Below are 55,139 nucleotides of genomic sequence, written 5' to 3' on the forward strand. Positions count from 1 at the left end.
GCTTCGCCGGCGGACACTACATCAGCGTCACCGGCTACCACGACAACGGCGACACCGTCACCATCGCCGACTCCGCCGACCCCAACCAAGCCACCTACCGCATGAACATCGACACCCTCGCCAACTGGATCGCCACCCGCGGCTACTCCGCCACCAGCTGACGATCCCCCGCAACGACAAGGGCCGACCCCCATTCCAGGGGGTCGGCCCTTTCGTCATACCCCCATCCGTCTGCCTGCCACCCGGGCACCCTGCCACCCGGGCACCCTGCCACCCGGGCACCCTGCCACCCGGGCACAAGGACGGGAGCCACCCCGCCACCCGGCCACAAGCCCGCCTGTGAGGCAGCAACATCCCCGAACTTGCCCCCTCCCAGCACAGGCGAGGCAGCAACATCCCCGAACTTGCCGCCTCCGGCTGCAGGGCGGGCCGCAGGGCGCGCGGCGCTCGGCGTGGGCGGAGCAAGAGTGGACGTCTGGTGCGTAAGTGCAGGTCAGGCGTTCGGGACCGGTGCCATCGCGCGGCGGCCCAGCTATTGACACCCCCGGCCGCCCGACGTACGGTCGCCATATCTGTACATGGTTGTCCATGAACAAGAGGCGGGCATGAAGATTGCAGTGGTAGGCAGCTACGGCGCCGGGCTGACCATGCGGGTGCCCCGCGCCCCGGTCGCGGGCGAGACCCTCTCCGGCGGCCGGTTCGCCTCCGGGCACGGCGGCAAGGGATCGAACCAGGCCGTGGCCGCTGCCCGTCTCGGCGCGGAGGTCAGCTTCCTGACCGCCGTCGGCCGGGACCAGTTCGGCGACGCGGCACGCCAGCTCTGGGTCGACGAAGGGATCGACGCCGCGGCCGTCCGGATCACCGACGCGGCCACCATGGTCGGCTTCATCCTCGTCGACGACGACGGCGAGAACCGGATCGCGATCGCGCCCGGCGCCCTCGACGAGCTGACCCCGGCCGACGTCGACCGGTTCGCCGACCGCATCGCCGAGGCGGATCTGGTCGTGGTCAGCCTGGAGATCCCGCTGCCGGTCGCGCTCGCCGCACTGCGCACCGCCCACAAGCACGGGATTCGTACGCTGCTAAACCCCGCCCCGGCCGTGGCGCTGCCCGACGAGGCGTGGGAGTGGATCGACGTTCTCACGCCGAATGCCAGCGAGGCACGAGTGCTGGCCGGCCTGGACCCGGACGACGCCACCACCGCCGAGCAGCTGATCGACCTGCTACGGGCCCGCTACACCGGCACCGTCGTGCTGACCCTCGGCGCCGAGGGCGCCCTGGTGGATGACGCCGGTGAGCGGACCCGGGTCGTGCCGGTCACCGTGCCACGGGTGGTCGACACCACCGGCGCCGGCGACGCCTTCACCGGCGCGCTCGCCGTCGCCCTGACCCGAGGTGACGACCTCACCGAGGCGGCCCGGTATGCCGCCGCGGCCGGTGCTCACGCCGTCGGGGTCGCCGAGGTCATACCCGCCCTGCCCCGCCCGGACGACATCGCGGCCCTGTTGAGGAGATGAGAGAGATGGTCCAGATGACCGCGCCGGCGGCGGCCCCGAAGGCGCCCGCCGCCGAATCCCGCCCCTCACTCTTCCAGCGTTTCCTGCACGCCCGCGAGGCCAGCACGTTTCTCGCCCTGGTCGTGCTCTTCGCGCTGGGCACCCTGATCGCTCCGGGTTTCCTCGGGGCAAACAACTTCCTCACGGTCGGCCAACAGATCGCCCAGATCGGCATCATGGCGATCGGGGTCACCTTCGTCATCATCAACGCGGAGATCGACCTTTCCGTCGGCTCGATATACGGCCTCGGTGCTGTGGTCGCCGGCCTGCTGATGACCTCGGATGTGGCCTGGCCCCTCGCGGCCCTCGGCGGGATCGCCGCCGGCGCGGTCGCCGGCCTGCTCAACGGCCTGATGACCGTGGGCTTCGGCATCCCGTCCTTCATCGTCACCCTCGGTACGCTGAGTGTCTACCGGGGCGTGACCCTGCTGCTCAGCGGTGGATCGCCGATCTCGCTGTCCAGCAGTGACCCGAACGTCGCCGAGTTCAATCTGCTCGGTCAGGGCAAGCTCTTCGGCCTGCTGCCGATGCAACTGGTCATCTTCGCCCTCGTCGCCGTGCTCGGGGCGATCGTGCTGTCCCGCTCGCGCTACGGGTTCAACACCTACGCCGTCGGCGGCAGCGCCGAGGCCGCCCGGCTCTGTGGCATCAACACGGCCCGGGTGAAGATCACCGCCTTCACCCTCTCCGGCACCCTCGCCGGGCTCGCCGGCGTGCTCGGTCTCTCCTTCCTCTCCTACGTGCAGGGCGTCACCGGCACCGGGATGGAGCTCGTCGCCATCTCCGCCGTGATCATCGGTGGCGCGGCCCTGTTCGGCGGTTCCGGGACGATGCTCGGCACCGTCATCGGCGTCGCGTTCATCGGTGTCCTGCAGAACATCCTCAACCTGCGCGGCATCTCCTCCTTCTGGCAGACGGTGGCGACCGGCGGCGTGATCATCCTCGCCGTGGCCGCCGACAACTGGCTGCGCAGACGCTCCGGGCGCCGCTGATCCCGCGTCGGTACGCACCCGGCACCTCCCCCACCTATGCAAAGGAGCCACCACGATGAGACTGTCCCTCAAACGCCGGATCGCCGTCGCCGCGACCCTCGGCCTGGCGCTGATGGCGAACGCCGCCTGCGGCGCGGTCGAGCCCGCCGGCAACGCCGCGAAGAGTGACGGCGGTTTCCAACTCGCCGACTACATCTCCGAGGCCGTCGAGAAGGGCGACGCCCTCAAGATCCGGCTGAGCTACCACGATCCGTCGCTGGCCTTCGCCGTACCCATTCGGGAGGGCATGGAGCGGGCGGCGCGGGAACTCGGCATCGAGGCCCAGATGATCGGCCCGACCGGCGGCCAGGCCGCCGACCAGGTCGCCGAGCTGCAGACCCTGATCAACCAGAAGCAGATCCACGGCCTGGCCGTCTCGTCGGCAAGCAACGACGCCCTCAAGCCGGTCATCGCCCAGGCGTACGACGCGGGCATCCCGATCATCTCGTTCAACACCAACAACCCCGAGTCGAAGCAGATGGGCTTCGTCGGGCAGGACCTGGTCGCCTCGGGCGAGTCGCTCGCCAAGGAACTGCTCGGGGTTCTCAACGGCAAGACCGGCAAGGTCGTGGTGGTCTCCGTCGACTCCGGCGCCGGTTGGTCCAACGACCGCTTCTCCGGTTTCCAGGCCGGGGTGAAGGACGCCGGACTGGAGATCGTCGGGCCGGTGAACACCGGCAACGAGCCGAGCGCCGCGTACAACACGATCGAGTCGACGATGGCGGCGCAGCGCGACGCGATCGCCCTGGTCTCCCTGGACTGCTGCAGCTTCACCGCCGGAGCGAAGTGGCTCCAGCAGTCCGGCAACGTCGGCAAGATCCACTCTGTCGGCTTCGACGTGCAGCCGCAGACCGTCGAGTACCTCCGCGACGGCGTGGTCGACCTGACCATCAGCCAGGGCCCGGCGGAGCAGGGCTACCAGGCGGTCAAGCTGCTGGCCGACTTCCTCAAGAACGGTACGGAGATCAAGGACGTGGACACGGGTGCCCTCGTGGTCACCCGGGACAACCTGGCCGACGTACCGGTGGAGGGCTGAGCCGATGACCAGCCCGGCCACGATCACCATCTCGACGACGGCCGCCGCCGTCGAGGTGACGGGTCTGTCGAAGCACTTCGGATCCGTCCGAGCCCTGCAGGACGTGACCCTGAGCGTCCCCGCTGGCAACCTCACCGCCGTGATGGGTGAGAACGGTGCCGGCAAGTCGACCCTCATGAAGATCCTGGCCGGGCTGGACAGCCCCACGACCGGCACCGTACGGGTGAACGGCGACGAGGTCCGCCGGTTCGACCCGGCCAACCTGCTCAGCCGGCACCGGGTCGCCCTGGTGCCCCAGGAACTCGCGCTGGCTCAGGACCGGACGGTCGCCGAGAACATCATGCTCGGCGTCGAACCCGGATCCCGGCCGTTTCCGCACCGCCGTCGGATCGACGAGCGCGCCGCGGAACTGCTGGACCGGCTCGCCGTACGCATCGACCCCCGGCGTTCCGTCCGCGACCTGGACGCCGCCACCCAGCAGTTGGTGGTCATCGCCCGGTCCCTGGCCCGCGAGGCACGGCTGATGATCCTCGACGAGCCGACCTCGATCCTCTCCCCGGCGGAGTCGGAGCGGCTCTTCGAGGTGATCCACTCGCTGCGGGCCGCCGGGGTGACGATGCTCTACGTCTCGCACCGGATGCCCGAGGTGTTCGCCCTCTCCCAGCACATCCACGTGCTGCGCGACGGCCGGCACGTCGGGCACTGGCCCACCGCCGAAGTCAGCCCGGACACCGTGGTCGCCGCGATGGTGGGCCGGGAACTCGCCGCCGAGTTCGCCCGGCACGACACCCCGGCACCGGCCGCCACGGCCACCCCACGGTTGCGTACGCGGGGCATCTGCGGCACCGGCTTCACCGACGTTGACCTGGACGTCGCGCCCGGTGAGGTGGTCGGTGTGGCCGGCCTGCCCGACAGCGGGCGGATCGAGCTGCTGCGCGGCATCTTCGGCGCCGACCCGATCAGCGGCGGAGAACTGCAACTGGACGGGAAGACCTTTACCGCGAGGACGCCGCGGGACGCCATCGACGCCCGGGTGGCGTACCTGCCGGGTGAGCGCCGGCAGCAGGGGATCCTGCCGACGATGAGCGTCGCGGACAACGTGAACATCCTGACGCTCGGCCGCCGGCAGCGGTTCGGCCTGCTGCGGCGACGTGCCCTGCGCCGCGACGCCGACAAGCGGGCGGGGGAACTGCGGGTGAAGACCTCGTCCACGGCGCAGGGCATCACCCAGCTCTCCGGCGGCAACCAGCAGAAGGCGCTGCTGGCGCGATGGCTGTCCATCGAGCCGCGGCTGATGTTGCTGGACGAGCCCACCCGTGGTGTCGACGTCGGCGCCAAGGCGGAGATCTACCGGCTGTTCCGCAGCCTGGCCGACGCGGGGGTCGCGATCCTCGTCTCCTCGTCGGACCTGCCCGAACTGCTGACCATCAGCGACCGGATCGCCGTCATGGCCGCCGGGCGCGTGGTCGGTGTCATTCCCGCGTCGGAAGCCACCGAGGAAAAGGTGATGGCCCTGGCCACCGGCGCGCACACCATGAAGGAGAAGGCATGAAACGCAGGGGCGTGCTCAACGCCGAACTGTCCGGGGTACTGGCCTCGCTGGGCCACACCGACCTGCTGCTCGTGGTCGACGCGGGCTTCCCCATCCCGCGTACCGCCCACCGGGTCGACCTGGCCCTGGCCGAGGACCTGCCTTCGCTGACCACCGTGCTCGACCTGGTCGCCGACGAGATCATCGTCGAGGGTGTGGTGGTCGCCGAGGACGTCACCACCCACAACGAGCCACTCGCCGACTGGCTGGGTCAGCGTTTCCCGGGCGTACCGCTGACCACCAGGCAGCACGCCGAAATGCTCGGCGAGCTGGCCCACCAGGCCAAGGCGATTGTCCGGACCGGGGCCTTCAACCCGTGGGGCAACGTCGGGCTGATCTGCGGCGTGGACGTGCCGCGCTGGTTCGACGAGCCCGGAGTCATCGTGCCCGACTACTACCGGGACCGGATGTAGCGGCGCAACCACGCGCCGCCACGCATCACATTGGAGAAGAACGTGAGCACTGCCATCCTGGCCGACACCGTCACGCCCGCCGCGTTGGCCCCGTACATCCAGCACACCCTGATCGAGGTCGGGGTGACGCGCGACCGGATCGTGGCCCACGCGGAGGAGACCGTCCGGTACGGCTTCAACGCCGCGATGGTGCCCGGATCCTGGGTATCGGAGGTCGCCGAGGTGCTGCGCGGCACCGGCCTCGAGGTCGCGTCGGCGCTGGACTTTCCCACCGTCGGCGTGACCACCAGCGCCGGAAAGGCCGCCGAGGCGGAAAGCCTGGTCCGGGCCGGCGCCACCCAGATCGACATCGGGGTGCAGATCGGCTGGCTCAAGAGCGGCCGGTACGACGCCTTCCGCGACGACATCGCCGGCGTGGTCCGGGCGGCCGGGGTCCCGATCAAGGTGATGCTCGAACTGCCGCTGCTCACCCCGGCCGAGCGGGACGCCGCCGTGGAACTGTCCATCGAGGCCGGAGCCGCGGTGCTGAAGAACGCCAGCAGCGGCGCCATCGAGGTGGCCAACCCGGACAGCGTCGCCTACCTGGTGTCGCGGGCGCCGGAGGGCGTACGGGTCAAGGCGTCCGGCTCGATCAAGTCGTTCGAGCAGGCGGTCTCCCTGCTGCGCGCCGGGGCGGTGCTGCTGGGCACCAGCGCCGGAGTGGCTATCGTCACGGACACGACCGACGATAAGACCACGAGCTACTGAGCCGCCGCCGCCCCTCGACCCGAGCGTCCGCACCACGTTCGGCGTCGAGGGGTGGCGGTCCCCACCGTGGAAGGTGACATGTCCGACCAGTTGCGCCCGGCCGCAGCGGCCGATCAACTCGACCGCGAGGCGCCGGTACCGTTACACGCGCAGGTCTCGGAACAGATCCGGGCCCGGATCGTGTCCGGCGAGTGGCCACCGCACTACCGGCTACGCAGCGAGCCGGAACTGGCCGTCGACCTCGGCATCTCCCGCGGCACACTGCGCCGGGCCCTGTCCACGCTGATCCGCGACGGCCTGCTGGTGCAGGTCCGGGGCCGCGGCACCTTCGTCACCTCCACCGCGATCGAACCCTCCATCGCCCAGAAGCTGACCACCCTTTCCGAGGACTTCGCCCGGCAGGGCGTCGAAGTCTCCACCCAGGTGATCTCCCACGAGCTCATCTCCGCCCCGTCGCCCGTGGCAGCCCTGCTCGACCTGCGCCCCGGTCAATCGGTCCTGCGGCTGGAACGGATCCGGTCCCTCTCCTCCGGCCCGGTGGCCCGGCTGGTCAACTACGTACGCGTGGACCTCGCGCCCGGTCTGGAACGGGCCGACCTGACCGATCGTTCCCTGTTCGGGCTGTTGGAGAACGAGTACGGGCTGAAGATCAGCACGGGCCGGCGTACCTTCACCGCGACCGCCGCCTCCGGCCGGACCGCGACCGCGCTCCATGTGCCGGAAAGTTTCCCGCTGCTCTACCTCGAACAGATCACCTATCTGGACGACGGCCGGCCGATCGAATACTCAGACGTGTGGATCCACAGCGAACGGATGCGGGTCACCTCTCTTCTCTCCCGCCGCTGAGCAGCCCCGGTCAGCCGCCGGAATCGGCCAGTTCGGCGCCCTCCGGGACGGTGTCGTCGTCCCGGCTGGCCAGCCAGCCGTCAGGCAGGAAGACCTTGCCCGGGGAGTTGGTCCGGCCACGCGGCTGGCCCAGCGCCTCCGCCGGAAACGGCACGATCGGGTCCAGTTTGCCGAGCAGGTCGTCGAGCTGGGCCAGGCTGTCGATCATCGCCAGGGCACGGCGCAGCTCGCTGCCGACCGGGAACCCCTTGAGGTACCAGGCGACGTGCTTACGGAAGTCGGTGCAGCCGTCCCGCTCGCCCCGGGCCGGATTGCGGGCACCGGCGGTGAACTGCTCGACCAGCAGCTCGGCGTGCCGGCGCATGGTCACCGCCACCTCCCCGAGGCTGGGCAGCCGCCGCACGGCACGGCCCTCGAACGCGGCTTCCAGGTCGGCGAAAAGCCACGGCCGGCCGAGGCAACCGCGCCCGATCACCACCCCGTCGACGCCGGTGTGCGCCACCATCCGCAGCGCGTCGTCGGCCTCCCAGATGTCGCCGTTGCCGAGCACCGGCACGTCAAGCGCCTGCTTGAGGGTGGCGATGGCGTCCCAGTCCGCGGTGCCCGAGTAGCGCTGCGCGGCCGTACGCCCGTGCAGGGCGACCGCGGCGACGCCGGCCTCCTGCGCGGCCAGCCCCGCCTCGACGTACGTCAGGTGGTCGTCGTCGATGCCCTTGCGCATCTTGACCGTGACCGGCACCCCGGCGGGCGAGGCGGCATCCACCGCGGCCCGCACCAGGCGGGCGAAGAGCCGGCGCCGCCACGGCAGCGCCGCGCCGCCGCCGCGCCGGGTCACCTTCGGCACCGGGCAGCCGAAGTTCAGGTCGATGTGATCGGCGAGGTCCTTCTCCACCACGATCCGCACGGCGGCGGCGGTGATCTCCGGGTCGGTGCCGTAGAGCTGGAGGCTGCGCGGCGACTCGTCCGCCCCGAAGGCGATCATCCGCAGCGTCTTCGGGTTCCGCTCGACCAACGCCACCGTGGTGATCATCTCGCAGACGTAGATGCCGCCGCCCTGCTCCCGGCAGAGCTGCCGAAACCCGACGTTGGTGATGCCCGCCATCGGCGCCAGCACCACCGGCGGCCACACCCGATGCCGCCCGATCGGCAACGGACGCAGCACCGGAGCAGTCGTCGTCGAGATCACCACCCAAGTGTAAGGAAGGGCCCCCTTTTAACGCCTCGTGCATAGGAGGGGCCCCTTCTTAACGCGACGCATACCACATTCGGCCGAAGATCAACACGTTGTCCACAACCCGGTTGGCCGTCCACAGGATCGCCGGCCGGGCCGGACACCGACGGGCCGCGCCACCGATGCTGCGCCTCATGCGTACCCACCCACCCGAATTCTCCGACCTGGCCGAGCGGCAACAGCAGATCGTCACCCGGGTCCAGCTGCTGGCCGCCGGTTTCGACGACATGTACCTCTACCGGCAGGCCCGGCGCGGTTTGTGGCAACGGGTCCTCCCCGCGACGTACGCCCTGGTCACCGGGGTTTTGACGGACGAACAGCGACGGATCTCGGCCGCTCTGTACGCCGGCGGCGAGGCGCAGCTCACCGGCTTGGCCGCCCTCAGCTGGTACGGCTTCCGGCAGAGCCCGAGCACCGATGCCGTACACCTGATCGTGCCGCATCACGCACGCCGCAAGTCGGCGGGATACGCGGTGATCTCGCGGGCCCTGTCCCTGGACGACCGGGCCCGCGTCACGGCGCTCTACCCGGTCTGCTCGCCGGCCCGCGCGGTGGTCGACGCGGCGCGGGACCTGCGCCAGCTACGTCCGGTGCGGGCCGTCGTGGCCGAGGCCATCCAGCGGGGGTACGCCGACCTCGCGACCCTGGACGAGGAGATCCGTCGGGCCCGGCGCAGCCGGACGGCGCTGGTCAGGAAGGCGTTCTCCGAGGTGATGCAGGGCACCCGCTCGGCACCCGAGGCTGAGCTGCGGGAGTGTCTCGCGGAGAGCCCGGTGCTGCCGGAGATCCACTGGAATCCTCGGCTGCTCGATGCGGGCGGCCGGTCCCTGCCGACGCCCGACGGCTATCTCCCCGATGCGGCGGTGGCGTTGGAGGTCGACTCGCAGGAATACCACTACCGTCCGGCGGACTGGACACGCACGCTCGACCGGCACAACGAGCTCAGCCGGCACGGCATCCTGGTCCTGCACTTCACGCCGGCGCAGATCCGCCGCGAGCCGCGTCGGGTGCGGCGGATGGTGACGGACGCGTACGAGTCCCGGCGTGGTCTCGGTGCCGCCATCGGGGTACGGGTCATGCCCTGAGTGTTAAGAAGGGGCCCCTCCTCTACGCCAGGCGTTAAGAAGGGGCCCTTCCTTGCACTTCCTTACACGTCAGCAGCCGGGGAGGTGGTCGATGAGGTAGCGCTCGACCTGGTCCAGGGCGATGCGCTCCTGGGCCATGGTGTCCCGGTTACGGATGGTGACGGCGTTGTCGTCCAGGGTCTCGAAGTCGACCGTGACGCAGAACGGGGTGCCGATCTCATCCTGCCGGCGGTAGCGGCGGCCGATCGCCTGCGAGTCGTCGAACTCGACCACCCAGCGCTTGCGCAGCTGCGCGGCGAGATCCTTCGCCTTGGGCGAGAGCGCCTCGTTGCGCGACAGCGGCAGCACGGCCACCTTGACCGGGGCCAGTCGCGGGTCGAAGCGCATCACGGTCCGCTTGTCCACGCCACCCTTGGTGTTCGGCGCCTCGTCCTCGTCGTACGCCTCGAGCAGGAACGCCAGCACCGCGCGGGTCAGGCCGGCGGCCGGCTCGATCACGTACGGCACCCAGCGCTCGCCCTTGGTCTGGTCGAAGTACGACAGGTCGACGCCGGAGTGCTTGCTGTGCGTGGACAGGTCGAAGTCGGTGCGGTTGGCGACACCCTCCAGCTCGGCGAACTCGCTGCCGCCGAACCGGAAGCGGTACTCGATGTCGACGGTGCGCTTGGCGTAGTGGGAGAGCTTCTCCTTGGGGTGCTCGTAGAAGCGCAGGTTGTTCTCGGCCAGGCCAAGGTCGACGTACCAGTTCCAGCGCTCGGCGAGCCAGTACTCGTGCCACTGCTCGTCGGTGCCCGGCTCGACGAAGAACTCCATCTCCATCTGCTCGAACTCGCGGGTGCGGAAGATGAAGTTACCCGGGGTGATCTCGTTGCGGAACGACTTGCCGGTCTGCGCGATGCCGAACGGCGGCTTCTTGCGGGCCACCGTCTCGACGTTCTTGTAGTTGACGAAGATGCCCTGGGCGGTCTCCGGGCGCAGGTAGTGCAGGCCCTCGTCGCTCTCCACCGGGCCGAGGTAGGTCTTCATCAGGCCGTTGAACATCTTCGGCTCGGTGAAGGTGCCCTTGTTGCCGCAGTTGGGGCAGTTCAGCTCAGTCAGCGAGGACGGCAGCTTGCCGTGCTTGGCCTCGTACGCCTCCTCCAGGTGGTCGGCACGGAACCGCTTGTGGCAGGACTGGCACTCGGTCAGCGGGTCGACGAAGGCTTCCAGGTGGCCGGAGGCGGCCCAGACGTCCCGGGCCAGGATCACCGCGGAGTCCAGGCCCACCACGTCGTCGCGCTGCTGGACCATGGTCTTCCACCACTGGCGGCGGACGTTCTCCTTGAGTTCCACGCCGAGTGGACCGTAGTCCCACGCCGACCGGGTGCCTCCGTAGATCTCGCTGGAGGGAAAAACGAAGCCCCGGCGCTTGGCGAGGCTGACAACGGCGTCGATTCGGTCGGCTGGCATTGTTCCTCCTACGCCGACTGGCGGTCGGCGGGGACGTGATGGGATGGCTGGCACGGTACCGGGACCACGGTACGACCCGTGGGTCCCGAACCCAGCACATTACCTGCGGCCGGTCAGTTGACTCCGCAGACCTCCATGCCGCCGGTCTGCTGGTCCTGCTGGAGCACCACCTGCTGACGCTCCTGGCCGCCACCGGCGTAGGTCACGTCCACCGGCACGGTGAGCGTGTTGGCGTCCACCTGGCCGATCTTGTAGGAGGAGATCTGCGGCTCGACGGCGGCCCGGCGTTCGAACTCCTGCCGGGACTCGCGGCGCTTGGCGTCCTCACACAGTTGGTCGTACGCCCGCCCGAACTGGCCTTCGGACAGGGCGCGGTAGTAGTCGTCGGAGACCGTGCGGCCCTGCTCCTCGATCGCCTGCACCCCGCTGACCAGCAGGCCGACCACTGCCGTGCCGCCACCACCGCAGCAGATCAACAGGGCCAGCGCACCGGCGCCGAGACCGAGCCAGAGCCGGGACCGACCGCCCTCCGTCGGCGGCGCCGCGAACGGCGGGGCGACCCCGGGGCCGGGCGGCGGCGTCGGAACGCTCGACTCGGAGCCACCCGGGGCGGGATGTGGCGATGGGGCTGCCGGTCCGGGAGCGGTCATGGAAGCCAGCGTAGTGCCCGGTGGCTCAGCGGTAAGGACCCACAGCCCGATCGCTGGCGACCACCACCACGTCCCCACCCGGGGCGGCGGTGGCCAACGCCTCGTACGCGGACGGCTCGTCGATGCTCTCCGCGAGCAGCGGCACCGCCGTGACCTTGACGTCGAAGCCGCCGAGGGCCCGGCGATAGGTGCCGACCGACTCCCACTCGGTGACCAGGCACCAGTGTCGGGGGTCGTCCAGCGCCCGGACCAGTTGACCGCGCAGGTAACCGGGCCGGGCGGCGAGCGCCGCGAGGGCCGCGTGGGCCCGATCGGTGAACGCCTCGGCGGCATCTTCGTCGACCACGAACCGGTTGGTCACCAGCACCGGGTCCTCCTCCTCGTAGAGTCTGTGGAATGCAGCGTACGCAGAGCGGGATCGCCAGCCGGCTGGCCCGGGCCAACCCCACGACGGTGTTCCTGGTCACCCTGGTCCTGGCCCTGGTCGCGTTCTTCACCCCGGGCGTCGTCGGCGGGCTGCTGACCCTGCTGCTCGCCGGTGCGGTGGCCGCCGTGCTGATGACGACCTGGCGGGTACAGACGCCCCCGACCCGGGCGATCCGGCTGCTGGTGCTGACCCTGCTGGTCACCGCCGGCCTGGTGAAGCTGCTGTGAGAGCCCGGCTCGCCGTGCGAGCCCGGTGGAGCCGTGAAGCTGCGGTGCGAGCCCGGTGAAGCCGCGAAACTGCGGCGCAAGCCTGGTGAAGCTGCGGTGATCGGAGGTCGGGAGACCCCGATCTCCGCTGACATGCATGCATGCGTTTTTGACAATCATTATCGTCTTCGCGGAGAGTCGGTGTCATGAGATTCCTTCCGACCCCGCGCGCCCTGGCCGCCGGCGCAGCCGCCCTGCTCGCCCTGGCCGGCGTCACCGCCTGCGCGGCCGACGACGGCTCGGCCGGGAGCGATCCGCAACGGGTCGACGTGGTCGCCGGTTTCTACCCGTTGCAGTTCCTCGCCGAGCGGATCGGCGGGCACGCCGTGGCGGTGACCAACCTGGCCCGGCCCGGCGCCGACCCGCACGACCTGGAACTCAACCCAGGCCAGGTCGGGCAGATCAGCGAGGCGGAGCTGGTCGTCGTCCTGCACGGATTCCAGCCCGCGGTGGACGAGGCGGTGCAGCAGAACGCCGGTGACCGGGTCTTCGACGTGGCCACCGTCGAACCCCTGTTGGACGCCGCCGCCGGCGGCCACGACCACGACCACGCGGAGGAACACGCCGAGGAGGAGCCGGCGGGCACCAAGGACCCGCACGTCTGGCTCGACCCGACCCGGCTGGCCACCATCGGCGACAAGCTGGCCGAGCGGCTCGGCGCCATGGACCCGGAGCGGGCCGGAGAGTACACGCAGCGGGCCGCCGCCCTGCGTACCGAGCTGGAGACGCTCGACACCGAGTTCGCCGAAGGGCTGAAGACCTGCCAGCGCCGGGAGATCGTGGTCAGCCACACCGCCTTCGGCTACCTGGCGCAGAAGTACCAGCTGAAGCAGATCGGCATCACCGGGCTCTCGCCGGAGAACGAGCCGTCGCCGCAGCGGCTGGGCGAGGTGATCCGGGAGGCCCGCGAGCACCAGGCCACCACGATCTTCTTCGAGACACTGGTCAGCCCGAAGGTGGCCGAGACCATCGCCCGGGAGGTGGGTGCCCGGACCGCGGTGCTGGACCCGCTTGAGGGCCTGTCAGCCGACGGCGACGAGGACTACCTTTCGGTGATGCGCACCAACCTGGAGACCCTGCGAACCGCGTTGGGCTGCTCGTGACACCCGAGGTCATCTCCCTCACGCACGGGGTGGTCGGGTACGACGGCCGCCCCGTGCTCCGGGACGTCTCGCTGACCGTGACCGCCGGCGAGGTGGTCGCGATCCTCGGTGCCAACGGTTCCGGCAAGTCGACCCTGGTCCGCGCCGTGCTCGGGCTGGTGCCGCTCAGCGCCGGCGCGGTGACCCTCTTCGGCCAGCAGGTGCGCCGGTTCCGGCAGTGGCAACGGGTCGGGTACGTCCCGCAGCGCCTCGGCGCGGGCAGCGGCGTGCCGGCCACGGTGGCCGAGGTGGTCGCCTCCGGCCGACTCGCCCGGCGAGGCATCCTGCGCCCTCCCGGGCGGGCCGACCGGGAGGCGGTCGCCAGCGCGCTGCGCGCCGTCGGCCTGGCCGACCGGGCGAAGGACCCGGTGGCCACCCTCTCCGGCGGGCAGCAGCAGCGCACCCTGATCGCCCGTGCCCTGGCCGGCCGACCCGAGCTGCTGATCCTCGACGAGCCGACGGCGGGCGTCGACACGGCCAGTCAGGAGGCGTTCGCCGGGGCGCTGCGCGGCTTCGCCGCCGACGGGGGCACCGTCCTGCTCGTCGCCCACGAACTCGGTCCGCTCCGGCCCCTGATCAGCCGCGCGGTGGTCGTACACCATGGGGTTGTCGCGCACGACGGCGCGGTGCCGGATCCGGCCGGCCACCACGCCGCGCCGGACCACGACCACGTGCACCCGCACGGTCCCGAGGAGCCCGCCGGGCTGTGGAGCACAACGTGAGTCTCTTCCAGTACGAGTTCATGCTGCGCGCCCTGATCGGCGCGCTGATCATCGGCCTGGCCGCGCCGGCGCTCGGCATCTACCTGGTGCAGCGGCGGCTGGCCCTGATCGGGGACGGCATCGGGCACGTCGCGCTGACCGGTGTCGGCGCCGGCCTGCTCTTCCAGACCTCGCCCGTGATCATGGCAGTGATCGCGGCCACCATCGGGGCGATCGCCATCGAGCTGATCCGCGAACGCGGGCGCACCTCCGGTGACCTGGCGCTCGCCCTGCTCTTCTACGGCGGCATCGCCGGCGGCGTGGTCCTGGTCGGGCTCTCCGACAGCACCAGCGCCAACCTCAACGCGTACCTGTTCGGGGCGCTGACCACGACCTCCCGCAGCGACCTGGTCACCATCGCGGTACTCGGCGCGGCCGTGCTGATCGCGATGATCGCGCTGCGACCCGCGCTTTTCGCGGTCTGTCACGACGAGGAGTACGCCCGGGTCTCCGGCCTGCCGGTGCGTGGGCTCAACCTGCTGCTCGCGATCACCACCGCGGTCACGGTGACGATCGCGATGCGGGCGGTCGGCGTCCTGCTGATCAGCGCGTTGATGGTCGTCCCGGTGGCCACCGCCCAGCAGGTGACCCGGGGTTTCCGCGCCACCATGGCGGCGGCGATGGTGCTCGGCCTGTTCGCCGCCGGAGCCGGGGTCTGGCTGGCGGCGGTCGCCGACACCGCGCCCGGCGCCTCGGTGGTGGTGCTCGCGATCGCCTCGTTCATCGTGGTCACCCTGCTCGCGGCCGGCTGGCGCCGGATCCGCCGGGCGCGTCCGGAGCCGGAACCCGCTCCCGAGCCGCACGAGGTGCTGCTCGGCGGATCCTGATCACGCACACCGCTTCGGTGTTGGTTACCGTTGCAGGGTGACCAGCGGATCCGGCTACGACGCGTACGAGGGCGCCAGCGAACTCCTGCGGGCCCTCTCGGCACCGATTCGGCTGGCCATCGTCAGTGAACTGGCCGGCGGTGAGCGCTGCGTGCACGAGTTGGTGGATACCCTCGGCGTAGCGCAACCGCTGGTTTCGCAACATCTGCGGGTGCTTCGCGGCGCCGGGGTGGTGCGCGGTTCCCGGCGCGGCCGGGAGATCGCGTACACCCTGGTCGACGAGCACGTCGCGCACATCGTGGCGGACGCTGTCAGCCACGCCGGGGAGGGATCATGATCGTCCGTAACACCCGTCAGCGTTCGGCGGTGAGCGCCCTGCTGGCCGAGGTGGAGGGCTTTCACAGCGCCCAGGACCTGCACGCGATGCTGCGCAATCGCGGCGAGCGGATCGGGCTGACCACGGTCTACCGGACGCTGCAGGGCCTGGCCGACGCCGGCGAGATCGACGTGATGCGCCCGCCGGGCGGCGAGCACCTCTACCGCCGTTGCAGCGAGGGGCACCACCACCACCTGGTCTGCCGGGCCTGTGGCCGGACGGTGGAGGTCGCCGGCCCCGCGGTGGAGACCTGGGCCGACCGAGTGGCCGCCCAGCACGGCTTCACCGACGTCAGCCACACCCTGGAAATATTCGGCACCTGCCCCACCTGCGCCCCCTAAACCCCACCCCACCCCACCCCTTCCCTCCCCCCACCCCTTCCCCGGCGATCTTGCAGTTTTCGTCGGTACGAACGCGGTGGAAGAGGGCATATCGGCGACCGATAGTGCATGATCGACGGGGGTCAGCGGCGGCAGCGTCTTGCCGGATTCGGTGTCGACGGCGCCAGGGTGCTGGGGGCGTGGCCGTGGCACGCTGTGCGGCGTGAAGATTTACGCTGATCGCTTTCCGACCGCACTCCGACAGTTGCTCACCGATCTGCTCGTCGTCGTCTGGGTGTACGCGGCGATCCGGAGCGCGCTGTGGCTGCACGACCTGGTGCAGAAGCTGGCCGTACCCGGGGAAAAGCTGGAGGGGGCCGGCGGCGGGCTGGCCGACAACCTCGCCGAGGCCGGCGGCAAGGTCAGCCGGCTGCCCCTGGTGGGCGACGAGTTGACCGCGCCCTTCGAACGAGCGGCCGGCGCGGCCCGCTCGCTCGCCGAGGCCGGACGGGATCAGCAGGAACTCGTCGACCAGTTGGCTCTGGCACTGGCCGTCGGGCTGCTGATCGTACCGCTCGGGCTGGTGCTGTTCGGCTGGCTGCCGCTGCGGGTGCGCTGGGTGCGCCGGGCCGGCTCGGCGGCGGCGCTGGCCGCCGTACCCGCCGGCCGGGACCTGCTGGCCCTACGCGCCCTCGCCGGGCAGCCGCTACGCCGGCTGACCCGGATCGCCCCCGACGTGGCCGAGGCCTGGCGCCAGGGCGACGAGCAGACCATCAACGCCCTGGCCGCCCTCGAACTCCACCACCTCGGCCTCCGTGCCCCGCATCCACCCGAGAGACCGCGCTGATCAAGAAGTTTGCGTCACCATCGGCGCGAACCGCGACGCAAACTTCTTCATCAACATGGGCGGGCGGCGTCAGGCGGGTGGGGGGACGGTGCGGCGGGCCGGCTGGGTGACGGTGGAGGGGCCGGGGGTGACGGGGGCTACCCAGGGGAGGTCGTCGGGTGGCGGGACGACGCCCTCCTCCAGGGCGGTGTAGCGGCCGGCGAGGATCCGTCCGGCGGCCATCACGTCGAGCGAGTCGGTGTTCTGCCACAGGGCGGTGAAGAGCGCGTCGACCCGGACCCGGGCCTGGCGGCAGAAGAGGTCGGCCAGCTCGACGTTCTCCGGGCGCTCCTGCCGCTGCGCGGACGCCCGGACACAGACCGCGCTCATTGCGAACAGCTCGGCGCCGATGTCCACCACCCGGCCGAGGAACGCCTGCTTGCGTTCCAACTTGCCCTGCCAGCGGGACATCGCGTAGAACGTCGACCGAGCCAGCTTCCGCGAGGCGCGCTCGACGTAACGCAGATGCCCGGCCAGTGGGCCGAAATCGGCGTACGCGGTGGGTCGCTGTCCCTTGCCGACCGCGAGGGTCGGCAGCCAGCGCGCGTAGAACGCCCCGGCCCGCGCGCCCGCCTTCGCCTTACGGCCCAGGCCGGCGTCGGGATCGATGATGTCCCCGGCGACGGAGAGGTGCGCATCCACCGCCTCGCGGGCGATCAGCAGGTGCATGATCTCGGTGGAGCCCTCGAAGATCCGGTTGATCCGCAGGTCCCGCAGGAGCTGCTCGACCGCGGCCGGGCGCTCGCCCCGGGCGGCCAGCGACTCGGCTGTCTCGAACCCCCGACCGCCGCGGATCTGGACCAGTTCGTCGGCGATCCGCCACGCCATCTCGCTGGCGTAGAGCTTCACCAGCGCCGCCTCGATCCGGATGTCGTTACGGTCGTCGTCGGCGAGCAGGCAACACAGCTCCAGCATGGTCTCCATGCCGTACGTCGTCGCGGCGATGAAGGACAGCTTCTGCGCCACCGCCTCGTGCTCCCCGACGGGGCGGCCCCACTGCACCCGCTCGGCGGACCACTCCCGGGCCACGTTCAGCGCCCACTTGCCGGCACCCACGCACATCGCCGGCAGCGACAACCGTCCCGTGGTCAGCGTGCTCAGGGCGATCCGCAGCCCCTTACCCTCGCCGCCGATGACGTTCTCGTTCGGCACGAACACGTCGTGGAAACGGGTGAGGCTGTTCTCCAGGCCACGCAGGCCGAGGAAGGCGTTACGCCGCTCGACGGTGATGCCCTCGGCGTCGCCGTCCACCACGAACGCGGTGATCCCGCCCTTGCGCCCCTCGGCCTTGGGCACCCGGGCCAGCACCACCAGATGGGTGGCCACCGTGCCGTTGGTGGCCCACAGCTTGACGCCGTTGATCCGGTAGCCGGTGCCGTCCGGGGTCGGTTCCGCCGTGGTCGCCAGGCGGGCCGGGTCGGAGCCCACGTCCGGCTCGGTGAGCAGGAACGCGGAGATCTCGCCGGCCGCCAGCCGGGGCAGGAACCGCTGCTTCTGCTCGTCGGTGCCGAACATCTTCAGCGGCTGCGGTACGCCGATCGACTGGTGTGCCGACAGCAGCGCGCCGATCACCGGGCTGACCGAGCCGGTCAGCATCAGTGCCCGGCAGTAGTTGAGGTTGCTCAGCCCCTGCCCGCCGTACTCCTGGCCGATCTTCATGCCGAACGCGCCGAGCCGGGCCAGCCCCTGGAACACCTCGTCGGGTATTCGCGCGTCCCGTTCGATCGCCGCACCGTCCACCTCGGAGGTGACGTAGTCGCGCAGTCGGCCGAGGAATTCCCGCGCCCGTTTCTCCTCCGCCGGGTCGGGCTGGGGCCACGGGTCGATCAGGTCGAGCCGCAACCGGCCGAGGAAGAGTTCCTTGCCGAAGCTGGGCCGGTCCCAGGTGGTCTGTCGGGCCGACTCGGCGACCTGGCGGGCCTCCTTCTCGGACACCTGGCCCGGCGCGCCCGGCGAGGGATCGGCGCCCGCCGCGCCCGGCGGAGCATCAGCACCCGGGGCGCCCGGCGGAGCATCAGCACCCGCCGCGGCTGGCGGCGGGGTGGCGCTACGGCTGTCGGTGGTTGACGGACGACTGTTCTCGGCGATGGCCACGGCAAACCCCCGGGCTGATCCGGTCATTCTGACTGTTCCGCCTGCTCAACAGGCTACCCGCGGTTGTTACCCAAAGGTAGTGACGGATATCCGCTCAATCGTTGGCGAGCCCGCTCGGGTCCTCGTCGTCGCCGATGTCGTCGTCGCCCCAGTTGCGCCGCGCGAACGGCAGGATCATCCAGAAGGCCAGGAACCAGAGCCCGGTGACTGCGCTGAGCAGGAAGGCGATCGGCCGGTCGAGCACGAAGTCGGTGATCAACAGCACCGAGCTGACCATCGCGACCAGCATGAAGGCGAGCCCGCCGCTGGCCATCCGGTGCGCGAAGCGCACCAGCTCCGGCTTGCGCCCCTGGCGGAACAACGCCCGATGGAACGCCACCGGAGAGATGATCATCGCGGTGGCACCGGCCGCCGCGAGCAGCGCGACAATGTAGACGTCCTGCTGAAACGGCGTGGTCCGGCCGAAACCGTTGCTGAAAGGCAGGGTCAGCAGGAAGGCGAAGAGGATCTGCACGCCGGTCTGCGCGACCCGCAACTCCTGGAGCAGATCGGCGAAGTTGCGCTGCCACCGCTGCTTCTCGGTTTCCTTCGACACGGGTACCTCCGGGGGACACCGACTCCGCGTCGGTGGCACAGGCTGATGCCGTTACCTTTCAGTGTGCTTTGCATGCTCACGAAGGACCAAAGACCCCCGGCGCGGCAGCAGCCGCACCCCCGCCGCCGCCGCCGACACGAAACCGCCAACGGCGCAGGGAGCCAGCCCCGGCGCTCAGGTGGCGGAACGTATCCGGGCCAGGATCGCCTCGGCCAGTGGCGTCGGCACCTGGTCCGGGATCCAGTGGCTGACTCCGGCCAGCTCGACGAACCGGTAGTCCCCTCGCACGTGCCCGGCGCACGCCTCGGCGGCGGTGCGTCCGATCGCCACATCCTGATCGCTCCACACGAAGGTGGTCGGCACCGTCACCGGGCCGGTCGCTGCCAGGTCCGTTCGGGACATCGCCCGGTACCAGTTCAGCGCCGCGGTCAGCGCGCCCGGCTCGCGCATCGGTTCGACGTACGCGGCCACCCGCGCGGCGTCGCCGACCCCGCGCAGCATTCGGCGTAACCCGCCGGCGTTCAGAGCCAGCAGCGTCTTCTCGGCCAGCCCGGGCCGGCGGAACAGCGCCATGTACGCCGAGCGCGCCTGCTGCCGCGGGTCATGGGTCAGGGTGTACGCCATGGCGGCCGGATGCGGCACGGAGACGGCGGTCAGCGTGCGGACCCGCTCCGGGTGGCCGGCGGCCAGCACCCACCCGACGGCGGCACCCCAGTCATGCCCCACCACGTGGGCGGAGTCGACGCCGAGGGCGTCCAGCACGGCAGCGGCGTCGGCGACCAACTCTCCCAGCCGGTACGCCTCGACCGCCTCCGGCCGCGCGCCGGGCGAGTAGCCGCGCTGGTTCACCGCGTAGGTGCGCAGACCGGCCACGTGCAGAGTCGGCGTCACGTCGTTCCACTCGCCCGCGTGCTGCGGGAAGCCGTGCAGCAGCAGCACCGGTTCACCGTGCTCCGGGCCACCGGCGGTGACGTCGAACCGCAGACCTCGGGCATCGATATGCATGACGGCAGCCTATCGAGATGTGCCCGCGATCAGTCGTACTGGTTCTTGGGCGCGGGTACCTGCCGCCACGATTCCACCTCAAGATAGGGGATCTCGGCCTCGTTGACCGGGTCACGGCCGATCCGGTCGCTGTACCGGCCGATCACCTCCACCCAGCTGTCGTTCGGCAGCCCGGCCGGCACGTCACCGGTCAGTCCGAGCTTGACCGGTCGCCCGTCGGCGGCGCAGCAGGACAGCACCATCCGGGCCAGGATCGGCTCGTTGTCGGCCCCGGTGGCGATGAACCCGGTGAGCAGCACCCGCCGGTCGCCGAGGGAGACACCCCGGTCGAACAGCGCCCGCGCGGCGTAGTCGAGGACGGTGACCCGCGCGGGGTCACCGTCGGGCAGCGGCGGGTAGTCCGACTGTCGCGGCGCGCTCAGCGTGGTGCCGGTCTGCTCCGCCGCGTACGACCCGAGGGCCGGCGGGGCGACCAGCAGCAGGCCGAGCACCGGCAGGATGAGCAGCCAGCCCACGCGCGGCTCGTGGTGGTCGTGCCCGGATCCGTCATCGCCGTCGTGCCCGTGCCCCACGCCGTCGTCGTGAGCGGGGGCACCGGGGCGGGTCGGGCGCAGTTCGTACCACAGGGTCATGATCGCGGCGACCACCAGCAGCAGGCCGGCGGCGATCAGGAAGGGGCGCAGCCCTTCCTTGACGTAGCGCAGGTACAGGTCGGTGATGCTGGCCCGCAGCACCGCGCCACCGAGCAGCAGCAGGACCACCGCCTGCGCCTGCCGGTTCACAGCAGCACCGCCCCGGCCACGACGGCGACCGACAGGGCGACAACGAAGGTGGCCGGCGCGAACCGGAAGGCGAATCGCCGGCCGAAGACACCGGCCTGCATCGCGATCAGCTTGAGGTCGACCATCGGCCCCACCACCAGGAAGACCAGTCGGGACGTGAGCGAGAACTGCGACAGCGAGGCCGCGACGAAGGCATCCGCCTCCGAGCAGAGCGAGAGCAGTACGGCGAGCAGCGCCAGCGCCAGGATCGACAGCGCGGGGTTGTCGGCGAGGGTCTGCAACCAGCGCTGCGGCACCAGCACGTTGATGCAGGCGGCGGCCATCGCGCCGAGCACCAGGAAACCACCGGCGTGCGTCACGTCGTGCCGGACGGCACCCCAGAAGGCCCGACCCCGTGAAGCATCGTCCAGCTCCGGTCGGCGCGGCATCCGGATCCACTCGGTACGCCCGAGCCGCAGCCAGAGCCACCCCATCACCATGGCGACGACCAGGCTGGCGAGGCCTCGGGCGAGAACCATCCCGGGGTTGTTCGGGAAGGCGACCGCGGTGGCGGTCAGCACGATCGGGTTCACCGCCGGGGCGGCGAGCAGGAAGGCCAGCGCGGCGGCCGGGGTGACGCCCCGGCGGATCAGCGAGCCGGCGATCGGCACCGACCCGCACTCACAGCCGGGCAGCACCACTCCGGCCGCGCTGGCCGCCGGCACGGCGAGGGCCGGATGACGGGGCAGTGCCCGCGCCCAGAAAGACCGGGGTACGAAGACCGCGATCACGGCGGAGAGCAGCACTCCGAAGATCAGGAACGGCACCGCCTGCACCATGATCGAAACGAAGACGGTGGTCCAGGTCTGCACGCGTGGGGTGTCCAGCGCGGCAGCCAGCGGCTCCCGGAAGATGATCAGCAGGATCAGCAGCGCGGCCAGAACCTCCACCGAGCCGATCCGGTCGCCGAGCCACCGCCGGGGCCCCGCGCCGGGCGACTCCGGCCGACTCGCGCCGGAAGTGGCCAGGCCCACCCCGCCCGCTGGGCGGTCCTCCGGTCCGCCGACCGACGCGGCGTCAGTGTCTGCACTCATATGTCATCCCTCGGCCGACCGACCAGCGGCCTGAGACTACCGCCGGGCGCCCGGCGGGTCTCCGGTTCCGGGGTGACCTCGGCCATCGCCCCCTGCTCAGATCGGTGTTAGCGTCGGCGAGACAACTTCACCTCCGACAGGGGAGCGCACAGCGCTGAGAGTGCGGGTCCGCCCGCAGACCCTCCGTACCTGATCTGGGTAATGCCAGCGCAGGGAGATCGGTCCACCTCCAGCCCGCCACGGGCCCGGCGACGCCGGGCGGAGGGCGTGCGTCTTGCCTGGTTCGACACTGGACTGGGAGCAACCATGGGTCAATCCATCACCAACCGGTGGCGCACGATCGACATCGTCGTGGCCGCGGTGATCGCCGTCGCTTTCGGCGTCATTTTCTGGGCCTGGGGACTGGTCTGGCGGGCCGCCGATCCGGCCTTCGCCTTCTTCCCGGCCAGCCAGGCCGTCATGTACGGCGTCTGGCTGGTCCCGGCCGTACTCGGCGGGCTGGTGATCCGCAAGCCGGGTGCCGCGCTGTTCTGTGAGGCGGTCGCGGCGACGGTCTCCGCCCTGCTGGGCTCGGAGTGGGGCGGTGTCACCATCGCGCAGGGCCTGATCCAGGGACTGGGCGCGGAGTTGGCCTTCGCGGCCTTCCGGTACCGCTCGTTCCGGCTGCCGGCCGCGCTGCTGGCCGGCGCGCTGACCGGTCTCGGCGCGGCGCTGTTCGACTTCTTCGTCTGGAACGCCCCGTACGCGCTGGTCAGCTACCGCATCCCGTACGCCCTGCTCACCGTGTTCAGCGCCACCGTCGTTGCTGGCGCCGGCGCATACGCCCTCACCCGCGCCCTGGCCGCCACCGGCGTCCTGGACCGCTTCCCCGCCGGCCGCGACCGCGCCCTCGTCTGACCGCACCCTGTTGATCAAGAGGTTTGCGTCGGCCGACCTCCGGTTTCCGGACGCAAACCTCTTGGTCAACGCAGGAGAGGAGGCGGCGAGAAGGGGGTGGGCATGGGCGAGGTGAGGCTGCGGGGGTTCGGGTGGCGGCACGCGGGGCGGCGGGCGTGGGCGCTGCGCGGGGTGGACCTGCGGGTGGAGCGCGGGGAGCGGGTGCTGCTGCTCGGCCCCTCCGGAGCGGGCAAGAGCACCCTGCTGGCGGCGCTGGCCGGGCTGCTGCCCGAGGACTCCGGCGAGCAGGAGGGCACGATCGAGGTCGACGGCCGGTCACCCCACGCGGTCCGGGAGCGGGTCGGCATCGTCTTCCAGGATCCGCAGACCCAACTGGTGATGGCCCGGTGCGGCGACGACGTCGCGTTCGGGCTGGAGAACCGGGCCGTACCGGCCGAGGAGATCTGGCCCCGGGTCGACGAGGCGCTGGCGCGGGTCGGCTTCCGCTACCACCGGGACCGGCCCACCGCGGCGCTCTCCGGCGGGGAGCAGCAGCGACTCGCGCTGGCCGGGGTGCTCGCCCTGCGCCCCGGGTTGCTGCTGCTCGACGAACCGACGGCGAACCTCGACCCGGGCGGCGCCGCGCTGATCCGGTCGGCGATCGCCGACGCGCTCGACGACGACACCACGCTGATCCTGGTCGAGCACCGGGTCGCCGAGGCGCTCCCGCTGGTCGACCGGGTGATCGTGTTGGAGGCCGGCGGCGGCGTCCGCGCCGACGGCACGCCGGAAGCGGTCTTCGGTACGCACGGCGACGCGCTCGCCGCCGACGGCGTCTGGGTGCCGGGCCGCACCGTGTCGCCCCGGCGGGCCGCCGCGCCCGCCGGCGACGTGCTGGTCACCACCGAACGGCTCGGCCTGCCGCCCCGGCTGGCCGACACCGACCTCGAGGTACGCGCCGGCGAGGCGCTCGCCGTGCTCGGCCCGAACGGCGCCGGGAAATCCACTCTCGCCCTGCTCCTCGGTGGGCTGCTCCGACCGGGGACCGGCCGGGTGGCCGCACGCCCCGAGCTGGCCGACGCCGACGCGCGGACTCCCCCGCACCGCTGGCCCGCTCCCGCGCTGGCCCGTCGGATCGGCTCGGTCTTCCAGGACCCGGAGCACCAGTTCGTCACCGGCACCGTCTTCGACGAACTGGCGCTCGGCCTGCGGCGTACCGGGGCGTCCGAGGCGACCGTCTGGGAGCGCGTCGATCAACTGCTGGAGCGGTTGCGGCTGGCCCGGCTCGCCGGGGCCAACCCGTACACCCTCTCCGGCGGCGAGGCGCGGCGGTTGAGTGTGGCGACCGCGCTGGCCACCGCGCCCCGCCTGCTGATCTGCGACGAGCCCACCTTCGGCCAGGACCGGCGGACCTGGCGGGAGCTGGTGGAACTCTTCGCCGACCTGCGCGACGACGGCCACGGCCTGGTCACGGTCACGCACGACGCCGAGTTCGTGGCGGCCCTGGCCGACCGCACCGTGACCCTCGACCGCCCGCCCACCACCCGAGACGGCACGGCCGCCACGGAAGACGGCGCGATCGAGACAGCGGCAGGGGTACCCCGATGATCAGTCTGCAACCCGTCGGCCGGCCCGACGCGCCGCTGGCCCGGCGCAATCCGGTGGCCAAGTTGGCGGCGGCGCTGCTGTTCACGTTCGCGCTGATGGCGACGCTGGACCCGGTCGCGCCGGCGATCGCGATCGCCGTGGAGCTGGCGGTGCTGCCGCTGTTCGGGCTGCGCCCCCGCGAGCTGGTGCGCCGGGCCTGGCCACTGCTGGCCGGTGCCGGCGGCATTCTGGTCACGCTGATGCTCTTCGCCGCCGACCGCTCGGGCCGTGTGCTGCTCGACGCGGGACCGGTCGTGGTGACCTCGGGCGTGCTGGTCACCGCGCTCGGCCTGGTGCTGCGGCTGTTCGCGGTGGCCCTGCCCGGGGTGCTCGTCTTCGCCACCACCGACCCGACCGACCTGGCCGACGCGCTGGTGCAGAACGCCAGAGCGCCGGCCCGGTTCGCGATCGGCGCGCTGGCCGCGTTCCGGCTGTTGCCGCTGCTCGGGCAGGAATGGCAGATGATCACGATGGCCCGCCGGGCCCGCGGCGTGGAGGCGGGGCGGAGTCCCGTCGCGCGGCTGCGGCTCTTCGTGTCGACCGCGTTCACCCTGCTGGTGGGGGCGATCCGGCGAGGCACCCGGCTGGCGGTCGCGATGGACGCACGCGGCTTCGACGCCGGTGTTGCGCGCACCGTCGCCCGCCGGCAGCATTTCGGCACCGCCGACTGGCTGCTCGTCGTCGGCGCGACGGCACTGGCCGGCGCCGCCCTCGGCGTCAGCGTCGCGCTCGGCACCTTCCGCCCACTGCTCGGCTGACCGGCGGTGTGGGTGCATCTGTGGTTGCTCGGGCGACCACAGATGCACCCACAGCGGCTCAGCTACGCCGGAAGGCGTACCGCCGCACCGCTCCGGCCCGCTGCGTGCGGCCGGAGCTGAACCCCTTGCCCCGATCGGTCGGCGGGCCGGCCGTCGGCGGAGCAGCCCGGTCGACCGATGCGATGGCGCGGTGCGGTGCCGACGACCGGTCCGACGCTGTCAGATCGACCGCCAGCGGATCGGCCGGTGCGGTGAGGGCCGAGGTGAGAGCCACCGGCACCGATGGTTCGGTCGCCGCCGCTGCGGCGGTGAGGTCGGCCGGCATCAGGTGCGAAACCGGGCTGGTGCGGGACTTCTTCGGCTTACGGCTGGCAGGCATGAGGGCCTCCTCGCTCGGCGGGTGACGCGTATCGCGCCCCGCCGCGTCTGGTGACCGCCGGCGGCGGTCGTACGGATTCGCAGGACAGCTGCCCCGCAGCGACCACGGATGACGCCATCGACGCGACGGCGGGAGGAATGCGTGGACGCCCCGGAGCGGATGGGCCCGCGGCACCAGGGGTGGCGGACCGGCTCGATGAGGTGGGCGTCAGTTGCGCATGACCGGCACGTTATCCCACGCCCGACGGCAGCGCATCCGAATTACCGGCCAGTTGCGAAAGCGACGGCGGCGGCCTGCCGGCGCGCGCGCTGCGACCACCTGGTGACCAGCGGTGGGGGGATGACGCGCACCGCCCCCGGCCCGGTATACCGTCGCAGCACTACAGGTCGACGGCGAAAGGTGGCGACGAGGATGGCGGATCGGGCGACGGCGCAGATCGGTGTGACCGGGCTGGCGGTGATGGGCCGAAACCTGGCCCGAAACCTGGCCCGCAACGGGTTCACCGTGGCGGTGCACAACCGCTCGCCGGAGCGGACCCGGACGCTGGTGGCGGAGCACGGCGACGAGGGCACCTTCGTCCCGGCGGAGTCCCTGGCGGACTTCGTCGCCGCGCTGGAGCGCCCCCGCGCGGTGATCATCATGGTGAAGGCGGGCGGACCCACCGACGCGGTGATCGACGAGCTGGTGCCGCTGCTGGAAGCAGGCGACATCATCATCGACTGCGGCAACGCGCACTTCGCCGACACCCGACGACGGGAGGAGACGCTGCGGGCAAAGGGGCTGCACTTCGTCGGCACCGGCGTCTCCGGCGGCGAGGAGGGCGCGCTGTGGGGGCCGAGCATCATGCCCGGCGGCTCGGCCGAGTCGTACCGCAAGCTCGGGCCGATCTTCGAGAAGATCGCCGCGCAGGTCGACGGCGAGCCGTGCTGCCGGCACGTCGGGCCGGACGGCGCCGGGCACTTCGTCAAGATGGTCCACAACGGCATTGAGTACGCCGACATGCAGCTCATCGCCGAGGCGTACGACCTGCTGCGGGCCGGGCTGGGCGCGACGCCGTCCGAGCTGGCGGAGATTTTCCGGGAGTGGAACAGCGGTGAGCTGGAGTCCTTCCTGATCGAGATCACCGCCGACGTGCTGGCGCACACCGACGCCGCCACCGGCGAGGCGTTCGTGGACGTGGTGCAGGACCGCGCCGAGCAGAAGGGCACCGGCCGGTGGACCGTCCAGATCGCCCTCGACCTCGGCATCCCGATCACCGGCATCGCCGAGGCCACCTTCGCCCGGTCGCTGTCCGGGCACGTCGGCCAGCGCGAGGCCGCGCAGCGGGCGTTCCCCGACGCCGGGGAGAAGTGGCAGGTCAACGACCGGGACGCCTTCATCGAGGACGTCCGGCGCGCGCTGCTGGCCTCGAAGATCGTCGCGTACGCACAGGGCTTCGACCAGATCCGGGCCGGCAGCGCAGAGTACGACTGGAACATCGACCTCGGCGGCACGGCGACCATCTGGCGGGGCGGCTGCATCATCCGGGCGCGCTTCCTGGACCGGATCAAGCAGGCCTACGACGAGCAGCCGGAGTTGCCCAGCCTGCTGGTGGCGCCGTGGTTCGCCGACACCGTGCGGGACGGGGTGCCGAGCTGGCGGCGGGTGGTCGCCGAGGCGGCCCGGGTCGGGGTGCCGGCGCCGGCGTTCGCCTCGTCGCTGGCGTACTTCGACGCGCTGCGCGCCCAGCGCCTGCCCGCCGCCCTCATCCAGGGCCTGCGGGACAACTTCGGCGCGCACACCTACCGGCGCGTCGACCGCGACGGTAGCTTCCACACCCTCTGGGCCACCCCGGACCGCGCCGAGGTCGAGGCCTGATCGGCACACGCCGCGCCCCGTCCAGATCGGATGGGGCGCGGGCCGGCCGGGTCAGAAGAAACGGCGACGCTTGGCCTTCTGTGGACGGAGCAGGTCGGCTCCCCGGCTGAGCATTCGACTGGCGCGGGACGAGCCACGCCGCGACTCCAGCGAGTGGCTGAGCCGGCGCGCACCGGCTGCCGCCACCGGAACCGCCACGGCCATCACCGCCCACTGGGCAACGCGCTTGCGGATCATGTGGGTTCACCTCCGTCAGTGGCTGCTGCCAGCGGTGATACCCAGCCGGGGCGGGCGCTAAGCACTCAGGTGGTCGGTGCCACCGGGTTAGGCAGCGCGCCGCCGAAGCGGCGGTCCCGCTGGGCATACAGCTCGCAGGCGTACCACAGGTGCCGGCGGTCGAAGTCGGGCCAGAGCGTGTCCAGGAAGACCAGCTCGGCGTACGCGCTCTGCCAGAGCAGGAAGTTCGAGGTCCGCTGCTCGCCGGAGGGCCGCAGGAACAGGTCCACCTCGGGCACCTCAGGGTGGTAAAGGTAGCGTCCGATGGTCTTCTCGGTGACCTTCGCCGGGTCCAACCGGCCGGCGGCCACGTCGCGGGCGATCGCGGCGGCGGCGTCGGCGATCTCCGCCTGCCCCCCGTAGTTGACGCAGAACTGCAGGGTCAGCGTCGCGTTGCCCCGGGACATCTCCTCGGCGGTCTGCAACTCGCTGATGACGCTCTTCCACAGCCGCCCGGCCCGGCCCGACCAGACCACCCGCACACCGAGGTCGACCAACTGGTCCCGGCGGCGGCGGATGACGTCCCGGTTGAAGCCCATCAGGAACCGGACCTCGTCCGGCGAGCGTCGCCAGTTCTCGGTGGAGAAGGCGTACGCCGACAGGTAGGGGATGCCCATTTCGATGGCACCCTCGATGGTGTCGAAGAGGGAGAACTCCCCCGCCTCGTGCCCCCTGGTGCGCGGCAGTCCACGCTCCTTGGCCCACCGGCCGTTGCCGTCCATCACCACGGCGACGTGCCGGGGAACCGCCTCCGGTGGCAGCGCCGGCGGCCGGGCACCCGACGGATGTGGGGTCGGCGGCAGCGGCTCACGCCGGCCGGGCCTGCTGGCTCGGATCACTCGGTTCTCCCCCTGCTCACGTCCTGCGACGCCGGACGGCGTCAGCCCTCGCCGCACCGGGCGGCGTCAGCCCTCGCCGGCCGCGCCGGGCGGCGGCGGAAGCACGCCGGTCACGCCACCGCCGGGTGACCGGACGGTGCCGGGGGCCGGGCCGCCCCGGTCGACCAGCGGCAGCGAGCGTAGCGCGCGCTCCAGGTGCCATTGCAGGTGAGCCGCGACCAACCCGCTGCACTCCCGGCGTACCCCGGTCTCGGCGGCGTCGGCGACCCGCCAGTCACCGACGGCCAGCGCCGACATCAGGTCGATGGTGGCCGGCGCCGGATGGGCGGCACCGGGCGGGCGGCAGTCCGGGCAGACCGCGCCACCGGCCGGTACCGAGAAGGCACGGTGCCGCCCGGGGGTGCCGCAGACCGCGCAGGCGGTCAACGCCGGTGCCCAGCCCGCCAGCGCCATGCCCCGCAGCAGGTACGCGTCGAGCACCAGGGTGGTGGCGTGGCTGCCCTCGGCGAGGGCCCGCAGCGCACCCAGGGTGAGTTGGAACAGCCGCAGCGACGGCTCCCGCTCCACCGGGGTGAGCCGTTCGGCGGTCTCGGCGATCGCGCTGGCCGCCGTGTAGCGGGGATAGTCGCCGAGGAACCGCTTGCCGTACAGGTCGATCCCCTCGACCTGGCTGACGGTGTGCAGCGAGCTGCCCAGTTCCCCCTTGGGATCACCGGCGAGCTGCAGGTCCACGTGGCCGAAGGGCTCCAGCCGGGCGCCGAACTTCGAGGTGGTCCGGCGTACCCCGCGGGCGACCGCGCGCAGCCGGCCGTGCCGCCGGGTGAGCAGAGTGATGATCCGATCCGACTCGCCGAGTTTCTGGACGCGCAGCACCACCGCGTCGTCGCGGTAGAGCTGTCGGCGGTACCCGGCCATCGCGCCATTCTCCCCCCGGCCGCGGTGCGGGTGGCACCCTGGGTCGGAACTCAGGGTCCGCTCGGGGTCTCGGTGCCGATGATCCCCGATGCGCGTACGCCGGCGCCGGCCGTAGCCTCCTCGGCATGGCTCAGCACCAGACCAACGCGATGCCCCGCAAGACCATGGCGATCGCCGCGGCCGCCACCATGATCTTCCTTGCCGGCTGCGACAACCTCTCCGTCCGCCGGCTCGACTACGACACCACCGAGTCCACCCAGATCACCGCGATCCGGGTGCTGCCCGGTGCCGGCGACGTGGTGGTCCGTGGCGACGGCGACGCGGACGGCGTACGCATCAAGCGGGTGGTGCGCTACCAGCGCGGCCAGCCGGACGCGACGTACGAGATCAACGACACGGAACTGGTGCTGGACACCTCCTGCGGCCACTGGTGCAGCGTCTCCTACGAGGTGATCACCGGCACGGGGGTCAGCGTCCACGGCGAGACCGGCTCCGGCAACGTCGACCTGATCCGGGTCGGCCCGGTCGAGGTCAAGGTGGGCTCCGGCGACGTCCGGGTGTCCAACGCCGCGGGCCCGGTCCGGGTGCGGAGCGGCTCCGGCAACATCGAGGTGTACGACGTGGCCCAGCCCGTCGTGCTCCACGCCTCCTCCGGGGACATCACGGCCAGCCGGCTCGGCGGCGAGGTGAACGCCGAGGCCAGCTCGGGCAACGTCAGCGTCGAGCTGGACCGGCCGGCCTCCGCCCGGGTGCACGCGTCGAGCGGCGACGTGGAGCTGACCGTGCCGGCGGGCGCGTACCAGGTGCGTTCGAAGGCCGGTTCCGGCCAGGTCGAACTGGGTGTGCCACACGATCCGTCCGCTCGGCTCGTGCTCGACGTACGCACCGGCAGCGGCGACATCACCGTCACTTCACGTTGACCTGGCTGGTCGGGTCACGCTGACCGGGTACCCCGTGGTCGTCGCCGGAGCGGCCCTCGGCGTGCCGGCGGCCGGCCGGTACCGGCGGTCGCCGGCCGCCGGGGATCAGCTCGGGTGGGCGCCGCGCGGCCACGTCCTCGACCCAGCCGAACAGCGCGGTCACCACGCCCAACAGCAGGAAGACCAGGACGATCCGGATGGCCAGACCCAGCGGGTCCTGGTGCGACCAGCCGACCACGTCCACCAGCGGGGTGAGCGCCACCACGAAGGACATGTGCCACAGGTAGACCGTCAGCGCCCGCCGGTTCAGCACGGTCACCGCGCGGCCGAACAGCGCGTTGCGGTCCACCCAGGCGGCGGCCGCCGGGGCCCGACCCAGCGCCACCAGGATGAACGCGGCCGACCAGAGGGCGTTGCCGAGCGGAATGTCGTTCAGGTCGTAGCCCCGCGGGCCGGGATGAGCCAGGATCCAGGCACCGCCGGCCGCCGCGAGGACGAGCACGATCGGGATCAGCACCCGGTTGGCCAGGCGGCGCAGCATCCCCGCCTGGTGGGCGAAGCCCAGCATCCAGGCGCCGAAGTAGAGACCGAACTCCCGGAGTACGCCGTGCGGGTTCGCATAGATGCCCAACTCGATGGCGAGCAGCAGGAAGTACGGGACGAGCAGGGTGGGCAGCGGAAAGCGCCGGAACAGCCAGAGCGCGATCGGGGAGGCGAGCACGAACCAGAGGTAGTCACGCAGGTACCAGATCGGGCTCAGTGCCAACGCACCCCAGTAATTGGCTGGCGGGTCGGCCACCGGAAAGAGCCAGAGCAGCACCTTCGGGGTCAGCGGCAGCCCGGTGAGCAGCATCGCCGGCACGAAGATCGCGGCCACCACCCACAGCGAGGGCAGCAGTCGTCGCAGCCGCCGGCCGACCGCCGTGGGCCCGGACCGGTCCAGGGAGGCCGCCATCAGCGACCCGGCGAGGGCGAACATCACCGACATCGCTGGAAACAGCAACGTCAGCGAGGCCCAACCGGTGACGTGGTAGACGACGACCCGCACGATGGCCAGGAAACGCAGCAGGTCCAAAAATCTGTTTCGCATCAGCCTGCATCTATGTCCGGGGGCGTAGGAACGTCTCCCTACCCTCCGGGGCCGGCCGGGGAAACGCCCAAGAACCCGCCGGGATAGTGAGCCTTTCCATATGCCTGACCGATATCGATCAGCCGGTCAAGAGATGCTCGTCCGGATTGTGCCGCCACGACCGGGCGGTCCGCCCGGTCAGAACCCGAGCTTGCGCAACTGCTTCGGGTCGCGCTGCCAGTCCTTGGCCACCCGGACGTGCAGGTCGAGATAGACCCGGCTGCCGAGCAGCTCCTCGATCTGCCGCCGGGCGGTGGTGCCGACCTCCTTGAGCCGGCTGCCCCGATGACCGATCACAATCGCCTTCTGGCTGGGCCGCTCGACGTACACGTCGGCATAGATCTTCATGAGCTGCCCCTCCGGGATCATCTCCTCGACCACCACGGCGATGGAGTGCGGCAACTCGTCCCGGACCCCCTCCAGCGCGGCCTCCCGGATCAGCTCGGCGACCAGCACCTGCTCCGGATCCTCGGTGAGCATGTCGTCCGGGTACAGCTGCGGCGACTCGGGGAGGTAGCCCGTCATCACCTCGACCAGCGTGTCCACCTGGTATCCGGAGACCGCGCTGACCGGGACCACGTCGGCGAAGTCACCCAGCTCACTCACGGCGAGCAACTGCTCGGCCAGCCGCTTGCGGTCGACCAGATCGGTCTTGGTGACCACCGCCAGCACCGTCGCCTTCAGCCCGGCCAGTTCCCCGGTGATGAACCGGTCGCCACGGCCGATCGGCTCGTCCGCGGGGATGCAGAGGCCGATCACGTCGACCTCGCTCCAGGTCTGCCGGACCAGGTCGTTGAGCCGCTCGCCGAGCAGGGTGCGTGGGCGGTGCAGGCCGGGCGTGTCGACCAGCACCAACTGGGAGTCCGGCCGGTGCAGCACCGCCCGGATAACGTGTCGGGTGGTCTGCGGCTTGTTCGAGGTGATGGCGATCTTCTGCCCGATGATCGCGTTGGTCAGCGTCGACTTGCCCGCGTTGGGCCGGCCGACGAAACACGCGAACCCCGCCCGGTAGGGCCGCTCACCGAGGTTGGCGGGCCCGCCAAGGCCGGCGCTCACTCGGTCACCGTGCCGAGCACCGTGCCGTCCGGCGCGGCCAGGTGGATCGGGGCGTCGACGGCCAGGTCCCGTACGGCCGCGTAGCCCGCGCCATCGAGGGTGGACGCCTCGGTCACCACCACGGCCGCCTCCAGCCGGGTGGCACCCGCCGCCGCAGCCGAGGCGACCGCCAGTTGCAGCGCGGTGATCGTCAGCGAGGGCAGTGACACGCTTGCCGCCGCGTACGTCCGCCCGTCCTGGTCCCGCACCGCAGCACCCTCCACGGCACCCACCCGGCCCCGCGCCCCCCGGGCGAGGATGACCAGCTTGCCGTCCTCGGCGGTCAGCTCGGCGCCGGTGGGGCGGGCGGTCGGTACGGCGGTTGACTCAGGCATCTGCGGGCTGCCTCTCCTCTGATCGGTCGCTGTCGCCACCGGCGGCGGTCGCTCCACCAGCCGGTTCGTCCTGCGGTTCGGTCGGCTCCACCCGGCGCACCAGCACCGTGTCGATCCGGTTGCGCCGACCGGTGGTGCCCTCGGCGAGCAGCCGGAGCCCGGCCACCTCGGCCTCTGCGCCGGGGATCGGCACCCGCCCCAGGGACTGGGCGAGCAGACCCCCCACGGTCTCCACCTCGTCGTGCGGCAGCTCCGTGTCGAACAGCTCGCCGAGATCCTCCACCGGCAACCGGGCGGTGACCCGCACCGCGCCGTCCGGCAGCTGCTCGACCGGCGGGCGTTCGACATCGTACTCGTCGGTGATCTCCCCGACGATCTCCTCCAGGATGTCCTCGATGGTGACCAGCCCACCGGTGCCGCCGTACTCGTCGACCACGATCACCAGGTGGTTGCGGGCGGCCTGCATCTCCGACAGCAGGTCGTCGACGGGCTTGGAGTCGGGCACGAAGGTGGCCGGCCGCATCAACTGGGCCACCGGCAGTTGGTGGTCCTCGTCCGCACCGCCCTGGGTACGCCGGACGAGGTCCTTGAGGTAGAGCACGCCGAGCACGTCGTCCACGCTCTCGCCGATCACCGGGATCCGGGAGAAGCCGGAGCGCAGGAACAGCGCGAGCGCCTGGGAAAGCGTCTTGCCCGACTCGATCCACACCATTTCGGTACGCGGCACCATGACCTCGCGGGCGATGGTGTCGCCCAGCGCGAAGACCGAATGGATCATCTGCCGTTCGCCGTGCTCCACGACACCGCGCTGCTCGGCGAGGTCGACCAGCTCACGCAGCTCGACCTGGGTGGCGAACGGCCCCTCCCGGAAACCCCGGCCCGGCGTGACCGCGTTGCCGATCAGGATCAGCAGCGAGGCCAGCGGGTTGAGCACCCGCCCCAGCCAACGCACCAGCGGCGCGGCGGCGCGGCCCACGGCGTACGCGTGCTGCCGGCCGAGGGTACGCGGACCGACGCCGACCACGACGAAGCTGACCACGGTCATCGCCCCGGCGGTGACCAGCGCCGCCCGCCAGCCCGCGCCGAAGGTGTCCACCGCGACCAGCGCCACCAGCGTGGTGGCGGTCAGCTCGGCGAGCAGCCGGAGCAGCAACAGCAGATTGAGGTGACGGACCACGTCACCGGCGACCACCTGGAGGGCCCGCGCACCCCGTGCGCCGTCCCGGGCCAGCTCGGCGGCGCGGGCCGGTGAGACCGCAGCCAGGGCGGCCTCGGTCATCGCGATCAGGCCGGCGAGCACCACCAGCCCGGCGGCGAAGACGAGCAGTTGCAGATCGGGTAGGCCGGTGGCGGACGCGGCCAGGAAAGTCTCCATCACCGGGACCGGGTCGACCGCCAACTGGACAGCAGCCGAGCCTGCAACCCGAACATCTCCCGCTCCTCCTCCGGCTCGGCGTGGTCATAGCCGAGCAGGTGCAGCACCCCGTGCACGGTGAGCAGGTGCAGCTCATCGGCGGCGCTGTGCCCGGCCGTCGTCGCCTGCTTCGCCGCCACCTCGGGGCAGAGCACGATGTCGCCGAGCAGCGCCGGCTCGCCGCCGGCAGCGGCGTTCTCACCGGGGCCGTGGTCGACGCTGCCCTCGTCCATGGGGAAGGCGAGCACGTCGGTCGGGCCGTCGCCGCCCATCCAGCGATGGTTCAGCTCGGTCATGTAGTCGATGTCGACCAGCAGCACGGAGAGCTCGGCGAGGGGGTTGACCCCCATCTCGTCGAGCGCGTGCCGGGCGACGGCGAGCACGGCGTCGGTGTCGACGTCGACACCGGACTCGTTGGCGATCTCGATGGACAACTTTCTTCCCCTGGTCTAGCGGCGCCGGCCGGCGCGGTTGCCCTGGGCGCTGCGCCCGGCCACCGCATGCACGCCCTGCCCCTGCTGGTTCTCCCGCTCGGCGTCCCACCGGGCGTACGCGTCGACGATCTCCCCGACCAGCCGGTGCCGCACCACGTCGGCGCTGGAGAGCTGCGCGAAGTGCACGTCCTCCACGCCGGCCAGGATGTCCCGCACCACGCGCAGGCCGCTGGTCGTGCCGCCGGGCAGGTCCACCTGGGTGACGTCACCGGTGACCACGATCTTCGACCCGAACCCGAGCCGGGTGAGGAACATCTTCATCTGCTCGGGCGTGGTGTTCTGCGCCTCGTCGAGAATGATGAACGCGTCATTGAGCGTGTTGTGCGTCACCAGGAAGTCGTCGGTGACATAGAGCGAATCCTCCGCCGCCACCTGGATGCACATGGTTTCCTGTACCCCGGCCGGGATGATCGAGTCGATGAACCGCATCGGCCGACCGCCGCCGCGCTCCTCGTACCGCTGGCGCTTGCGGGACAGACGGAACGGCGGAATCCCCTCGGGCAGGCGGATCTCCACGACGTAGGCGTCGGACCGGTAATGGACCGGACGGCCCTTCGCCCGGCCAGGCGTACGCCCCTCAGCCGCTCGAACGCGCCACGTCGCCACCCCGCCCAGCGACTGGACGAGGTAGACGACGTCGTCGCGGAGGCGGGGGGAGGTCGTCGCGTACTGCACGCGGCAGGTGCGGTCGGCCTGCACGGCCGGCCCACCGTCGCTGTCCAGCAAGCCTTGCAGGACGGCCAGCCGGACGTCGACGCTGTTGCGCAGGTAGACATCTGGCACGAACTTCGTCCCCGACGTCGTTCTGGCCAGGCCCAGCTCGCGGAGCGCGACCGTCACCGGGTTGGCGACGATCACCCCGCCCCGGTGTCCGTTGACGTGCCGGAGCACGTAGTCGTAGTCGCTCTTGCGAACGAGTTCGACGTCGGCGAGCGCCTCTTGGATGGCGCGGGCGAGCTCCGGGTCCGCCGTACTGAACGTCGGCGTCGTCCGGCACGAGATGGAACCGTCACCGAGCAGCAGACCGAGCGCGTACGGGTCGAGCGGGACGTCCTTCGGCTCCATCTGGACTGGTGCCACGACCGGGAGTTCAAACCGACGGGCATGACCCCGCCACTCCTGGCCGATCATCTCTCGCGTCTCCAGCGTCCGCCGACGTCCGCGCCGCTTGTCCTCGGGCGTGGCGACGGTCCACAGGTGTTCGCCGCAGCACAGGGTGGAGGCCCCGTCCTGCGTGGTGACCCGGTAGACCTGCTTGGGCCCCTGCGGGTAGATGCCGATTACCGGGGTCGGCATCCCGTTCGAGCCGATGACCAGGTCGCCGATCTGAAGCGAGCCGAACCGTTTGAAGCCCTCCGGCGTGAGGACCCGCGCATCGTACGGCTGGGCCCGGCCCCTCATGTATGCCAGCGGGGCGACCTCGATCGTGCCCGCCGCCATCAGCTTCGGGATGGTCTCCGGGTCGAGCATGTCGTGCAGCGCGTCGTAGAGCGGGCGCAGGTAGGGGTCGATCTTCTCGTTGAGCGTGCCGGGCAGGAACCCCAGCCGCTCCCCCGCCTCCACCGCCGGCCGGGTCAGGATGATCCGGTTGATCTGCTTGGCCTGCAACGCCTGGACCGCCTTGGCCATGGCCAGGTAGGTCTTTCCCGTGCCGGCCGGGCCGATGCCGAAGACGATGGTGTGCGCGTCGATCGCGTCCACGTAGCGCTTCTGCCCGAGCGTCTTGGGGCGGATGGTGCGCCCGCGCCGGGAGAGAATGTTGAGGGTGAGGACCTCGGCGGGCCGCTCCGCGCCGCCCTGTTCGAGCATGCCGACGGTACGCCGGACGGCGTCTGTGGTCAGGGTCTCGCCTTTCTCGATGAGTTCGAGCAGTTCGCCGAAGAGCCGCTCGGCGAGGGCGTTGTCGCCGGGAGCGCCGGTGATGGTGATCTCGTTGCCCCGCACGTGCACGTCGCTGTTCACCGAGCGCTCGACCAGTCGCAGGATCTCGTCACCCGCGCCGAGCAGGTTCACCATGATCTTCGAGTCGGGGACGGTGATCCTGGTCTGCACCCGAGGCGGGCCGGGAGGTGGGGTGCCGGTCATGGGTCGGGCCGAGGGGCCCTGCGCACCTGCTCTCGATCTCAACGCCGGGCCGGTCGCCGCGGCGTGCGGACGTTGCCACCATCGTATCGGGTCAACAGCCTCGACAGGCTGCCCATTTCCACCCGCACGGCCGACAGCAGCGGACAAAACGGTCAGCCGGTCCCGGGTCGGGTCAGACCCGGAAGTCGTACCGGTCGAACGTCTCCTGGTGCCGGGTGAACCGGTAGGTCGCCCAGTGCATCCGGACCACCGCGCCGTCGCCGTCCCGGGTCAGCCGCAGCAGCTCACCGACCTCCCGACCGGAGACCGTCCGGAACACGTCCGGCCGGTCCGGCACCGGCGCGAAGATCGCCGGCGGCTTCCCCGGCGGGTCGCCGGCACCCCGGGCCCGCAGGGTCCCGTCGTGCCAGCTGAAGACGTACTCGAAACCCTCTCCCCACCAGCGGCCGAGCAGTCCGCGTACGTGCTCGGGGGCCGGCTCGCCGGGCCGCCACGGGTCGATGTCGGCCGGGTCATGCTCGACCGCGGCGGCGAGCAGCCGGTGCGGCAGATCGAGCAGCTCGATCGCGGTGCCGGAGGAGCCCAGCACGGCGGCGCCCAGCGCGGCCGGGGTGCCCTCGCCGCCCCGCCGGCCGTACGCCCCGGCGAGGAAGCCGGGCATCGCGCCGTCGTGCCCGACGTGCACCACCCGCTGCCCCTGCGGCACCAGGATCAGTCCGAGGCCGAAACCAGCGGCCCACAAAGTCTCGTCGGTGACCGTCACCGGCCAGCGCATCTCGTCCAGGGTCGCCGGGGCGAGCACCCGGCCGGCCGCGTCCAGCGCCGCCGGATCCGCCAGGAAGGCGGCCCACCGGGCCATGTCGGCGGCGGTGCTCCACAGCTGCGCGGCGGGACCGACCGCGCCGAAGTCGGTGGGTGGCTCCGGACGCGCCTCGTCGGAGTACGCGTCGACCAGGAACCCGGCCGCCGCCCGGGGGCCCGGGTGGACCGTGGTGGCGGTCAGCCCCAACGGAGTCAGCACCCGCTCGACCAGCACCTCGGCCCAGGTGCCGCCGCGCAGCTGCCCGACCAGCCGGCCGAGCAGCGCCATGCCGAGATTGGAGTAGTGGTAGCGGCGCCCCGGCGGCAGCACCCGCTCGGCCCGGGCCAGTTCGGCGATCAGCCGGTCGGCGTCCGGCGCTCGCAGCGTGTCCCAGACGTCGCCGTGCGGTTCCCGTTGCAGGCCGGCGGTGTGCGACAGCAGCCGGCGTACGGTCAGTTCACCGTGCGCCGGCAGGTCGAGGTGCCGCTCCAGCGGATCGTCGAGGTCGAGCAGGCCGTCGTCGCGGCACTGCATGACGAGTACCGCGGTGAAGGTTTTGGTCACCGAGCCGATCCGGAACCGGGTCTGCTCGTCCAGGGCGGTGTCGTTGCCGGTGCCGCCGGCCGTGCAGGTCCACAGCGGCCGGTCGGCCCGGTTCACCGCCGCCGAGATCGCCGGCACCCGGGCCTGCGCCTGGACCTGCCGCACCATCCGGTCCAGGTGACCGGCGGCGGCGGTACGGCCGGCGGCCGGGCTCACGCCACGCTCCGGGCCAGCATCGGGCCGAGCGGTGCCCCGCCCAGCAGGTGCGCGTGCGCGTGGAAGACCTCCTGGCCGCCGTACGTCCCGGTGTTGAACATCAGCCGGAATCCGTCGCCGAGCAGGCCCTCGTCCTCGGCCACCGCGGCGGCCGTGGCCAGCACCTCACCGGCCAGCGCCGGATCGCCCTGCGCGAGGGTGGCCACGTCCGCGTAGTGCTCCTTCGGGATGACCAGCACATGCACCGGCGCCTTCGGATTGATGTCCCGGAAGGCGAGCGTGGTAGGCGTCTCACGGACCATCGTCGCCGGAATCTCCCCGGCGACGATGCGGCAGAACAAGCAATCGGTTCCCATCCCGGCAGTGTAAGTAAGGGCGACTCCCCGATATCTCAGGTACGTGGTGCGTCGGGCGGCGAGGGTCAGCCGGTTGCGGATCTGCGCGAGGGACAGGAACGGCGCGGTCACCCGTCACACCAGCCCGAGACTCAGGGCCAACTCAGCGATCATCGCTGGAGCCTTCGGATCACGGGCCACCTGGGCGAGGACGTCCCGGCCCGCCGGCCGGCGGCGCACCTCGTACGGTGCCAGCCGCTCCGCATTGAGCAGCACCCGCGCCGCGTTGGCCGGATCGGCGGCCTGGAGATAGGCGCGAGCGACGTCGACCAGGTGCGCGGCCCGATGCTCGACCGGCAGCGACCGCCACCCGCCCCGGCGGATCGCCTGCCTGTGTCGGGCGACGGCCGCCGGCCCATCGCCCCACTCGACGGCGGCGGTGACCCGGGCCAATTCCACCGCAGTCGGCCCGAACGCCGTCCGGTGCAGGTCGAACCCGTCCCCCACCCGAGTCGCCATCTCGGCGGCCTCGTCCAGCAGGTCACCGCTTACCCGTTCGTCACCGGATCGGGCCGCTACCAGCCCGGCCTGCACCAGCAACGCCCCACACAGCGACAACTCCCCCGCCTCAGCGGCATCAAGATCCGGTGGAGCGATCCGGTACGCGGCGGCCAGCAGCACCGACCGCGCCTGCGTCGAGGACCGCAACACCTGCCCGAGCTGCACCGCCGCGCACGCCATCAGCACCCGGTCATCCGCAGCGGCAGCCATCGCCCGATCCGCCGCCAACCAGGCAAGATCCGCCTCGTCCAGCTTCACCAGCAACGCCGCCGTCACCCGGTACGCCTCCACCACCGCCACCCGGCCCGCCACCGGCTCCCGGGCATAGGCGCGCTGAACCTCGCACAGCAGGCTCGGCAGCAGCTCCACCACCTGCGGATACCGGGCATGCTGATACGCGGTCCACGCGTACCCGACGTGCTGGGCAACACGATCGGCCGGCAGCACCGGTCCCGGCCGGTCACGCATCACCTCGTACGCCGACAACGCCCCACGGATCCGCGCGATCTCCTCGCTGTGATCGGCCGCGTCGGCAGGCTGGGCGTCCTGGCCGAGCAGCGTCGCGGCGTCGACCCGCAGCACGGCGGCGATCTCCCGGATGGTCGACACCCGCTCCAACGAGCGCACCCCACGCTCGACCTTGTCGACCCAACTCTTCGACTTGCCGATGCGGTCTGCGAACGACTGCTGCGACAACCGCCGCCGCACCCGCAGATACGCCACCCGCCGACCAATCGGCACCCGATCACCGCTCACGACGACGCCACGGCCGATCCGGCACTGCCCGAGTCGTCTCCTCGACGGGAATCCGTTCCGCCTCAGCCTGGGCAAGAATCCGCTGCTTCGCCGCTTCCCGCTCCGCCGCTTGGATCTGCTCGCCAATGCTGTCGCGGGAGTCCTTGTCGCTCATTCCCACCTCCGCAGTGCTTTCGCTCCTGCCTCGTGCGGGATCTACTCTGGTAACCGCGTGACTACGCTCGGAAGTACCTCGATGCTTTCAAGACCTTTCACAGGGGTTCGGATGGATGACCTCGGTGCGCAATTGAGGCACGCTCGCGTTGAGGCCGGCGTAACGCTCGCCTCCATCGCGGCGCGCACCTGCTACTCGGCCTCCCACCTGAGCAACGTCGAAGCGGGACGCCGGACCGCAACGCCGGACATCGTGCTCGCCTACGCGCGAGCGTTGGGAGAAGCCGACGTGAGACGCAGAGACCTCCTCGCCGCCGCCACCATCGGCCCGATCGCCGCCAGCGACCTCATCCGCAACGGTTTCACCGCCGCCCTCGCCGGACACCGCGACAGCGCCGACCGCTGGCGCGACCGCGTCGACCAGTACGGCCGCGACTACATGGAAATCGGCGCGGACTCCCTGCAAACCAGACTCGCCAACGACCTGGTGGTCATGCAACAACAACTCGACAGCCCCACCATGTGGGCCACCGCCGCCCGCGCCCTTACCACCTACGGCAAAACCACCAGAGACCCCGCCGAAGCCATCGGTTGGTACGACACCGCCCGCATCGCCGCCGACCGCTCCGACGACCTCGCCGTCCGAGTCTGGGTACGCGGCCGAGCCGCCATCGCCCTCGCCTACGAAGGCGCCGCACTTCCCGTCGCCCAGCGCTACGCCGACGAAGCACTCGCCCTGTCCGACCGACCATCACTCGGGCGCCTTCAAGCCCTGATGGCCCACGCACACGTCGCCGCCGGACGAGGCGACACCACCGCAGCCATCGCCGCCGACCAGGACGCCCAACGAGTCTTCGACCAGACCGCCTCACCCGACAACGAAATCTCCGACGCCGCCGTACCCGCCTGGCGTATGGCCACCTTCCGCTCCATGCTCTACGCCCGGCTCGGCATCACCCGCACCGGCGAACAAGCCCAAACCGACGCCGACCGGCTCCGCCCCGCCACGCTCACCCGCTTCGCCACCCACATCGAACTCCACCGCGCACTCATGATGACCAAAGCCGGCGACCGAGCCGCAGGACTGGCCTACGCCCGACAAGCCTGGACAGCACTACCAGCAGACCGCCGCTCGCAAACCCTCGGACTCGTCCTACGCGAAGTCGAGAAAGCCGCCCGCCAGCGACGTTGACCTGCCACGGCGGCCTGATCCTCGCTTCTTAGGGCAGGGCGTCAAACCGCCTTGATCATCGCCGATCGCCGTTTCGTCGTAATGGCGGTGTCCCGACCGATCGGATACCGCCGTATCGACGAAACGGAGTCGATCAACTGGTTTGTGTGAAGTGGTCACCAGCGCAGTAGGCGGGTGGCGAGGACGGCCAGGGCAGCCACGCCGGCGGTGGAGGTGCGCAGCACCGAGGGGCCGAGGCGGACCGGGCGGGCACCGGCGTCTTGGAAGGCCGACAGCTCGGCCGGGGTGATGCCGCCCTCGGGGCCCACCACCAGCACGATCTCGCCGCGGTCGGGCAACTCGACGGTGGTCAGCCGGTCGGTCGCCTCCTCGTGCAGGACGTAACCGGCGGCGGCACCGGCGATCCGGCGGGCCACCGACGGGGTGGACTCGTCCGGGGCGCCGGCCACCACCGGCAGCCACGCCCGGCGGGACTGCTTCGCCGCCTCCCGGGCGGTCGCCACCCACTTACCCCGGGCCCGTACGCCCCGGTCACCGCGCCACTGCACCACCGAACGATCGGCCGCCCAGGGGACGATCTCGTCCACCCCCGTCTCGGTCATCGCCTGTACCGCCAGCTCACCCCGGTCGCCCTTGGCGATGCCCTGCACCACCACCAGTCGGGGGTTCGCCGCGTCGACGTACCCACGGCCGGTGACCTCGAGGTCGAGGGTGCCCCGGCCGACGGCGGTGACCACCGCGCTGGCCGTGCCGCCCCGACCGTCGGCGAGCAGCAGCTCCTCGCCCACCCGCAACCGCTGCACGGTGGCGGCGTGGTGTCCCTCCGGGCCGTCGAGCACCATCGAGTCGACGGTGGGCAGCGACTCGACGAGGAACAGTGGAGCGGACACGGGACGGGCCGGTCAGGCGTGGCCGTTGAAGGCGTCGCGCATCCGGGAGAAGAAGCCGCCCTGCTTGGTGAGCTCGGCGACCTCCTCGCCCCGGGTCTTGGCGAACTCCCGCAGCATCCGCTCCTGCTCGGCGTCGAGCTTGGTGGGCGTACGCACGTCCAGGTGGACGTAGAGGTCACCCCGGCCGGTGCCGCGCAGGTGCGGTACGCCCCGGGCCCGCAGCCGCAGCGTGCTGCCCGGCTGGGTGCCCGGCTTGACGTCGACCGGCTCCTCGCTGTCGAGCGTCTTGATGGTCAGCCGGGTGCCGAGCGCGGCGGCGGTCATCGGCACGGTGACCCGGCAGTGCAGGTCGTCGCCCTTGCGGGAGAAGACGTCGTGCGGCCGCTCGTGGATCTCCACGTAGAGGTCCCCGGCGGTGCCGCCACCGGGACCGACCTCACCCTGCTGGGCGAGGCGGATGCGCATGCCGTCCTCGACCCCGGCCGGGATCTTGACGGTGAGCGACCGGCGGGTGCGTACCCGGCCGTCACCGGCACAGGTCGGGCAGGGGCTCGGGATGGTGGTGCCGTAGCCCTGGCAGACCGTGCACGGCCGCGCCGAGACCACCTGGCCGAGGAAGGTCCGCTGCACCGACTGCACCTCGCCCCGGCCGCTGCATGCCTCACAGGTGGCCAGGTGGGTGCCGGCGGCAGTACCCGCCCCGGAGCAGGTGGTGCAGAGCACCGCCGTGTCGACCGTGATCGGCGCCTCGACGCCGAAGGCGGTCTCCTGCAGGTCGAGTTCCAGCCGCAGGATGGCGTCCGCCCCGGGCCGGGTACGCGGTCGCGGACCCCGACCGGCGCCGGTGGCACCGCCGAAGAACGCGTCCATGATGTCCTGGAAACCGACGAAGGGACCGGCCCCGCCGGGCCCACCCGGGCCACCGGGACCGCCACCGCCGGGCGCCAACGGGTCGCCACCGAGATCGACGATCTGCCGTTTCCGATCGTCCGAGAGGACCTCGTACGCGGCGTTTATGTCCTTGAACTTCTCCTGAGCCTCCGGATCCGGATTGACGTCCGGGTGGAACTGCCGCGCCAGCTTGCGGTAGGCGCGCTTGATCTCGTCGTCGGAGGCGCCCCGGCTCACGCCGAGAATGCCGTAGTAGTCCCTGGCCACTGCGTTCCGTGTCCTCGTGTTCGTCTCGGGTTACGCCGGTCGACGGCCCATCGCCGACCCTGACTGGTCAGTTCTGGGCCAGCAACTCGCCCACGTAGCGTGCCACGGCCCTCACCGTGGCGATTGTTCCGGGGTAGTCCATCCGGGTCGGTCCCAGCACGCCCATCCCCCCGACGATGGTCGCGCCCGGGCCGTACCCGGTGCTGACCACCGAAGCCGCCCGCAGGTTGTCGATCTCGTTTTCGTCACCGATTCGCACTCGTAGTGTGCTCGGTTCCACCTCGCCGATGAGCTTGAGCAGCACGACCTCCTCCTCGAGCGCCTCGAGGATCGGCCGTAGCGAGCCGTGGAAGTCCAGCAGGCTGCCGCGGGTCAGGTTCGCGGTGCCGGCCAGCGCGATCCGTTCCTCGTGCCGCTCGACGAGCGTCTCCAGCAGCACGGTGGACAGCGTCGTCATGGCCGGACGCAGGTCCGGCGGGGACTCGTCGATGAGGGCCTGCACCAGTGGCGGGGTCTCCGACAGTCGAATGCCGACCAACTTCTCGTTGGCCAGCCGACGCAGGTCGAGGACGTCGTCGGCGAGGATCGGCGCGGGCAGCTCGACCAGCCGCTGCTCGACCCGACCGGTGTCGGCGATCATCACCAGCATCAGCCGGGTGGTGGAGATCGGCACCAGCTCCAGATGCCGTACGCGGGAGCGGGCCAGGCTCGGGTACTGCACCACGGCGACCTGGCGGGTCAACTGGGCGAGCAGCCGGACCGTGCGGTGCACCACATCGTCGAGGTCGACCGCGCCGGCCAGGAAACGCTCGATCGCCCGGCGCTCGGCCGGGCTGAGCGGCTTGACCCGGCTCAGCCGGTCGACGAAGAGGCGGTAGCCACGATCGGTGGGCACCCGGCCGGCACTGGTGTGCGGCTGCCGGATGAAGCCCTCCTCCTCCAGCACGGCCATGTCGTTGCGGACGGTGGCCGGCGACACGCCCAGTTGGTGCCGCTCGACCAGCGCCTTGCTGCCGACCGGCTCCTGGGTGGCGACGTAGTCCTCGACGATCGCCCGGAGCACGGCGAGCTTGCGGTCGTCGAGACCCATCTTCCCCCACCTCCTGTCGCAGCTCAGTCCGGAGCACCCCGGCCGAATGCTTTGGCACTCGACTGTAGCGAGTGCCAGTCTACGTCGAAGGCCCCCATCGGCGCGATGATCAAGACGCACCGGGGGCGATCGGCCGATCGGAGGGCGGGAACCGCCGGTGTCGCTCTGGTGGCCGTTGCTGGCGGCACCTACCGTGACCTCCATGACCGAACCACCTCGTCCCCCAGAACCCGGCGACGAACACACCACTCCACTGTCCGGGTCTCCTGGCCAGCCCGGCTATCCCCCGCCCGGCGGGTATCCGCCGCCCGGCGGCTACCCACCACCCGGCGGCTACGGCGCCCCTGGCGGCTATCCCCCCGGCGGCGGCTACCCGCCCGGCGGCTACGGCGCACCGCCCCCTGGCTACCCCAACAACGAGGACAAGACCTGGGCGCTGATCGCCCACTTCGGCGGGGCCGCCGGCATGTTGATCGGCGGCGGTGTGCTCGGCTGGATCGCGCCGCTGATCGCGATGATCGCCCGGGGCAACCAGTCGCCGACCGCCCGCGCGCACGCGGTGTCCGCGCTGAACTTCCAACTGCTCTGGTCGATCATCGCTCTGGCGGGCTGGATCCTCAGCTGCATCGGCATCGGCGTCCTCATCGGCTTCGCCGCGATGATCATCGGCATCGTGTTCGGCATCATCGCCGGAGTGAAGGCCAACGAGGGCCAGCTCTACCGCTACCCGATGACGGTGAGCATGGTCAAGTGACCTCCCGCCGGCGGTCGGACCGCCGGCGGGTGGCACCTCATGGCAGCAGGTCGCGGACGACGGCGTCGGCGAGCAGCCGGCCGCGCAGGGTCAACACCGCGCGGCCGGCCGCGTGATCGGGCGCCGCGAGCAGACCTTCGGCCACTGCCCGGGCCGCGGCCGTCCGGCCGGCGTCGTCGAGGACGTCCAGCGGCAGCCCGGAGGCCAGCCGCAGCCGCAGCATGATCTCCTCCATCTGCGCCTCGTCGCCGGTGAGCACCTCGCGGGCCAGACCGGGCGACCGGCCGGCGGCCAGGCGCTGGGCGTACGCCGTGGGGTGTTTGACGTTCCACCAGCGCACGCCGCCGACGTGGCTGTGCGCCCCCGGCCCGAGGCCCCACCAGTCGCCGCCGGTCCAGTAGAGCAGGTTGTGCCGGCAGCGGGCAGCCGGCGTACGGGCCCAGTTGGAGACCTCGTACCAGGAAAAACCGGCCGCGTCGAGGGTGGCCTCGGCGGCCAGGTAGCGGTCCGCCGCGACGTCGTCATCGGGGTACGGCAGCTCGCCGCGACGCATCCGGGCGGCCAGCCGGGTGCCGTCTTCGACGATCAGGGCGTACGCGCTGACGTGATCCACTCCCGCGGCCACGACCTCATCCAGTGAGGCGGCGAAGTCCTCGGCCCGCTCCCCCGGCGTACCGTAGATCAGGTCCAGGTTGACATGGTCGAACCCGGCGTCGCGGGCCTCCAGCGCAGCGGCCGTCGCGCGGCCGGCGCTGTGTCGGCGGTCGAGCACGGCGAGCACCCCCGGCGCCGCCGACTGCATGCCCAGCGAGATCCGGGTGTAGCCGGCGGCCCGCAGTTCCTTCAGCGAAGCCGGCGTGACCGACTCCGGGTTGGCCTCGGTGGTCACCTCCGCGTCGCCGGCCAGCCCCCAGGTCCGGTCGATGGCGTCGAGGAGGCGAGCCAGGTCGTCGGCGGGCAGCAGGGTGGGGGTGCCACCGCCGACGAAGACGGTGTCCACCCGGCCCGGTGGCGTGTCGTCCAGCACCCGCGCGGCGAGTGCCAGCTCGGCCAGCACGGTGTCGACATAGCTGTCCCGGCTTCCCCCGCCGCCCAACTCGTCGGCGGTGTACGTGTTGAAGTCGCAGTAGCCGCAACGGCTGGCGCAGAAGGGCACGTGCACGTACACGCCGAAACCGCGCTCGCCGACGGCGGCGCGGGCGGACACGGGCAGCGACCCGTCGGTGGGGACTGGTTCGCCTGCTGGAAGCACACCGGGCATGGCCACTAGTGTGCCGTGATATGACCTCTCCCGACGCGCTCGTGCGGGTCGCCACCAGTCATGGGGTGACCACCCTCACCCTGGACAGCCCGCACAACCGCAACGCGCTCTCCACCCCGTTGATGACGGAGCTGCTGGCCGGGCTGGCTGCCGCGGTCGCCGACGAAGCGGTCCGGGTGATCGTGCTGGACCACACCGGTCCGATCTTCTGTTCCGGGGCGGACCTGACAGAGACAGCGGCGGCGTACGCCAGCGGCACGATGCCAGCCCGGATGCTGGGTGACGTGCTCGCGGCGCTCCACGAGTGCCCGAAGCCGGTGCTGGCCCGGGTCGCCGGCCCGGCCCGGGCCGGCGGGCTGGGCCTGATCGCCGCGGCCGACCTGGCGGTCTGCGCCGCCGCGGCCACGTTCGCCTTCACCGAGGTGCGGATCGGGGTGATCCCGGCGGTGATCTCGGCGACGGTGCTGCCCCGGCTGCACCCCCGGGCAGCGGCCGAGCTGTACCTGACCGGTGACACCTTCGACGGCCGGCGGGCCGCCGAAATCGGCCTGGTCACCGCCGCCGTGCCGGCCGACGAGTTGGACGGCGCGGTGCGACGCTACCGCGACGCGCTGGTACGCGGGGCCCCGGCGGCGCTGGCCGGCGCGAAAGCCCTGCTGCGCCGCCCGGCCGCCGCCGACCTGCGCGCCGAGCTGGCGGATCTGACCGCTCTCTCCACCCGGTACTTTCTCTCCGAGGACGGGGTGGAGGGGGTCGCCGCGTTCCGGGAGAAGCGCCCGCCGCGTTGGGTGGTCGAGCTCGACGGGGATGAGTAGCGCCCGGAACGGGGAACCACCGCCGCGCCGTGGGCATCGCGGGCCGGGGTGGAACCAGACGGACGACGGCGTACTGGCCGAACGGGGACGTAGGCTTGGCGGGCCGTCGTACGGGAGGTGTGGGTGCGGACTCGGGCAGTCGTGGCGGGTTGCGTCGTCCTCGTGCTGATCGCGATGATCGGCGTCGTTCTCGGAATGCGGCGAGTCGGCGAGCAGGTGCGCCTGCCGCTGGTCGGCCGAACGTGCACGGTGCAGGCCGATGGCACGGTGACCCTGAACGCGCACCAGATGGCCAACGCGGCGACCATCGCGGCCATCGGCATCCAGCACGAGATGCCGGACCGGGCGGTGGTGGTGGCACTGGCCACCGCGTACCAGGAGTCCGGCCTGCGCAACCTGGCCGGCGGCGACCGTGACTCGGTCGGCCTGTTCCAGCAGCGGCCGAGCCAGGGCTGGGGCAGCCCCGAGGAGATCCGCGACCCCCGGTACGCGGCCGACAAGTTCTACGCGGCGCTGAAGAAGGTGCGCGGCTGGCAGAAGATGCGGGTCACCGACGCCGCGCAGAAGGTGCAACGCTCCGCCTTCCCCGAGGCGTACGAGAAGTGGGCCGACGAGTCGGAGGTGCTCGCCCGGGCCCTGCTCGGCCACGCCACCGGCGCGGTGGTCTGCACCTTCGGCGGGGATCCGGCGATGCGCGGCGAGGCCGCCGCCACCGCCCTGAACCACGGGCTCAAGCTCGACTGGGGGCTGGCGCCCTCGGCCACCACGGCCAGCCTGACCGGCCTGACGGTCGCGGCAGCGAACCAGCGCGAGGGCTGGCGGTACGCGCACTGGCTGGTCGCGCACGCCAACGATCACGGGGTGAAACGCGTCCGCTTCGGCGACCTGGAGTGGACCAACCGGGGCCGCTCGTGGACCCGGGTCGGCGACGGTTCCGACCAGCCCGCCGAGGTGATCGCCGAGGTCTTCGCGGACGCGTGAACCACCCTCGTTGGCATTACCCGCAGTAACCGCAAGAACCGTCTTCTCCCTACAAAGCGGGCAGCAGGGCGACGGAAAGTAACGAGGGGTAGCCGCCTCGCAGCTGCGTGTCGTCATGTCCGTGTGCTGCCCGCAGGGTGCCTGTCGGCGCTCCTTCGGGGGCGTTACGATCGGCTGCCTGTGCCAGAAATGGTTTCACCTCTTGGGGAGGGGTACGACGTGGCCTTCGACTACGGCGACCGGACCGGCTACGAACCGATCAGCGACGTCGATCGCAAGGAGTTTCATGAGCAGGGCTTTCTCCTGCTGCGCAACGTCCTGACCGAGGACCACCGGGCCGCTCTCGAGGCCGCGGTCGACCGGGTGTACGAGGAGGAGAAGGCCAAGGGCAAGACCACCAAGGACGGCACCCTGCACCTGCTGGGCTTCCTCGATCGGGACGAGCTCTTCGGTGACCTGCTCACCCACCCGATCGCCTTCCCCTACATGTGGGGGCTGGCCGGGTGGAACATCTACTCCCACCACAACCACCTGGACGTCACCCCGCCGGCCCTGGAGCCGGAGAAGCCGTACTGGGGTTGGCACCAGGACGGGTACCGGCAGAACTCCGACCCGGAGACGATGGACCCGAACCTGCCGCGGCCGATGTTCTCGCTGAAGGTCGCCTACGTGCTCTCCGACCTGTCGGAAAAGGGACGGGGCGCGACCAAGGTGATCCCCGGCAGCCACCTGTGGAACTCGCTGCCCCGGCCGGCGGACACCACGGTGCACAACCCGGACCCGGAGGGCACCGTCGAGATCACCGCCAACCCGGGCGACGCCTTCATCTTCGACCGTCGCCAGTGGCACTCGCGGTCGACGAACCTGTCGACGATCACCCGCAAGATGCTCTTCGTCGGCTACACCTATCGGTGGATCCGCCCGCTGGACGAGCTGCACATCGACAAGGACGGCGAGTGGTGGGCCAACCGCACGCCGGTGCAGCGCCAGCTCTGCGGTGAGGGCACCCACACCGCGAACTACTGGGGCATCAACTGGGACGGCTACATCGACGACGAGATCCCGCTCCGCAAGGAGCTGAAGCAGCGCGGTCTTCTCAACCGCAACATCCCCTGGCTCCGCTGAGCATGTAAGGAAGGGCCCCTTATTAACGCCTGGCGTAGTAAAAGGGGCCCTTTTTAACACCGCACGCCCGCACCGGGGCGTACACACGAAAGGCGCCCGACCTGAACGTCGGGCGCCTTTTTGAGATCAGCTGTTACCGGTGGGTGACCCCCCGACGGCTGCGGCCCACCCCGGCGACCAGCGCGACCGCGACGGCGGCCAACAGCACCTGGAGCATCAGCTCCCGCCAGTCGATGCCGGCGGTCTCGGCGAAGCCGGAGGCGCGGGCGATCACGGTGCCCAGCAGCGCGGCGCCGACACCGATGAGCATGTGCAGCCACATCGGCATGTCCTGCCGTCCTGGTACCACCAGACGGCCCAGCGCGCCGACGATCAGACCGACGATCAGTGCGGTGATGATTCCCCAGACGGTGAGCTCCATGTCGCTCTCCTTCACAAAAGAAGTTCCACAATTCGTGGCTCTGCTGTCGTGACCGATTAATGCCCGACCCGCTAACTCCCCAAACCGACTTTCCCGGCGGCACGCCACGTCGGGGTCGAGATAGCCCAACGGATCCGAGACACCGCAGAACATGCCGCACCAGGCCCACAAGGTCCGTCCCGGCCCGAACGCGTTCGCCCGGCGGTACGTTCAGCCGCCGCAGCCGAACCACCACCTCGCCGCGCTCACGACGGGAAATATGCCAACCGGCGCCCGACCAGGTACGGCCGGGCGCCGGCGAGGCGGATGCGGTTACCGGTGGGTGATACCGCGGCGGCGACTTCCCACGCCGGCGACCAGGGCCACCGCGATCGCGGCCAGCGCGACCTGCACCGCGAGCTCGGCCCAGTCGACACCCGCGGTAACCGTGGCGATGCCCATCGCGCGGGCGAGCACCGTACCGAGCAGCGCCGCACCGACGCCGATGAGCATGTGCAGCCAGATCGGCATGTCCTGCCGGCCTGGTACCACCAGACGGCCCAGCGCGCCGACGATCAGACCGACGATCAGCGCGGTGATGATGCCCCAGACGGTGAGCTCCATTGTCGCTCTCCTAACCGGAAGATGTCATTCTGCGGGGGTTCCTGTCGTGCCGATTCAGTTCCCTCGGCACCGAAATCCCAAACCGCCCATGGCACCACGTCACTTCTTTCCCGACGACTTGCCGTCGCCGGAGTCGGAGGAGAGTGCGGCGATGAAGGCCTCCTGCGGGACCTCCACCCGGCCCACCATCTTCATCCGCCTCTTGCCTTCCTTCTGCTTTTCCAGCAGCTTGCGCTTGCGGCTGATGTCACCGCCGTAGCACTTGGCGAGCACGTCCTTGCGGATTGCCCGGATGGTCTCCCGGGCGATCACCCGGCTGCCGATGGCCGCCTGGATCGGCACCTCGAACTGCTGGCGCGGGATCAGGTTGCGCAGCTTCGCCGCGATGGTGGTGCCGTAGGTGTACGCCTTCTCCTTGTGCACGATGGCGCTGAACGCGTCCACCGGCTCGCCGTGCAGCAGGATGTCGACCTTCACCAGGTCGGACGCCTGCTCGCCGGAGGGCTCGTAGTCCAGCGAGGCGTAGCCCTTGGTACGACTCTTGAGCTGGTCGAAGAAGTCGAAAATGATCTCGGCCAGCGGCAGCGTGTAGCGCAGTTCCACCCGGTCGGCGGAGAGGTAGTCCATGCCGAGCAGGCTGCCCCGCCGACCCTGGCACAGCTCCATCACCGCGCCGACGAAATCGGTGGGGGTGAGTACGGTGGCCCGCACCACCGGCTCGTACACCTCGGCGATCTTGCCGGTCGGGTACTCGCTCGGGTTGGTGACCACGACCTCCTCGCCGTCCTCGGAGATGGCCCGGTAGACCACGTTCGGCGCGGTCGAGATCAGGTCCAGGTTGAACTCCCGCTCCAGCCGCTCCCGGATGATCTCCAGGTGCAGCAGGCCGAGGAAGCCGCAGCGGAACCCGAAGCCGAGCGCGCCCGAGGTTTCCGGCTCGTACGTCAGCGCGGCGTCGTTGAGCTTGAGCTTGTCCAGCGCGTCGCGCAGCACCGGGTAGTCCGACCCGTCGATCGGGTACAGGCCGGAGTAGACCATCGGCTTCGGGTCCTTGTAACCGCCGAGCGGCTCGGGGGCCGGCCGGTTGTTGATGGTGACGGTGTCGCCGACCCGGGACTGCCGGACGTCCTTCACACCGGTGATCAGATAGCCGACCTCGCCGACGCCGAGCGCGTCGGCCTTCACCATCTCCGGCGAGATGACCCCGATCTCCAGCAGTTCGTGGACCGCGCCGGTGGACATCATCTTGATCCGGTCCCGGGCGTTGATCTGCCCGTCGACGACCCGGACATAGGTGACCACGCCCCGGTAGACGTCGTACACCGAGTCGAAGATCATTGCCCGGGCCGGCGCGGCGGCGTCGCCGACGGGCGGGACGAACTGCCGGACGATCTCGTCGAGCAGGTGCGGCACCCCCTCGCCGGTCTTGCCGGAGACCTTGATGCAGTCCGCCGGATCACCGCCGATCAGGTGGGCCAACTCCTCGGCGTACTTCTCCGGCTGGGCGGCCGGCAGGTCGATCTTGTTGAGCACCGGGATGACGTGCAGGTCGTTCTCGAGCGCGAGGTAGAGGTTCGCCAGCGTCTGCGCCTCGATGCCCTGGGCCGCGTCGACCAGCAGGATGGCGCCCTCGCAGGCGGCCAGCGAGCGGGACACCTCGTAGGTGAAGTCGACGTGGCCCGGAGTGTCGATCATGTTCAGCACGGCCTGCTCGCCGGCCCGCTCGCCGTCGCGGATGATCCACGGCATCCGGACGGCCTGGCTCTTGATGGTGATGCCGCGCTCACGCTCGATGTCCATCCGGTCGAGGTACTGCGCGCGCATCTGGCGCGGATCGACCACGCCGGTGAGCTGCAACATCCGGTCGGCCAGGGTTGACTTCCCGTGGTCGATGTGGGCGATGATGCAGAAGTTCCTGATCCGCGCCAGGTCGGTGGCACCAGGAGCGTTCGCGCCGGGATCGAGCGTCGGTGGCACAGCGGTCCGTTCTGGTCGGCTGACGGTGAGCGGGCCGGCGTGGGCCGGCCTGCTCTATGCTCCCACGTCCCCGGCGAGCGTCGGCCAGGCGTCCGTCACTCCTGGGGCGGTCACATCTCGGGTGGTCACTCTGGGGCCGTCACTCTGCGGACGGTTACTCCTGGGGCGGTTCGACGAAGAGGGCGGCGAGCCGCGGCAGCCGGCGCCGGGCCTCGTCGGGGTCGTCGAAGTCCCAGAAGTCGTTGAGGTCCGGTTCCGGGCTCGCCGGCCGGTCCACCGGGAGGTCGGTCGCGGTCGTCCGGCGGTACGCGTCCCACGGCACGGCCAGCATGTCGGCGCACTCGAACTCCTCGCCGCTGAGCGAGGCGGCCCGCACCCGGGGCAGTTCGGCGAGCGAGTCCGGCTCGGCGACCGCCCGGGCGAAAACCGCCCGGCCCTGCGTCATCAGCCAGCCACGGAAGTACTCGAACCCGTCGTCGGAGGCACCCCCGTTGATCAAGTACGCGGCACCCCAGAGATCGACCCGGTAGGAGGCGGCCAGGACCCGCTGCTGGTGGCGGGCGTACCCGACGATCTCCTCGGGTTCACGGGCGGCGAGCAGCGCGACGGCCCGGGCGGCGACGGCACCGGGCTCGCCCCCACCGGCGCGGGCCCGCTCGATCAGCTGCCAGAAGTCGTCGGTCCTCATGGGCTGGCAGTCTGGCAGACGTCGGGCAGCATGGTCTGGTGAGTTGGTCCCCGCCGCCCGTGCCGTACCACGCGACCGCCCGGCGGCCGGCGTGGCACACGCTGCCGGCGGCGGTGCGCTCGGCGGTGTCGGCCCGGCTCGGCTCGGCGGTGGTCGGGGCCCGCGTTGCCGGCGCCGGTTTCACCCGGGGATTCGCCGCGGTCCTGGGCACCGCCGACGGGGGCAAGGCGTTCGTCAAGGCCGCGCCCCACGCCGAGCAACCGCATCTGGTCGACTGGTACGCCCGAGAGGCGGCGATCCTGACCCGGTTGCCCTCCGGGCTGCCGGTTCCCCGGCTGCGCTGGGCCCTTTGGGAGGCGGGCTGGTACGCGCTCTGCTTGGACCCGGTCGACGGTCACACCCCCCGGTTGCCCTGGGATCCGGCCGAGTTGGACGCCACCCTCGTCGGCTACGCCGACATCGCCGCCGCGCTCGCCGACCCACCGGCCGAGCTGGTCGCCCTCGGGCTGCCCCGGCTCGCGGACCTCGCCCGCGACGACATCCTCTGGTGGGGCGAGGTCGCTGCCGGCCGGGAACCACCGCCGCCGCTGCCCGGCCCGGATCGGGGACGGCTCGACGAGCTGGTCGCGCTGGAGTCGCGCCTGCCCGGGTACGCCGCCGGGGCGGCCGGCCTGACCCATGGCGACCTTCGGGTGGACAACGTGCTGATCGACTCCGCCGGTGCCCCCTGGTTCTGCGACTGGACGTGGCTCTGCCACGGGCCCGCCTGGTTCGACCTGGTCGGCCTGCTGATCACCGGGTACGCCAGCGGGCTGGACGTCGACGCCCGCTTCGCCGCCCATCCGGCCGCCACCGACGCGCCCGACGACGCGCTCGACGTGGCCCTGGCCGCCCTGGCCGGATACCATCTCACCGCCGCGGCGTCCGCACCGCCGACCGCGTCGCAGCACCTGCCGGCGCACCAGCGGTGGACCGGCGAACAGGCGCTCGGCTGGCTGGCCCGCCGCCAAGGCTGGACCTGAGCCGACCGGCGCGTCCTGCCCGACCACGGCCACGACGAGCCGGGGGTGCCATTTTGGCCCGTCCGGGGCGACCTGGTAACCTGGCTCTTCGCGTAGCGATGACGCATGCTCGTCGTGCGCACAAGCTGACCAACCCGAGCTATCAAGACGAGGCTGTCGCGTGGCGAACATCAAGTCCCAGATCAAGCGCAACCGGCAGAACGAGAAGCGCCGGCTGCGTAACAAGTCGGTCAAGTCGTCGCTGAAGACCGCCATCCGCAAGTTCAACGAGGCCGCCGAGGCCGGTGACCTGGAGAAGGCCACCATCCTCATGCGGGACGCCTCGCGCAAGCTGGACAAGGCGGCCAGCAAGGGCGTCATCCACGCCAACCAGGCCGCGAACCGCAAGTCGGCGATCGCCAAGCGGGTCGAATCCTTCTCCGCCTGAGCCTGGGACGCGAGACAAGACCTGACGACAGCCCCGGGCATCGCCCGGGGCTGTCGCACGTCGCGTAACCGGACGCTGTACGTCTGCGGATCTGTCGGGCGCTGATCGCCTCCGGCTTTACCGGACGCGGATCGCCTCCGGCGGCGTCACCTGGCGCTGAT

General features: G+C 71.2%; 58 protein-coding genes, 3 pseudogenes and 1 riboswitch. Of the genes and pseudogenes, 28 read left to right on the plus strand and 33 right to left on the minus strand.

All coding sequences use genetic code 11. From position 1 onward, the window contains the following. The 8 genes from Vqi01_RS30540 to Vqi01_RS04205 all read left to right on the plus strand — a co-directional run. Positions 1–161, plus strand: a 161-nt coding sequence (locus tag Vqi01_RS30540) for a C39 family peptidase (RefSeq protein WP_239098177.1), incomplete at its 5' end; no start/stop codon positions are given. Positions 162–605: 444 nt separating this feature from the next. After that, entirely contained in the window at positions 606–1,517 is a 912-nt protein-coding gene (locus Vqi01_RS04175; RefSeq protein WP_204033127.1) for a ribokinase, read from the plus strand. After that, positions 1,514–2,548 carry an ABC transporter permease gene (locus tag Vqi01_RS04180; RefSeq protein WP_204033128.1) on the plus strand — a complete coding sequence of 345 codons (1,035 nt, stop codon included), beginning with the start codon at positions 1,514–1,516 and terminating at the stop codon, positions 2,546–2,548. The genes Vqi01_RS04175 and Vqi01_RS04180 overlap by 4 nt, the downstream gene beginning before the upstream one ends. 55 nt (positions 2,549–2,603) lie before the next feature. Further along, positions 2,604–3,623, plus strand: a complete 1,020-nt coding sequence (locus tag Vqi01_RS04185; protein ID WP_204033129.1) for a substrate-binding domain-containing protein — start codon at positions 2,604–2,606, stop codon at positions 3,621–3,623. Between the two features lie 4 nt (positions 3,624–3,627). Further along, positions 3,628–5,175: a sugar ABC transporter ATP-binding protein gene (locus Vqi01_RS04190; RefSeq protein ID WP_204033130.1), complete on the plus strand. Its 1,548-nt coding sequence runs from the start codon at positions 3,628–3,630 to the stop codon at positions 5,173–5,175. Continuing rightward, the gene (rbsD, locus tag Vqi01_RS04195; RefSeq protein ID WP_204033131.1) at positions 5,172–5,627 is read left to right on the plus strand and encodes a D-ribose pyranase; all 456 of its coding nucleotides are present in this window, start codon (positions 5,172–5,174) and stop codon (positions 5,625–5,627) included. The genes Vqi01_RS04190 and rbsD overlap by 4 nt, the downstream gene beginning before the upstream one ends. Positions 5,628–5,669: 42 nt before the next feature. Further along, positions 5,670–6,374: a deoxyribose-phosphate aldolase gene (deoC, locus tag Vqi01_RS04200; RefSeq protein ID WP_204033132.1), complete on the plus strand. Its 705-nt coding sequence runs from the start codon at positions 5,670–5,672 to the stop codon at positions 6,372–6,374. A 78-nt stretch (positions 6,375–6,452) separates the two neighbouring features. Beyond that, a complete protein-coding gene (locus Vqi01_RS04205) occupies positions 6,453–7,220 on the plus strand; it encodes a GntR family transcriptional regulator (protein WP_204033133.1) in 768 nt (255 codons plus the stop codon). A 10-nt stretch (positions 7,221–7,230) separates the two neighbouring features. Here Vqi01_RS04205 and dusB read toward each other — a convergent pair whose 3' ends face one another. Further along, positions 7,231–8,406, minus strand: a complete 1,176-nt coding sequence (gene dusB / locus Vqi01_RS04210) for a tRNA dihydrouridine synthase DusB (protein ID WP_204033135.1) — start codon at positions 8,404–8,406, stop codon at positions 7,231–7,233. A 179-nt stretch (positions 8,407–8,585) separates the two neighbouring features. Here dusB and Vqi01_RS04215 point away from each other — a divergent pair, with 179 nt between their 5' ends. Beyond that, positions 8,586–9,536, plus strand: a complete 951-nt coding sequence (locus Vqi01_RS04215; RefSeq protein WP_204033136.1) for a type IV toxin-antitoxin system AbiEi family antitoxin domain-containing protein — start codon at positions 8,586–8,588, stop codon at positions 9,534–9,536. A 69-nt stretch (positions 9,537–9,605) separates the two neighbouring features. On the opposite strand, the gene Vqi01_RS04220 is transcribed toward Vqi01_RS04215, so the two are convergent. The 3 genes from Vqi01_RS04220 to Vqi01_RS04230 form a co-directional block, all read right to left on the minus strand. Further along, positions 9,606–10,985 carry a glycine--tRNA ligase gene (locus Vqi01_RS04220; RefSeq protein WP_204033137.1) on the minus strand — a complete coding sequence of 460 codons (1,380 nt, stop codon included), beginning with the start codon at positions 10,983–10,985 and terminating at the stop codon, positions 9,606–9,608. A 113-nt stretch (positions 10,986–11,098) separates the two neighbouring features. Then, positions 11,099–11,635, minus strand: coding sequence for an Rv0361 family membrane protein (locus tag Vqi01_RS04225; RefSeq protein WP_204033138.1), 537 nt, complete (start codon positions 11,633–11,635; stop codon positions 11,099–11,101). A 25-nt stretch (positions 11,636–11,660) separates the two neighbouring features. After that, entirely contained in the window at positions 11,661–12,002 is a 342-nt protein-coding gene (locus tag Vqi01_RS04230) for an antibiotic biosynthesis monooxygenase family protein (RefSeq protein WP_204033139.1), read from the minus strand. A 29-nt stretch (positions 12,003–12,031) separates the two neighbouring features. On the opposite strand from Vqi01_RS04230, the gene Vqi01_RS04235 reads away from it, so the two are divergent. The 7 genes from Vqi01_RS04235 to Vqi01_RS04265 all read left to right on the plus strand — a co-directional run bounded on the left by Vqi01_RS04235 (position 12,032) and on the right by Vqi01_RS04265 (position 16,601). Then, positions 12,032–12,289, plus strand: a complete 258-nt coding sequence (locus tag Vqi01_RS04235) for a hypothetical protein (RefSeq protein WP_204033141.1) — start codon at positions 12,032–12,034, stop codon at positions 12,287–12,289. Positions 12,290–12,474: 185 nt separating this feature from the next. Then, positions 12,475–13,431 (plus strand): metal ABC transporter substrate-binding protein, encoded by a 957-nt coding sequence (locus Vqi01_RS04240; RefSeq protein WP_204033142.1) that lies wholly within the window; start codon positions 12,475–12,477, stop codon positions 13,429–13,431. Continuing rightward, positions 13,428–14,192, plus strand: a complete 765-nt coding sequence (locus Vqi01_RS04245; protein WP_204033143.1) for a metal ABC transporter ATP-binding protein — start codon at positions 13,428–13,430, stop codon at positions 14,190–14,192. Before Vqi01_RS04240 ends, Vqi01_RS04245 begins: the two co-directional genes overlap by 4 nt. After that, on the plus strand, positions 14,189–15,058 hold the full coding sequence (locus Vqi01_RS04250) for a metal ABC transporter permease (RefSeq protein ID WP_204033144.1): 870 nt from the start codon (positions 14,189–14,191) through the stop codon (positions 15,056–15,058). Before Vqi01_RS04245 ends, Vqi01_RS04250 begins: the two co-directional genes overlap by 4 nt. Positions 15,059–15,095: 37 nt before the next feature. Further along, on the plus strand, positions 15,096–15,395 hold the full coding sequence (locus Vqi01_RS04255; RefSeq protein WP_204033145.1) for an ArsR/SmtB family transcription factor: 300 nt from the start codon (positions 15,096–15,098) through the stop codon (positions 15,393–15,395). Next, positions 15,392–15,775: a Fur family transcriptional regulator gene (locus tag Vqi01_RS04260; RefSeq protein WP_204033147.1), complete on the plus strand. Its 384-nt coding sequence runs from the start codon at positions 15,392–15,394 to the stop codon at positions 15,773–15,775. Before Vqi01_RS04255 ends, Vqi01_RS04260 begins: the two co-directional genes overlap by 4 nt. 202 nt (positions 15,776–15,977) lie before the next feature. Next, positions 15,978–16,601 (plus strand): hypothetical protein, encoded by a 624-nt coding sequence (locus Vqi01_RS04265; RefSeq protein WP_204033148.1) that lies wholly within the window; start codon positions 15,978–15,980, stop codon positions 16,599–16,601. A 69-nt stretch (positions 16,602–16,670) separates the two neighbouring features. Here Vqi01_RS04265 and Vqi01_RS04270 read toward each other — a convergent pair whose 3' ends face one another. The 5 genes from Vqi01_RS04270 to Vqi01_RS04290 form a co-directional block, all read right to left on the minus strand. Continuing rightward, entirely contained in the window at positions 16,671–18,761 is a 2,091-nt protein-coding gene (locus tag Vqi01_RS04270) for an acyl-CoA dehydrogenase family protein (protein WP_204033149.1), read from the minus strand. Positions 18,762–18,828: 67 nt separating this feature from the next. Beyond that, complete coding sequence (locus Vqi01_RS04275; RefSeq protein WP_204033150.1) at positions 18,829–19,329, minus strand: DUF6328 family protein; 501 nt, start codon at positions 19,327–19,329, stop codon at positions 18,829–18,831. A gap of 174 nt (positions 19,330–19,503) precedes the next feature. Then, positions 19,504–20,334: an alpha/beta fold hydrolase gene (locus Vqi01_RS04280; protein WP_204033152.1), complete on the minus strand. Its 831-nt coding sequence runs from the start codon at positions 20,332–20,334 to the stop codon at positions 19,504–19,506. A gap of 29 nt (positions 20,335–20,363) precedes the next feature. Then, positions 20,364–21,116: a TIGR03943 family putative permease subunit gene (locus Vqi01_RS04285; protein WP_204033153.1), complete on the minus strand. Its 753-nt coding sequence runs from the start codon at positions 21,114–21,116 to the stop codon at positions 20,364–20,366. Then, entirely contained in the window at positions 21,113–22,189 is a 1,077-nt protein-coding gene (locus Vqi01_RS04290) for a permease (RefSeq protein ID WP_204033154.1), read from the minus strand. The genes Vqi01_RS04285 and Vqi01_RS04290 overlap by 4 nt, the downstream gene beginning before the upstream one ends. A 128-nt stretch (positions 22,190–22,317) precedes the next feature. Next, positions 22,318–22,423, plus strand: a riboswitch (TPP riboswitch). A 72-nt stretch (positions 22,424–22,495) separates the two neighbouring features. Here Vqi01_RS04290 and Vqi01_RS04295 point away from each other — a divergent pair. The 3 genes from Vqi01_RS04295 (at position 22,496) to Vqi01_RS04305 (ending at position 25,470) form a co-directional block, all read left to right on the plus strand. Then, positions 22,496–23,086, plus strand: a complete 591-nt coding sequence (locus Vqi01_RS04295; RefSeq protein WP_204033155.1) for an ECF transporter S component — start codon at positions 22,496–22,498, stop codon at positions 23,084–23,086. Positions 23,087–23,188: 102 nt separating this feature from the next. Continuing rightward, complete coding sequence (locus Vqi01_RS04300; RefSeq protein WP_204033156.1) at positions 23,189–24,673, plus strand: ABC transporter ATP-binding protein; 1,485 nt, start codon at positions 23,189–23,191, stop codon at positions 24,671–24,673. Continuing rightward, on the plus strand, positions 24,670–25,470 hold the full coding sequence (locus Vqi01_RS04305) for an energy-coupling factor transporter transmembrane component T family protein (protein WP_204033157.1): 801 nt from the start codon (positions 24,670–24,672) through the stop codon (positions 25,468–25,470). The genes Vqi01_RS04300 and Vqi01_RS04305 overlap by 4 nt, the downstream gene beginning before the upstream one ends. A 58-nt stretch (positions 25,471–25,528) precedes the next feature. Here Vqi01_RS04305 and Vqi01_RS04310 read toward each other — a convergent pair whose 3' ends face one another. After that, complete coding sequence (locus Vqi01_RS04310) at positions 25,529–25,849, minus strand: hypothetical protein (RefSeq protein ID WP_204033158.1); 321 nt, start codon at positions 25,847–25,849, stop codon at positions 25,529–25,531. A 411-nt stretch (positions 25,850–26,260) separates the two neighbouring features. On the opposite strand from Vqi01_RS04310, the gene gnd reads away from it, so the two are divergent. Further along, positions 26,261–27,706, plus strand: coding sequence for an NADP-dependent phosphogluconate dehydrogenase (gene gnd / locus Vqi01_RS04315; RefSeq protein WP_204033159.1), 1,446 nt, complete (start codon positions 26,261–26,263; stop codon positions 27,704–27,706). A gap of 51 nt (positions 27,707–27,757) precedes the next feature. On the opposite strand, the gene Vqi01_RS04320 is transcribed toward gnd, so the two are convergent. The 3 genes from Vqi01_RS04320 to recO form a co-directional block, all read right to left on the minus strand. Continuing rightward, positions 27,758–27,943, minus strand: a complete 186-nt coding sequence (locus tag Vqi01_RS04320) for a hypothetical protein (RefSeq protein WP_204033160.1) — start codon at positions 27,941–27,943, stop codon at positions 27,758–27,760. 65 nt (positions 27,944–28,008) lie between these two features. Then, positions 28,009–28,785 carry an isoprenyl transferase gene (locus tag Vqi01_RS04325; RefSeq protein ID WP_204033216.1) on the minus strand — a complete coding sequence of 259 codons (777 nt, stop codon included), beginning with the start codon at positions 28,783–28,785 and terminating at the stop codon, positions 28,009–28,011. Positions 28,786–28,887: 102 nt separating this feature from the next. Further along, positions 28,888–29,736, minus strand: a complete 849-nt coding sequence (recO, locus tag Vqi01_RS04330; RefSeq protein WP_204033162.1) for a DNA repair protein RecO — start codon at positions 29,734–29,736, stop codon at positions 28,888–28,890. A gap of 125 nt (positions 29,737–29,861) precedes the next feature. Here recO and Vqi01_RS04335 point away from each other — a divergent pair, with 125 nt between their 5' ends. After that, entirely contained in the window at positions 29,862–30,656 is a 795-nt protein-coding gene (locus tag Vqi01_RS04335) for a DUF4097 family beta strand repeat-containing protein (protein WP_204033163.1), read from the plus strand. Here the strand turns inward: Vqi01_RS04335 and Vqi01_RS04340 are convergent. From Vqi01_RS04340 to Vqi01_RS04385, 12 genes and pseudogenes are all read right to left on the minus strand, one after another. After that, positions 30,643–31,746 carry an acyltransferase family protein gene (locus Vqi01_RS04340; protein WP_239098170.1) on the minus strand — a complete coding sequence of 368 codons (1,104 nt, stop codon included), beginning with the start codon at positions 31,744–31,746 and terminating at the stop codon, positions 30,643–30,645. The genes Vqi01_RS04335 and Vqi01_RS04340 overlap by 14 nt on opposite strands. Before the next feature lie 177 nt (positions 31,747–31,923). Next, positions 31,924–32,841: a GTPase Era gene (era, locus tag Vqi01_RS04345; RefSeq protein WP_204033164.1), complete on the minus strand. Its 918-nt coding sequence runs from the start codon at positions 32,839–32,841 to the stop codon at positions 31,924–31,926. Beyond that, complete coding sequence (locus tag Vqi01_RS04350; protein WP_204033165.1) at positions 32,838–33,215, minus strand: cytidine deaminase-like protein; 378 nt, start codon at positions 33,213–33,215, stop codon at positions 32,838–32,840. Before Vqi01_RS04350 ends, era begins: the two co-directional genes overlap by 4 nt. Continuing rightward, positions 33,208–34,614, minus strand: a complete 1,407-nt coding sequence (locus Vqi01_RS04355) for a hemolysin family protein (RefSeq protein WP_204033166.1) — start codon at positions 34,612–34,614, stop codon at positions 33,208–33,210. Before Vqi01_RS04355 ends, Vqi01_RS04350 begins: the two co-directional genes overlap by 8 nt. After that, positions 34,590–35,063: an rRNA maturation RNase YbeY gene (ybeY, locus tag Vqi01_RS04360; protein WP_204033167.1), complete on the minus strand. Its 474-nt coding sequence runs from the start codon at positions 35,061–35,063 to the stop codon at positions 34,590–34,592. The genes Vqi01_RS04355 and ybeY overlap by 25 nt, the downstream gene beginning before the upstream one ends. A 15-nt stretch (positions 35,064–35,078) precedes the next feature. Continuing rightward, positions 35,079–35,441, minus strand: a pseudogene (locus tag Vqi01_RS30545) (PhoH family protein); the annotation flags it as partial. A 273-nt stretch (positions 35,442–35,714) separates the two neighbouring features. After that, a pseudogene (locus tag Vqi01_RS31435) lies at positions 35,715–36,419 on the minus strand (LAGLIDADG family homing endonuclease); the annotation flags it as partial. Positions 36,420–36,461: 42 nt separating this feature from the next. Beyond that, positions 36,462–37,208 (minus strand): annotated as a pseudogene (locus tag Vqi01_RS30555) (PhoH family protein); the annotation flags it as partial. Between the two features lie 172 nt (positions 37,209–37,380). Continuing rightward, the gene (locus Vqi01_RS04370; RefSeq protein WP_204033217.1) at positions 37,381–38,721 is read right to left on the minus strand and encodes a serine hydrolase domain-containing protein; all 1,341 of its coding nucleotides are present in this window, start codon (positions 38,719–38,721) and stop codon (positions 37,381–37,383) included. A gap of 44 nt (positions 38,722–38,765) precedes the next feature. Beyond that, positions 38,766–39,125 carry a histidine triad nucleotide-binding protein gene (locus Vqi01_RS04375; RefSeq protein ID WP_204033219.1) on the minus strand — a complete coding sequence of 120 codons (360 nt, stop codon included), beginning with the start codon at positions 39,123–39,125 and terminating at the stop codon, positions 38,766–38,768. 114 nt (positions 39,126–39,239) lie between these two features. After that, entirely contained in the window at positions 39,240–40,406 is a 1,167-nt protein-coding gene (locus Vqi01_RS04380) for a helix-turn-helix domain-containing protein (protein WP_204033169.1), read from the minus strand. Between the two features lie 4 nt (positions 40,407–40,410). Continuing rightward, positions 40,411–40,575, minus strand: a complete 165-nt coding sequence (locus tag Vqi01_RS04385) for a hypothetical protein (RefSeq protein WP_204033170.1) — start codon at positions 40,573–40,575, stop codon at positions 40,411–40,413. Between the two features lie 111 nt (positions 40,576–40,686). Between Vqi01_RS04385 and Vqi01_RS04390 the strand changes: the two genes are divergently transcribed. Then, positions 40,687–41,766: a helix-turn-helix domain-containing protein gene (locus Vqi01_RS04390; RefSeq protein ID WP_204033171.1), complete on the plus strand. Its 1,080-nt coding sequence runs from the start codon at positions 40,687–40,689 to the stop codon at positions 41,764–41,766. Positions 41,767–41,921: 155 nt separating this feature from the next. Here the strand turns inward: Vqi01_RS04390 and Vqi01_RS04395 are convergent, their stop codons facing one another. The 3 genes from Vqi01_RS04395 to hrcA form a co-directional block, all read right to left on the minus strand. Next, positions 41,922–42,656 (minus strand): 16S rRNA (uracil(1498)-N(3))-methyltransferase, encoded by a 735-nt coding sequence (locus tag Vqi01_RS04395; protein WP_204033172.1) that lies wholly within the window; start codon positions 42,654–42,656, stop codon positions 41,922–41,924. Between the two features lie 12 nt (positions 42,657–42,668). Beyond that, positions 42,669–43,814: a molecular chaperone DnaJ gene (gene dnaJ, locus Vqi01_RS04400; protein ID WP_204033173.1), complete on the minus strand. Its 1,146-nt coding sequence runs from the start codon at positions 43,812–43,814 to the stop codon at positions 42,669–42,671. Between the two features lie 67 nt (positions 43,815–43,881). Further along, on the minus strand, positions 43,882–44,904 hold the full coding sequence (hrcA, locus tag Vqi01_RS04405) for a heat-inducible transcriptional repressor HrcA (RefSeq protein WP_204033174.1): 1,023 nt from the start codon (positions 44,902–44,904) through the stop codon (positions 43,882–43,884). 202 nt (positions 44,905–45,106) lie between these two features. Between hrcA and Vqi01_RS04410 the strand changes: the two genes are divergently transcribed. Further along, positions 45,107–45,658, plus strand: a complete 552-nt coding sequence (locus tag Vqi01_RS04410) for a DUF4870 domain-containing protein (protein WP_204033175.1) — start codon at positions 45,107–45,109, stop codon at positions 45,656–45,658. A gap of 37 nt (positions 45,659–45,695) precedes the next feature. Here the strand turns inward: Vqi01_RS04410 and hemW are convergent, their stop codons facing one another. After that, a complete protein-coding gene (gene hemW, locus Vqi01_RS04415; protein WP_204033177.1) occupies positions 45,696–46,919 on the minus strand; it encodes a radical SAM family heme chaperone HemW in 1,224 nt (407 codons plus the stop codon). A gap of 20 nt (positions 46,920–46,939) precedes the next feature. Between hemW and Vqi01_RS04420 the strand changes: the two genes are divergently transcribed. From Vqi01_RS04420 to Vqi01_RS04430, 3 genes are all read left to right on the plus strand, one after another. Beyond that, the gene (locus Vqi01_RS04420; protein WP_204033178.1) at positions 46,940–47,734 is read left to right on the plus strand and encodes an enoyl-CoA hydratase-related protein; all 795 of its coding nucleotides are present in this window, start codon (positions 46,940–46,942) and stop codon (positions 47,732–47,734) included. A 117-nt stretch (positions 47,735–47,851) separates the two neighbouring features. Then, on the plus strand, positions 47,852–48,715 hold the full coding sequence (locus Vqi01_RS04425) for a hypothetical protein (protein WP_239098171.1): 864 nt from the start codon (positions 47,852–47,854) through the stop codon (positions 48,713–48,715). A 219-nt stretch (positions 48,716–48,934) separates the two neighbouring features. Then, entirely contained in the window at positions 48,935–49,840 is a 906-nt protein-coding gene (locus Vqi01_RS04430; RefSeq protein WP_239098172.1) for a phytanoyl-CoA dioxygenase family protein, read from the plus strand. 133 nt (positions 49,841–49,973) lie between these two features. Here Vqi01_RS04430 and Vqi01_RS04435 read toward each other — a convergent pair whose 3' ends face one another. From Vqi01_RS04435 to Vqi01_RS04450, 4 genes are all read right to left on the minus strand, one after another. Further along, entirely contained in the window at positions 49,974–50,261 is a 288-nt protein-coding gene (locus Vqi01_RS04435) for a GlsB/YeaQ/YmgE family stress response membrane protein (protein WP_204033180.1), read from the minus strand. Positions 50,262–50,573: 312 nt separating this feature from the next. Next, on the minus strand, positions 50,574–50,864 hold the full coding sequence (locus tag Vqi01_RS04440) for a GlsB/YeaQ/YmgE family stress response membrane protein (protein WP_204033182.1): 291 nt from the start codon (positions 50,862–50,864) through the stop codon (positions 50,574–50,576). A gap of 99 nt (positions 50,865–50,963) precedes the next feature. Further along, positions 50,964–52,841 (minus strand): translation elongation factor 4, encoded by a 1,878-nt coding sequence (gene lepA, locus Vqi01_RS04445; RefSeq protein WP_204033183.1) that lies wholly within the window; start codon positions 52,839–52,841, stop codon positions 50,964–50,966. Between the two features lie 154 nt (positions 52,842–52,995). Further along, positions 52,996–53,529: a DUF4240 domain-containing protein gene (locus Vqi01_RS04450; RefSeq protein WP_204033184.1), complete on the minus strand. Its 534-nt coding sequence runs from the start codon at positions 53,527–53,529 to the stop codon at positions 52,996–52,998. A gap of 38 nt (positions 53,530–53,567) precedes the next feature. Between Vqi01_RS04450 and Vqi01_RS04455 the strand changes: the two genes are divergently transcribed. Both Vqi01_RS04455 and rpsT read left to right on the plus strand, forming a co-directional pair. Next, positions 53,568–54,551 carry a phosphotransferase family protein gene (locus tag Vqi01_RS04455; protein ID WP_239098173.1) on the plus strand — a complete coding sequence of 328 codons (984 nt, stop codon included), beginning with the start codon at positions 53,568–53,570 and terminating at the stop codon, positions 54,549–54,551. A 160-nt stretch (positions 54,552–54,711) separates the two neighbouring features. Beyond that, positions 54,712–54,978: a 30S ribosomal protein S20 gene (rpsT, locus tag Vqi01_RS04460; RefSeq protein ID WP_204033185.1), complete on the plus strand. Its 267-nt coding sequence runs from the start codon at positions 54,712–54,714 to the stop codon at positions 54,976–54,978. Positions 54,979–55,139 lie beyond the last annotated feature (161 nt).

This window comes from Micromonospora qiuiae (assembly GCF_016863555.1).
Taxonomy (GTDB): Bacteria; Actinomycetota; Actinomycetes; order Mycobacteriales; family Micromonosporaceae; genus Micromonospora; species Micromonospora qiuiae.

Excerpts from the sequence above, each read along its gene's own strand:
- Vqi01_RS04175 (WP_204033127.1), top strand. The coding sequence starts at position 606 with ATGAAGATTGCAGTGGTAGGCAGCTACGGCGCCGGGCTGACCATGCGG.
- Vqi01_RS04180 (WP_204033128.1), top strand. The coding sequence starts at position 1,514 with ATGAGAGAGATGGTCCAGATGACCGCGCCGGCGGCGGCCCCGAAGGCG.
- Vqi01_RS04185 (WP_204033129.1), top strand. The coding sequence starts at position 2,604 with ATGAGACTGTCCCTCAAACGCCGGATCGCCGTCGCCGCGACCCTCGGC.
- Vqi01_RS04190 (WP_204033130.1), top strand. The coding sequence starts at position 3,628 with ATGACCAGCCCGGCCACGATCACCATCTCGACGACGGCCGCCGCCGTC.
- rbsD (WP_204033131.1), top strand. The coding sequence starts at position 5,172 with ATGAAACGCAGGGGCGTGCTCAACGCCGAACTGTCCGGGGTACTGGCC.
- Vqi01_RS04205 (WP_204033133.1), top strand. The coding sequence starts at position 6,453 with ATGTCCGACCAGTTGCGCCCGGCCGCAGCGGCCGATCAACTCGACCGC.
- Vqi01_RS04215 (WP_204033136.1), top strand. The coding sequence starts at position 8,586 with ATGCGTACCCACCCACCCGAATTCTCCGACCTGGCCGAGCGGCAACAG.
- Vqi01_RS04220 (WP_204033137.1), bottom strand. The coding sequence starts at position 10,985 with ATGCCAGCCGACCGAATCGACGCCGTTGTCAGCCTCGCCAAGCGCCGG.
- Vqi01_RS04225 (WP_204033138.1), bottom strand. The coding sequence starts at position 11,635 with ATGACCGCTCCCGGACCGGCAGCCCCATCGCCACATCCCGCCCCGGGT.
- Vqi01_RS04235 (WP_204033141.1), top strand. The coding sequence starts at position 12,032 with ATGCAGCGTACGCAGAGCGGGATCGCCAGCCGGCTGGCCCGGGCCAAC.
- Vqi01_RS04240 (WP_204033142.1), top strand. The coding sequence starts at position 12,475 with ATGAGATTCCTTCCGACCCCGCGCGCCCTGGCCGCCGGCGCAGCCGCC.
- Vqi01_RS04260 (WP_204033147.1), top strand. The coding sequence starts at position 15,392 with ATGATCGTCCGTAACACCCGTCAGCGTTCGGCGGTGAGCGCCCTGCTG.
- Vqi01_RS04270 (WP_204033149.1), bottom strand. The coding sequence starts at position 18,761 with ATGACCGGATCAGCCCGGGGGTTTGCCGTGGCCATCGCCGAGAACAGT.
- Vqi01_RS04280 (WP_204033152.1), bottom strand. The coding sequence starts at position 20,334 with ATGCATATCGATGCCCGAGGTCTGCGGTTCGACGTCACCGCCGGTGGC.
- Vqi01_RS04290 (WP_204033154.1), bottom strand. The coding sequence starts at position 22,189 with ATGAGTGCAGACACTGACGCCGCGTCGGTCGGCGGACCGGAGGACCGC.
- Vqi01_RS04295 (WP_204033155.1), top strand. The coding sequence starts at position 22,496 with ATGGGTCAATCCATCACCAACCGGTGGCGCACGATCGACATCGTCGTG.
- Vqi01_RS04300 (WP_204033156.1), top strand. The coding sequence starts at position 23,189 with ATGGGCGAGGTGAGGCTGCGGGGGTTCGGGTGGCGGCACGCGGGGCGG.
- Vqi01_RS04305 (WP_204033157.1), top strand. The coding sequence starts at position 24,670 with ATGATCAGTCTGCAACCCGTCGGCCGGCCCGACGCGCCGCTGGCCCGG.
- Vqi01_RS04310 (WP_204033158.1), bottom strand. The coding sequence starts at position 25,849 with ATGCCTGCCAGCCGTAAGCCGAAGAAGTCCCGCACCAGCCCGGTTTCG.
- gnd (WP_204033159.1), top strand. The coding sequence starts at position 26,261 with ATGGCGGATCGGGCGACGGCGCAGATCGGTGTGACCGGGCTGGCGGTG.
- Vqi01_RS04320 (WP_204033160.1), bottom strand. The coding sequence starts at position 27,943 with ATGATCCGCAAGCGCGTTGCCCAGTGGGCGGTGATGGCCGTGGCGGTT.
- recO (WP_204033162.1), bottom strand. The coding sequence starts at position 29,736 with ATGGCCGGGTACCGCCGACAGCTCTACCGCGACGACGCGGTGGTGCTG.
- Vqi01_RS04335 (WP_204033163.1), top strand. The coding sequence starts at position 29,862 with ATGGCTCAGCACCAGACCAACGCGATGCCCCGCAAGACCATGGCGATC.
- Vqi01_RS04340 (WP_239098170.1), bottom strand. The coding sequence starts at position 31,746 with ATGCGAAACAGATTTTTGGACCTGCTGCGTTTCCTGGCCATCGTGCGG.
- Vqi01_RS04350 (WP_204033165.1), bottom strand. The coding sequence starts at position 33,215 with ATGCCTGAGTCAACCGCCGTACCGACCGCCCGCCCCACCGGCGCCGAG.
- Vqi01_RS04370 (WP_204033217.1), bottom strand. The coding sequence starts at position 38,721 with ATGGTGCGGCAGGTCCAGGCGCAGGCCCGGGTGCCGGCGATCTCGGCG.
- Vqi01_RS04375 (WP_204033219.1), bottom strand. The coding sequence starts at position 39,125 with ATGGGAACCGATTGCTTGTTCTGCCGCATCGTCGCCGGGGAGATTCCG.
- Vqi01_RS04385 (WP_204033170.1), bottom strand. The coding sequence starts at position 40,575 with ATGAGCGACAAGGACTCCCGCGACAGCATTGGCGAGCAGATCCAAGCG.
- Vqi01_RS04390 (WP_204033171.1), top strand. The coding sequence starts at position 40,687 with ATGGATGACCTCGGTGCGCAATTGAGGCACGCTCGCGTTGAGGCCGGC.
- hrcA (WP_204033174.1), bottom strand. The coding sequence starts at position 44,904 with ATGGGTCTCGACGACCGCAAGCTCGCCGTGCTCCGGGCGATCGTCGAG.
- Vqi01_RS04410 (WP_204033175.1), top strand. The coding sequence starts at position 45,107 with ATGACCGAACCACCTCGTCCCCCAGAACCCGGCGACGAACACACCACT.
- hemW (WP_204033177.1), bottom strand. The coding sequence starts at position 46,919 with ATGCCCGGTGTGCTTCCAGCAGGCGAACCAGTCCCCACCGACGGGTCG.
- Vqi01_RS04420 (WP_204033178.1), top strand. The coding sequence starts at position 46,940 with ATGACCTCTCCCGACGCGCTCGTGCGGGTCGCCACCAGTCATGGGGTG.
- Vqi01_RS04435 (WP_204033180.1), bottom strand. The coding sequence starts at position 50,261 with ATGGAGCTCACCGTCTGGGGAATCATCACCGCACTGATCGTCGGTCTG.
- Vqi01_RS04440 (WP_204033182.1), bottom strand. The coding sequence starts at position 50,864 with ATGGAGCTCACCGTCTGGGGCATCATCACCGCGCTGATCGTCGGTCTG.
- Vqi01_RS04450 (WP_204033184.1), bottom strand. The coding sequence starts at position 53,529 with ATGAGGACCGACGACTTCTGGCAGCTGATCGAGCGGGCCCGCGCCGGT.